The 53,369-nt window shown below is 73.6% G+C and carries 56 protein-coding genes (1 of these 56 running past the window's edge); 34 read left to right on the top strand and 22 right to left on the bottom strand.

All coding sequences use genetic code 11. The features are described 5' to 3' along the window. Both ACGFSH_RS16880 and ACGFSH_RS16875 read right to left on the bottom strand, forming a co-directional pair. Window positions 1–44 carry the beginning of a DUF5999 family protein gene (locus ACGFSH_RS16880; RefSeq protein ID WP_329407725.1) on the bottom strand. It extends 145 nt beyond the left edge of the window, so the window shows 44 of its 189 coding nt (coding positions 1–44); the start codon lies at window positions 42–44; its stop codon lies off the left edge, out of view. Window positions 45–427: 383 nt separating this feature from the next. Next, complete coding sequence (locus ACGFSH_RS16875; protein WP_393349113.1) at window positions 428–1,018, bottom strand: hypothetical protein; 591 nt, start codon at window positions 1,016–1,018, stop codon at window positions 428–430. Between the two features lie 566 nt (window positions 1,019–1,584). Here ACGFSH_RS16875 and ACGFSH_RS16870 point away from each other — a divergent pair. Next, window positions 1,585–3,102 carry a glutamate--cysteine ligase gene (locus ACGFSH_RS16870; RefSeq protein ID WP_393349111.1) on the top strand — a complete coding sequence of 506 codons (1,518 nt, stop codon included), beginning with the start codon at window positions 1,585–1,587 and terminating at the stop codon, window positions 3,100–3,102. 574 nt (window positions 3,103–3,676) lie between these two features. Beyond that, a complete protein-coding gene (locus ACGFSH_RS16865) occupies window positions 3,677–4,462 on the top strand; it encodes a CPBP family intramembrane glutamic endopeptidase (RefSeq protein WP_393349109.1) in 786 nt (261 codons plus the stop codon). A 57-nt stretch (window positions 4,463–4,519) separates the two neighbouring features. On the opposite strand, the gene ACGFSH_RS16860 is transcribed toward ACGFSH_RS16865, so the two are convergent. Continuing rightward, on the bottom strand, window positions 4,520–5,338 hold the full coding sequence (locus ACGFSH_RS16860; RefSeq protein WP_393349107.1) for a PhzF family phenazine biosynthesis protein: 819 nt from the start codon (window positions 5,336–5,338) through the stop codon (window positions 4,520–4,522). Between the two features lie 268 nt (window positions 5,339–5,606). On the opposite strand from ACGFSH_RS16860, the gene ACGFSH_RS16855 reads away from it, so the two are divergent. From ACGFSH_RS16855 to ACGFSH_RS16825, 7 genes are all read left to right on the top strand, one after another. Further along, window positions 5,607–8,354 carry a LuxR C-terminal-related transcriptional regulator gene (locus ACGFSH_RS16855; protein ID WP_393349106.1) on the top strand — a complete coding sequence of 916 codons (2,748 nt, stop codon included), beginning with the start codon at window positions 5,607–5,609 and terminating at the stop codon, window positions 8,352–8,354. Window positions 8,355–8,407: 53 nt separating this feature from the next. After that, the gene (locus tag ACGFSH_RS16850) at window positions 8,408–8,971 is read left to right on the top strand and encodes a hypothetical protein (protein ID WP_393349104.1); all 564 of its coding nucleotides are present in this window, start codon (window positions 8,408–8,410) and stop codon (window positions 8,969–8,971) included. A gap of 111 nt (window positions 8,972–9,082) precedes the next feature. Further along, window positions 9,083–9,280 carry a hypothetical protein gene (locus ACGFSH_RS16845; protein WP_329407713.1) on the top strand — a complete coding sequence of 66 codons (198 nt, stop codon included), beginning with the start codon at window positions 9,083–9,085 and terminating at the stop codon, window positions 9,278–9,280. Between the two features lie 55 nt (window positions 9,281–9,335). After that, window positions 9,336–10,070 (top strand): HdeD family acid-resistance protein, encoded by a 735-nt coding sequence (locus tag ACGFSH_RS16840; protein WP_393349102.1) that lies wholly within the window; start codon window positions 9,336–9,338, stop codon window positions 10,068–10,070. 283 nt (window positions 10,071–10,353) lie between these two features. Next, window positions 10,354–10,785 carry an SHOCT domain-containing protein gene (locus tag ACGFSH_RS16835; protein WP_393349100.1) on the top strand — a complete coding sequence of 144 codons (432 nt, stop codon included), beginning with the start codon at window positions 10,354–10,356 and terminating at the stop codon, window positions 10,783–10,785. Window positions 10,786–11,029: 244 nt separating this feature from the next. Then, window positions 11,030–11,464 carry a hypothetical protein gene (locus ACGFSH_RS16830; RefSeq protein ID WP_393349098.1) on the top strand — a complete coding sequence of 145 codons (435 nt, stop codon included), beginning with the start codon at window positions 11,030–11,032 and terminating at the stop codon, window positions 11,462–11,464. 55 nt (window positions 11,465–11,519) lie between these two features. Beyond that, on the top strand, window positions 11,520–12,359 hold the full coding sequence (locus ACGFSH_RS16825; protein WP_393349096.1) for a class II glutamine amidotransferase: 840 nt from the start codon (window positions 11,520–11,522) through the stop codon (window positions 12,357–12,359). A 30-nt stretch (window positions 12,360–12,389) separates the two neighbouring features. Here ACGFSH_RS16825 and ACGFSH_RS16820 read toward each other — a convergent pair whose 3' ends face one another. Continuing rightward, entirely contained in the window at window positions 12,390–13,211 is an 822-nt protein-coding gene (locus ACGFSH_RS16820; protein WP_393349094.1) for an SDR family NAD(P)-dependent oxidoreductase, read from the bottom strand. Between the two features lie 118 nt (window positions 13,212–13,329). On the opposite strand from ACGFSH_RS16820, the gene ACGFSH_RS16815 reads away from it, so the two are divergent. Further along, on the top strand, window positions 13,330–13,971 hold the full coding sequence (locus ACGFSH_RS16815) for a PadR family transcriptional regulator (protein ID WP_393349092.1): 642 nt from the start codon (window positions 13,330–13,332) through the stop codon (window positions 13,969–13,971). Between the two features lie 124 nt (window positions 13,972–14,095). Here the strand turns inward: ACGFSH_RS16815 and ACGFSH_RS16810 are convergent, their stop codons facing one another. Continuing rightward, window positions 14,096–14,524, bottom strand: coding sequence for an SRPBCC family protein (locus ACGFSH_RS16810; protein WP_393349090.1), 429 nt, complete (start codon window positions 14,522–14,524; stop codon window positions 14,096–14,098). Between the two features lie 331 nt (window positions 14,525–14,855). Here ACGFSH_RS16810 and ACGFSH_RS16805 point away from each other — a divergent pair, with 331 nt between their 5' ends. Further along, window positions 14,856–15,443, top strand: a complete 588-nt coding sequence (locus ACGFSH_RS16805) for a Clp protease N-terminal domain-containing protein (RefSeq protein ID WP_393349088.1) — start codon at window positions 14,856–14,858, stop codon at window positions 15,441–15,443. Window positions 15,444–15,530: 87 nt separating this feature from the next. Next, complete coding sequence (locus tag ACGFSH_RS16800) at window positions 15,531–16,529, top strand: DMT family transporter (RefSeq protein ID WP_393349086.1); 999 nt, start codon at window positions 15,531–15,533, stop codon at window positions 16,527–16,529. A gap of 71 nt (window positions 16,530–16,600) precedes the next feature. Here the strand turns inward: ACGFSH_RS16800 and ACGFSH_RS16795 are convergent, their stop codons facing one another. From ACGFSH_RS16795 to ACGFSH_RS16785, 3 genes are all read right to left on the bottom strand, one after another. Then, window positions 16,601–17,248 (bottom strand): dihydrofolate reductase family protein, encoded by a 648-nt coding sequence (locus ACGFSH_RS16795; RefSeq protein WP_393349185.1) that lies wholly within the window; start codon window positions 17,246–17,248, stop codon window positions 16,601–16,603. A 197-nt stretch (window positions 17,249–17,445) separates the two neighbouring features. Further along, window positions 17,446–18,090, bottom strand: a complete 645-nt coding sequence (locus tag ACGFSH_RS16790) for an FMN-binding negative transcriptional regulator (protein ID WP_393349085.1) — start codon at window positions 18,088–18,090, stop codon at window positions 17,446–17,448. Beyond that, window positions 18,090–18,779, bottom strand: coding sequence for a pyridoxamine 5'-phosphate oxidase family protein (locus ACGFSH_RS16785; RefSeq protein ID WP_393349083.1), 690 nt, complete (start codon window positions 18,777–18,779; stop codon window positions 18,090–18,092). Before ACGFSH_RS16785 ends, ACGFSH_RS16790 begins: the two co-directional genes overlap by 1 nt. A gap of 35 nt (window positions 18,780–18,814) precedes the next feature. On the opposite strand from ACGFSH_RS16785, the gene ACGFSH_RS16780 reads away from it, so the two are divergent. Beyond that, window positions 18,815–20,146 carry an aminotransferase class I/II-fold pyridoxal phosphate-dependent enzyme gene (locus ACGFSH_RS16780; protein ID WP_393349081.1) on the top strand — a complete coding sequence of 444 codons (1,332 nt, stop codon included), beginning with the start codon at window positions 18,815–18,817 and terminating at the stop codon, window positions 20,144–20,146. A gap of 117 nt (window positions 20,147–20,263) precedes the next feature. On the opposite strand, the gene ACGFSH_RS16775 is transcribed toward ACGFSH_RS16780, so the two are convergent. Next, entirely contained in the window at window positions 20,264–21,208 is a 945-nt protein-coding gene (locus ACGFSH_RS16775) for a DMT family transporter (protein WP_393349080.1), read from the bottom strand. A 73-nt stretch (window positions 21,209–21,281) separates the two neighbouring features. On the opposite strand from ACGFSH_RS16775, the gene ACGFSH_RS16770 reads away from it, so the two are divergent. Beyond that, window positions 21,282–22,220, top strand: a complete 939-nt coding sequence (locus ACGFSH_RS16770; RefSeq protein ID WP_393349078.1) for a LysR family transcriptional regulator — start codon at window positions 21,282–21,284, stop codon at window positions 22,218–22,220. A gap of 66 nt (window positions 22,221–22,286) precedes the next feature. On the opposite strand, the gene ACGFSH_RS16765 is transcribed toward ACGFSH_RS16770, so the two are convergent. Beyond that, window positions 22,287–22,754: a pyridoxamine 5'-phosphate oxidase family protein gene (locus ACGFSH_RS16765; protein ID WP_393349077.1), complete on the bottom strand. Its 468-nt coding sequence runs from the start codon at window positions 22,752–22,754 to the stop codon at window positions 22,287–22,289. A gap of 150 nt (window positions 22,755–22,904) precedes the next feature. Between ACGFSH_RS16765 and ACGFSH_RS16760 the strand changes: the two genes are divergently transcribed. Continuing rightward, window positions 22,905–23,561 carry a cysteine hydrolase gene (locus ACGFSH_RS16760; RefSeq protein ID WP_393349075.1) on the top strand — a complete coding sequence of 219 codons (657 nt, stop codon included), beginning with the start codon at window positions 22,905–22,907 and terminating at the stop codon, window positions 23,559–23,561. Here ACGFSH_RS16760 and ACGFSH_RS16755 read toward each other — a convergent pair. After that, window positions 23,548–24,045, bottom strand: a complete 498-nt coding sequence (locus tag ACGFSH_RS16755) for a Rieske (2Fe-2S) protein (protein ID WP_393349073.1) — start codon at window positions 24,043–24,045, stop codon at window positions 23,548–23,550. The genes ACGFSH_RS16760 and ACGFSH_RS16755 overlap by 14 nt on opposite strands. A 213-nt stretch (window positions 24,046–24,258) precedes the next feature. On the opposite strand from ACGFSH_RS16755, the gene ACGFSH_RS16750 reads away from it, so the two are divergent. The 7 genes from ACGFSH_RS16750 (at window position 24,259) to ACGFSH_RS16720 (ending at window position 30,470) form a co-directional block, all read left to right on the top strand. After that, on the top strand, window positions 24,259–25,014 hold the full coding sequence (locus ACGFSH_RS16750; protein WP_393349071.1) for a HipA family kinase: 756 nt from the start codon (window positions 24,259–24,261) through the stop codon (window positions 25,012–25,014). After that, on the top strand, window positions 25,011–25,427 hold the full coding sequence (locus ACGFSH_RS16745) for a DUF3037 domain-containing protein (RefSeq protein ID WP_393349069.1): 417 nt from the start codon (window positions 25,011–25,013) through the stop codon (window positions 25,425–25,427). Before ACGFSH_RS16750 ends, ACGFSH_RS16745 begins: the two co-directional genes overlap by 4 nt. Window positions 25,428–25,609: 182 nt before the next feature. Further along, the gene (gene fabG / locus ACGFSH_RS16740; protein WP_329407680.1) at window positions 25,610–26,371 is read left to right on the top strand and encodes a 3-oxoacyl-ACP reductase FabG; all 762 of its coding nucleotides are present in this window, start codon (window positions 25,610–25,612) and stop codon (window positions 26,369–26,371) included. A 30-nt stretch (window positions 26,372–26,401) separates the two neighbouring features. Further along, on the top strand, window positions 26,402–27,163 hold the full coding sequence (locus tag ACGFSH_RS16735; protein WP_393349067.1) for an SDR family oxidoreductase: 762 nt from the start codon (window positions 26,402–26,404) through the stop codon (window positions 27,161–27,163). 270 nt (window positions 27,164–27,433) lie between these two features. Next, window positions 27,434–28,987, top strand: a complete 1,554-nt coding sequence (locus ACGFSH_RS16730) for an ABC transporter substrate-binding protein (RefSeq protein ID WP_393349065.1) — start codon at window positions 27,434–27,436, stop codon at window positions 28,985–28,987. 134 nt (window positions 28,988–29,121) lie between these two features. Then, window positions 29,122–29,805, top strand: a complete 684-nt coding sequence (ung, locus tag ACGFSH_RS16725; protein ID WP_393349063.1) for a uracil-DNA glycosylase — start codon at window positions 29,122–29,124, stop codon at window positions 29,803–29,805. A gap of 122 nt (window positions 29,806–29,927) precedes the next feature. Next, window positions 29,928–30,470, top strand: coding sequence for a hypothetical protein (locus tag ACGFSH_RS16720; protein WP_393349061.1), 543 nt, complete (start codon window positions 29,928–29,930; stop codon window positions 30,468–30,470). A 46-nt stretch (window positions 30,471–30,516) separates the two neighbouring features. Here the strand turns inward: ACGFSH_RS16720 and ACGFSH_RS16715 are convergent, their stop codons facing one another. Together ACGFSH_RS16715 and ACGFSH_RS16710 are read right to left on the bottom strand one after the other, a co-directional pair. Beyond that, window positions 30,517–30,987, bottom strand: coding sequence for a hypothetical protein (locus tag ACGFSH_RS16715; protein ID WP_393349059.1), 471 nt, complete (start codon window positions 30,985–30,987; stop codon window positions 30,517–30,519). A gap of 124 nt (window positions 30,988–31,111) precedes the next feature. Continuing rightward, entirely contained in the window at window positions 31,112–31,624 is a 513-nt protein-coding gene (locus ACGFSH_RS16710) for a DinB family protein (protein WP_393349057.1), read from the bottom strand. A 127-nt stretch (window positions 31,625–31,751) separates the two neighbouring features. Here ACGFSH_RS16710 and ACGFSH_RS16705 point away from each other — a divergent pair, with 127 nt between their 5' ends. Next, window positions 31,752–32,663: a Gfo/Idh/MocA family protein gene (locus ACGFSH_RS16705; protein WP_393349056.1), complete on the top strand. Its 912-nt coding sequence runs from the start codon at window positions 31,752–31,754 to the stop codon at window positions 32,661–32,663. Here the strand turns inward: ACGFSH_RS16705 and lnt are convergent. The 4 genes from lnt to ACGFSH_RS16685 form a co-directional block, all read right to left on the bottom strand. Beyond that, on the bottom strand, window positions 32,581–34,152 hold the full coding sequence (gene lnt, locus ACGFSH_RS16700) for an apolipoprotein N-acyltransferase (RefSeq protein ID WP_393349054.1): 1,572 nt from the start codon (window positions 34,150–34,152) through the stop codon (window positions 32,581–32,583). The two genes, ACGFSH_RS16705 and lnt, sit on opposite strands and share 83 nt — an antisense overlap. Before the next feature lie 344 nt (window positions 34,153–34,496). Further along, complete coding sequence (locus ACGFSH_RS16695; protein ID WP_393349052.1) at window positions 34,497–34,964, bottom strand: nuclear transport factor 2 family protein; 468 nt, start codon at window positions 34,962–34,964, stop codon at window positions 34,497–34,499. 81 nt (window positions 34,965–35,045) lie between these two features. Next, complete coding sequence (locus tag ACGFSH_RS16690) at window positions 35,046–35,225, bottom strand: hypothetical protein (RefSeq protein WP_329407659.1); 180 nt, start codon at window positions 35,223–35,225, stop codon at window positions 35,046–35,048. 206 nt (window positions 35,226–35,431) lie between these two features. Continuing rightward, on the bottom strand, window positions 35,432–36,307 hold the full coding sequence (locus tag ACGFSH_RS16685; RefSeq protein ID WP_393349050.1) for an undecaprenyl-diphosphate phosphatase: 876 nt from the start codon (window positions 36,305–36,307) through the stop codon (window positions 35,432–35,434). 416 nt (window positions 36,308–36,723) lie between these two features. Here ACGFSH_RS16685 and ACGFSH_RS16680 point away from each other — a divergent pair, with 416 nt between their 5' ends. Genes ACGFSH_RS16680 through ACGFSH_RS16670 form a run of 3 tightly spaced genes read left to right on the top strand, consistent with a single transcriptional unit; the run spans window position 36,724 to window position 39,514 of the window. Continuing rightward, complete coding sequence (locus ACGFSH_RS16680; RefSeq protein WP_393349048.1) at window positions 36,724–37,884, top strand: Gfo/Idh/MocA family protein; 1,161 nt, start codon at window positions 36,724–36,726, stop codon at window positions 37,882–37,884. After that, on the top strand, window positions 37,881–38,810 hold the full coding sequence (locus tag ACGFSH_RS16675; protein WP_393349046.1) for a PmoA family protein: 930 nt from the start codon (window positions 37,881–37,883) through the stop codon (window positions 38,808–38,810). Before ACGFSH_RS16680 ends, ACGFSH_RS16675 begins: the two co-directional genes overlap by 4 nt. Next, window positions 38,804–39,514, top strand: a complete 711-nt coding sequence (locus tag ACGFSH_RS16670; protein WP_393349044.1) for a cupin — start codon at window positions 38,804–38,806, stop codon at window positions 39,512–39,514. The genes ACGFSH_RS16675 and ACGFSH_RS16670 overlap by 7 nt, the downstream gene beginning before the upstream one ends. A 136-nt stretch (window positions 39,515–39,650) precedes the next feature. On the opposite strand, the gene ACGFSH_RS16665 is transcribed toward ACGFSH_RS16670, so the two are convergent. Next, window positions 39,651–40,121 (bottom strand): winged helix-turn-helix transcriptional regulator, encoded by a 471-nt coding sequence (locus ACGFSH_RS16665; RefSeq protein WP_393349042.1) that lies wholly within the window; start codon window positions 40,119–40,121, stop codon window positions 39,651–39,653. Window positions 40,122–40,363: 242 nt separating this feature from the next. On the opposite strand from ACGFSH_RS16665, the gene ACGFSH_RS16660 reads away from it, so the two are divergent. Continuing rightward, window positions 40,364–41,533, top strand: a complete 1,170-nt coding sequence (locus ACGFSH_RS16660) for a thiolase family protein (protein ID WP_393349040.1) — start codon at window positions 40,364–40,366, stop codon at window positions 41,531–41,533. Between the two features lie 66 nt (window positions 41,534–41,599). Here ACGFSH_RS16660 and ACGFSH_RS16655 read toward each other — a convergent pair whose 3' ends face one another. Then, window positions 41,600–42,439 carry a TVP38/TMEM64 family protein gene (locus tag ACGFSH_RS16655; protein WP_393349039.1) on the bottom strand — a complete coding sequence of 280 codons (840 nt, stop codon included), beginning with the start codon at window positions 42,437–42,439 and terminating at the stop codon, window positions 41,600–41,602. 49 nt (window positions 42,440–42,488) lie between these two features. Between ACGFSH_RS16655 and ACGFSH_RS16650 the strand changes: the two genes are divergently transcribed. From ACGFSH_RS16650 to ACGFSH_RS16640, 3 genes are all read left to right on the top strand, one after another. Continuing rightward, window positions 42,489–43,226, top strand: coding sequence for a DNA alkylation repair protein (locus ACGFSH_RS16650; protein ID WP_393349037.1), 738 nt, complete (start codon window positions 42,489–42,491; stop codon window positions 43,224–43,226). A gap of 366 nt (window positions 43,227–43,592) precedes the next feature. Then, a complete protein-coding gene (tuf, locus tag ACGFSH_RS16645; protein WP_393349035.1) occupies window positions 43,593–44,762 on the top strand; it encodes an elongation factor Tu in 1,170 nt (389 codons plus the stop codon). 126 nt (window positions 44,763–44,888) lie between these two features. Beyond that, complete coding sequence (locus ACGFSH_RS16640) at window positions 44,889–45,680, top strand: spermidine synthase (protein ID WP_393349183.1); 792 nt, start codon at window positions 44,889–44,891, stop codon at window positions 45,678–45,680. 32 nt (window positions 45,681–45,712) lie between these two features. On the opposite strand, the gene ACGFSH_RS16635 is transcribed toward ACGFSH_RS16640, so the two are convergent. Then, window positions 45,713–46,714, bottom strand: a complete 1,002-nt coding sequence (locus ACGFSH_RS16635; RefSeq protein WP_393349033.1) for a hypothetical protein — start codon at window positions 46,712–46,714, stop codon at window positions 45,713–45,715. 256 nt (window positions 46,715–46,970) lie between these two features. On the opposite strand from ACGFSH_RS16635, the gene ACGFSH_RS16630 reads away from it, so the two are divergent. After that, a complete protein-coding gene (locus ACGFSH_RS16630) occupies window positions 46,971–47,408 on the top strand; it encodes a DUF4442 domain-containing protein (protein WP_393349181.1) in 438 nt (145 codons plus the stop codon). Window positions 47,409–47,538: 130 nt separating this feature from the next. Here the strand turns inward: ACGFSH_RS16630 and galU are convergent, their stop codons facing one another. Continuing rightward, entirely contained in the window at window positions 47,539–48,471 is a 933-nt protein-coding gene (gene galU / locus ACGFSH_RS16625) for a UTP--glucose-1-phosphate uridylyltransferase GalU (protein ID WP_393349031.1), read from the bottom strand. 477 nt (window positions 48,472–48,948) lie between these two features. Here galU and ACGFSH_RS16620 point away from each other — a divergent pair, with 477 nt between their 5' ends. Together ACGFSH_RS16620 and ACGFSH_RS16615 are read left to right on the top strand one after the other, a co-directional pair. Then, window positions 48,949–50,913, top strand: a complete 1,965-nt coding sequence (locus ACGFSH_RS16620) for an RICIN domain-containing protein (RefSeq protein WP_393349030.1) — start codon at window positions 48,949–48,951, stop codon at window positions 50,911–50,913. A gap of 215 nt (window positions 50,914–51,128) precedes the next feature. Then, complete coding sequence (locus ACGFSH_RS16615) at window positions 51,129–51,788, top strand: DedA family protein (protein WP_393349028.1); 660 nt, start codon at window positions 51,129–51,131, stop codon at window positions 51,786–51,788. Between the two features lie 78 nt (window positions 51,789–51,866). Here ACGFSH_RS16615 and ACGFSH_RS16610 read toward each other — a convergent pair whose 3' ends face one another. Then, window positions 51,867–52,394, bottom strand: coding sequence for a gamma carbonic anhydrase family protein (locus tag ACGFSH_RS16610; protein ID WP_393349026.1), 528 nt, complete (start codon window positions 52,392–52,394; stop codon window positions 51,867–51,869). 193 nt (window positions 52,395–52,587) lie between these two features. Between ACGFSH_RS16610 and ACGFSH_RS16605 the strand changes: the two genes are divergently transcribed. Further along, complete coding sequence (locus ACGFSH_RS16605; RefSeq protein WP_393349024.1) at window positions 52,588–53,352, top strand: acyltransferase; 765 nt, start codon at window positions 52,588–52,590, stop codon at window positions 53,350–53,352. Window positions 53,353–53,369 lie beyond the last annotated feature (17 nt).

Raw genomic sequence — 53,369 nt, 5'->3', positions numbered from 1 at the left:
TCGGCCGAGGTCGCTGACGGGCACGGTGGCTGGTGCTGGCACATGGATGGGAACTTCCGCTCTTGCGTGATGAGTGAGGTGGATGACGTGTCGGTGGTGTCTGTCACGCGGCTTGAAGCGTCGTTCATGGCCGCCCCCCGTTGTGATAAGTCGTCGGAACCCAGTGTTGCCCCACGGAGGTCGTTCCGCAGGGATTTCGCGGCACCGCTTCTCACAGGTTCATGACGCGTCACCCACGCGGGCGGTTCATCCCAACCGCACTGTCCCTTCGGGTGGTTTCCGGTGGCCGGATGGGGCTAGTCCGACCGGCCCGGCCCGCCCGGTCCGCCGCGTCCGGCAGGGCCGTACCCCGTCGCCGGGGCCGCGGCGGCGGGGTACGGGACTCGGGATGTCGGGCGCGAGGCGGGGCGGGCCGGTACGGGACGGGTCAGGCCGGTGAGCCGAGGAGCGGCGGAGGCGCCGGGGCCACGCGGAGCGTGAGCACCGGGAGGAGTTCGGCGACGCGGTGCGGGCGGTGGGCGGCGATGCCGGGGGGCGCCGGGGCGAGCGGGATCAGCAGATCGGTCGGGTCGGGGCGTCCGGTGGTGCCGTCGGAGGCGCAGTCGCCGTGCAGCCAGAGGGTCAGCATGTAGAGCCCGGGCACCGAGAGCAGCCGGGCCTGGTACGGCTGGGCCGCCGACTCGGCCTGACGCAGGGCGCGTTCGGTGGAGGCGATGTAGGGGCCCTCGAAGAAGTGCGAGAACGTCCAGCCGTCCGGGGTGAGCCGGGTCTCGGCCGCGGCCACGGCGCGCTCGTCGCAGCGGATGAGGAAGCGCCAGCCGGCGAGCCGGGTCTCGGCCACGCCCTGCGCGCCGATCGCGTCCAGTACGTGCAGGGGCAGCGGATGGTCCGGGACGGCCTCCTGCCGGGCGGTGCGCAGGGCGGGCGTGCGAACCTCACGGACCGCGGTGGGGGAACCGAGTGCTGTGAGGACGGAGCGCAGGGCGGGCGCGGGAGCCGGGGGGACATGCAAAGGCATGGTGGGTCGCCTCTCATTCGACAGGCACGGTGGCGCGAGGGCGGGGGCGGACGGCGCTGTCAGCTAGCTCTCGGGGGGTCGGAGAGGCGGGGGCCGGGCCTGAGGGCTCGGGTGCGCGAGCGGCCTGCCGTCACTTCGACGACAGGCTCCTTCGACCGTGGGCGCCAACCTTCTCTGCCTTGTCCGCGGAGTTTATACGACATGTGTTCAGGCAGTGTTTCGTCTAGTCGATCCGCGGATATTCGGCAAGGGTTCATCCGGTCGGCGATACGCGGAAATCGTCCCGGTTCAGCGGGGGGTATGCGGTGGTGACCTCGCGTTATGCGCGCGTAGCGGTCGGCCCATTCTCGTCGGCGTTTTTCACGAGACCTCGATGAGTGAAAGGGCCCTCTGCCGCATGCCCCCGGAATGTGCCATGGGAACGCGGCGCACGGATTTCGGTCAGCGTAGCGGGTCCCGGGTGCGGCCGGGGACGTTATCGATGCGCCGGGCTGGGCATCATCCTTCCTGTCAGGGACACCCGGCGGCAGGAGACGGACGGCCGCCGCACGAGGAGGGACGCTTCGATGGGCGAGAAGGTCGTGGCAGGCGCATTCGACCTGTCCGATCGTCAGCACTACCGGGACAAGCTCCGACGGTGTCTGACGGGGCTCGAGCGACTGCTGGCCCAGAAGCGCTTCGACCGCCCCAAGAACCTCATGGGACTTGAGATCGAACTGAATCTCGCGGGCGCGGACGGTCAGCCGAAAATGTTGAACGGCGAGGTACTGGAGAGGATCGCGAGCCGGGATTTCCAAACAGAACTCGCCATGTTCAACCTGGAAGTCAACATAGCCCCACACCGATTGGGCGGCCGGGTATTCGACCGGCTCGCGGAGGAAATCAGCACGTCGCTGGCATATGCCCATCGAAAGGCGGGCGAGGTCGACGCCGGAATCGTGATGATCGGTATTCTGCCGACGCTCGACCGTGACGACCTGGTGTCGACCAACCTTTCCGACGTCGACCGTTACACCCTCCTCAACGACCAGATCGTCGCCGCGCGCGGCGAGGACTTCGCCCTGGAGATCGACGGGGTCGAGCGGCTGTCGTGCACCTCGAAGTCGATCGTGCCCGAGGCGGCCTGCACCTCCGTGCAGCTGCACCTCCAGGTCACGCCCGCCCGCTTCCCCGCGGTGTGGAACGCGGCGCAGGCGGTGACCGCGCCGCAGATCGCCCTCGCCGCCAACTCCCCCTTCCTGTTCGGTCACGAGCTGTGGCGGGAGTCGCGTCCCCCGCTGTTCCAGCAGGCCACCGACACCCGGCCGCCGGAGCTCCAGGCGCAGGGCGTACGGCCGCGGACGTGGTTCGGGGAGCGGTGGATCAGTTCCGCCCACGAGCTGTTCGAGGAGAACCTGCGCTACTTCCCGCCGCTGCTGCCGATCTGCGACGACGAGGACCCGCTGGAGGTCCTGGACGCCGGCGGGGTGCCCTCGCTCGCCGAACTCGTACTGCACAACGGCACGGTGTACCGCTGGAACCGGCCCGTCTACGGCATCGCCGACGGCGTTCCGCACCTGCGGGTCGAGAACCGGGTCCTGCCCGCCGGGCCGACCGTGACGGACGTGATCGCCAACGCGGCCTTCTACTACGGCCTCGTGCGGTCGCTCGCGGAGGAGTCCCGGCCGGTGTGGTCCCGGCTGCCGTTCGAGACGGCCGCCGCCAACTTCGAGGCGGCCTGCCGCGACGGGATCGACGCACGCCTGCAATGGCCCCGGCGGGGCCGGCTCGGCGGCCTGGTCGAGGTGGACGCGGTGAGCCTCGTCCGGGACGAGCTGCTGCCGCTGGCGGAGGCGGGGCTGGACGCGTGGGGCGTGGAGCCCGCCGACCGCGACCTGTACCTGGGCGTCATCGACGAGCGCTGCCGGCGGCGCGTCAACGGCGCGACCTGGCAGGTGGCCACGTTCCACCGGGCGTTGGAGACGGGGCTGTCCCGCGAGGCGGCGCTGGCCGCGACCACCCGGCGGTACGCGGAGCTGATGCACCTCGGCGAGCCCGTCCACACCTGGCCCGTGGGCACGCCGGAACCCGCCGCCCTGGGGTGAGCCGGCGGAGCCTCCGCGCAGCCTCGACGACGTGCCACGTCCAGGGACGGCCGTCGGCAGCCGGGCGCGGCCGACGCTCCCGGCGCCGCGCGACGTCCACGGGCGGCCGCTCGTGCCCGGACCCGGCTGACATCCCCCTGCGTCAACAGGACCCGGCCGCCGTTCACGCCCTGTCGGGCGGAGCGGATCTGGCTGTGCCCTCGCGCAGGGGGTTCGGGCAGCCGGGCCGGGGCGGAGCGGCGGCCGAACGACGGCGGAAGCGCGCCGGAGCTGCGGAACAGAGGAAAGGGCGGGGGGAGGCGGGTGCTCCTTGCCGTCCCGGCTCCCGCGCCCCGTCGAGGGCGACGCGCCCGCCCCCCGCCGGGGGGCCGTCACGGTGGCGGTGCGGTGCGGCGGGTGGGGGAGAGGCGGCGCGAGTGGGTGCGGTGGCGGGGGCGCTGCCGATCGTCCGGGGCTCATCGGGCAAGCTGTGACGTCCCAGGACGGTGCCACCCTCCCTGTAGGCCACCGCGGCGGTTCCCGCCGTACGGCAGGCGCGGGGAGGGGAGGCGAGTGTGCAGGTGGAGGCGTTACGTTGACGGATTCCCTTCCGCGGGACGCGCTCTCGCGACGGACGCTCCGGGACGAGACGCTCCTCGTCCTGGCGCTCTCGCTCGGCGCGAGCGGTGTGTCCGCGCTGATCAGCTTCGTCGGCTCCGTCACCAAGCCGGGGGGCCTGAAGGACCAGGCGGCGACGCTCAACGCCTCCGCCGCGCCGGGCCGGCCCTGGCTGGATCTCGCCTGGCAGCTCTTCGGGATCGCCTCGGCGCTCGTCCCCGTCGCCCTCGTCGCGCACCTCCTGCTGCGCGAGCCCGGCGGGCGCGGGTTGCGCACGCTCGGCTTCGACCGCACCCGGCCCTGGCCGGACCTGGGCCGAGGGGCGGTGATCGCGGCGGTGATCGGCAGCACCGGCATCGCTTTCTACCTGGCCGCGCGCGGCCTCGGCTTCAACCTCACGGTGGTGCCGGAGGCCCTTCCGGACGTCTGGTGGAAGTACCCGGTCCTGATCATGTCCGCGCTGCAGAACGCGATCCTCGAAGAGGTCATCGTGGTCGGGTATCTGCTGCGCCGGCTCGGCCAGCTGGGCTGGACGCCGGGCACCGCGCTCGTGGCCAGCGCGGTGCTGCGCGGCTCGTACCACCTCTACCAGGGCATCGGCGGCTTCATCGGCAACATGGTGATGGGCGTCGTCTTCGTCCTCCTCTACCGGCGGTGGGGACGGGTCGGTCCGCTCGTGGTGGCGCACTCCCTGCTCGACATCGGCGCCTTCGTGGGGTACGCGCTGCTCGCGGGGAAGGTGGGGTGGCTCCCGACGGCGTGAACCGCCTCTCTGTTGCGCTTGCGACCTGCGCGAGCCGCCCCCTGCGCCCGCGCAGCGTCACCAGGCGAGCAGTTCCCCCTCGATGACGGTGACCGCGCGGCCGGTGAGCAGCGTGCGGTCGCCGCGCAGCGCGGTGCGGACGCGGCCGGAGCGGGGCGACGCCTGCAGACCGGTGAGGTCGGTGCTGCCGAGCCGCTCGGACCAGAGGGGGGCGAGCGCGGTGTGGGCGCTGCCCGTCACCGGGTCCTCGTCGATGCCGACGTTGGGGAAGAAGCACCGGGAGACGAAGTCGTATCCGCGGGCCGGGTCCTCGGCGCGGGCGGTGGCGATGACGCCGCGGCTGGAGTAGGCGGCCAGCTCCCGGTGCCGGGGCCGCAGCGCCCGGACGGTCTTCTCGTCGGCGACCTCGATCAGCAGGTCGCCCACCTGCGGGCCGGTGTCGAAGCAGGCGAGCGGTTCGGCGCCGAGGGCCTCGGCCACACCGGCCGGGATCTCCGTCGGCGTCAGCGGGGCGGTGGGGAAGTCCAGGGTGAGCGAGCCGTCCTCGGCGGGCGTGGCGACCAGGACGCCGCTGCGGGTGGCGAAGCGCACCGGTCCCTCGTGCGCGCCGGTCGTGCGCAGGACGTGGGCCGCGGCGAGCGTGGCGTGGCCGCACATGGAGACCTCGGCTACCGGCGTGAACCAGCGCAGGGCCCAGTCGGCCCCGCCGCCCTCGGGGAGCCGGTGGGCGAACGCCGTCTCGGCGTGGTTGACCTCCAGGGCCACGTTCTGCAGCTTGGCGTCGTCCGGGAAGGCGTCCGCGTCCAGGAGCAGGACCCCGGCCGGGTTGCCGGCGAACGGGCGGTCGGTGAAGGCGTCGACGATGTGAATCCGCATGCGGTCGACGCTAGGGGGTCGCCGCGGCCCCGCGCCAAGGCCAATCCACCGATCCTGGCCTTCGTCCACCGGCAGTCCGCCGCGCGTCCGTCCCCGGGTCCCGCCCGCCCCGCGCCACGCTCACCCGCGCCCGGCCCGCGCCGCTGCCGCTCCCCTCGGGCCCCCTCGCACCGCGTCCCGCTCGCAGGGCGGCGCCGGCCGAAGGCTGCGATATTGAGGGAGGAGCGCAGCGCCATCCATCAGCTCAGGACCAGGGGCGGTGAGCGCCATGAGCGAGCCCGAGGAGAGCGACGCCGAACCCTCGGCGCCGGACGCGGACCCCCAGGGGGATCCGTTTCTGCGCACCCGGTTCGCTATGCCGGCCCGGCCGGTGGCGTTCCTTCGTCGCGAGCGGCTGGTCAGCCATCTCGACCAGGCCCTGCGGACACCGCTGACCATGGTCAACGGCCCGGCGGGGGCCGGCAAGACCCTGCTGGCGGCCGACTGGGCCGCCGCGCGCGAGACGCCGGTCGCCTGGCTCACCACCGACGCCGCGGGACAGAAGCCGGGCGTGTTCTGGGCGTACCTGCTCGAGGCCCTGCGCACCTGCGGCATGCCCCTGCCCGCCGGGATCGGCTGCCCGGCCGACGCGGGCCGGGCGCCCCCGACGCTGCTCGCACGGCTGGCCGCCGAGCTGAGCGCCCTGGACCGGCCGGTCGTCGTCGTCCTCGACGAATACGACCGGGTGACGGACCCGGAGATCGCCGAACAACTGGAGTTCGTGCTGCACCACGCCGGCGACGGGCTGCGTCTCGTGCTCGTCACCCGCACCGAGCCGTTGCTGCCGCTGCACCGCTACCGGGCGGCCGGGGCCCTGACGGAGATCCGGGGCGCGGAACTCGCCTTCACCTGCGAGGAGGCCGCGGCACTGCTGGAACTGCACGGACTGCGCCTTCCGGAGCCCGCCACCCGAGGGCTCGTGGAACGCACCCGTGGCTGGGCCGCGGGCCTGCGGCTGTGCGCCCTCGCCGCACGCGAGAGCCCCGACCCGCAGACCTACCTCAAGGAGTTCGAGGCCGACCGCACCTCGGTCGCCGACTTCCTGCTGGCGGAGGTGCTCAGACGGCAGCCCGCTCCGACCCAGGACCTGCTGCTGCGGGTCAGCGTCCTCGACCGGTTCCGCCCGGACCTGGTCAACGCGCTCACGGGCCGGACCGACGCCGAGCCCATCCTGGCCGGTCTGTGCCGCGCGAACGCCTTCGTCGAGCACCTGGAGCAGGACTGGTACCGCCTGCATCCGTTGTTCGGCGAGATCCTCCGGGCGCATCTGCGGGTGCGTGCGCCGGGGCTGGAGACCGAACTCCACCGGCGGGCCGCACGCTGGCTGCGGGACTCCGGCTCGCTCACGGAGACGCTGGGGCACGGCGCCGCCGCGGGCGACTGGCAGTTCACCGCGGACGCGCTGGTCGACGACCTCGCCATCGGCTGGCTCTTCGCCGGCCTGCGCTCGGACGAGCTGGGTGAACTCTTCTCCCGGATGGGGCCGGAGGCCGCGGGCCCCGCCGCCGAACTTGTGCGGGCGGCCCGCGAACTGGCCCGGCACGAGGTCGACCGCGGCCTGGGTCATCTGCGCCGGGCGGAAGAGGGCCTGTCGGCCGTGTTCGACGGGACGGCGACCGCGGCCGCCGCGGCCGCGCGGCGCGGAGAACCGCTCGCGGGCGCGCCGGGCCCGGTCACCGGGTGGGGCCCGCCCGGCGGCGAGCCCGCACAGGCGCAGGCCCGGCTGACCTGGGCGCTGCTGGAGGCGCTGGCGGCCCGGCTGACCGGCGCGCCCGCCCGCGCGGAGCTGGCCGCGACGGCCGCCGAGACGCTGCGCGGCGAAGTTCCGGCCCACCTCCTCGACCGGCACCCCGAACTCCTCGCCCTGCTGCTCGCCCACCTGGGCTCCGCGCGCCTGTGGGCCGGACGGTTCGAGGACGCGCACGCCGCCCTGACGGGAGCGGCGGGGACCGTCCCCGGGGCCTCCACGGCGCTCGCCCGCGAGGACTCGCTCGGCCGGCTGGCGCTGATCGACTACCTGGACGGCAGGCTCGCCGGGGCGGAGCGCACGGCGCGCGCCGCGCTGACCGAGACGGAGCGCTACGGCCTGCCCCAGCCCTCCGGCTCCGGCATGGGACGGCTGGTGCTGGCCGCCGTCGCCGTCGAGCGCGACGACCTGGACCGGGCCCAGGCCCTCCTCGCGGAGGCGGCCCAGCCGCACCCCGCGCTGCTGGACCCCGTCATGGAGGCGGGCCGGGCCATCGCCACCGCCCGGCTCCAGCTGGCCCGCGGGGACATCGGGGCCGCGCTCGCGACCGCCGGGCGCACCGTGCCCGCCGCCGTCGCCTCACCCTGGGCGGAAGGCCAGACGGCGCTCGTCGTCTCCGCCGCGCATCTCGCCGACGGCCGGCCCGAGACGGCCGTCAAGGTGCTGCGGTCGCTGCACACGGCGACCCCCGCGTGCACGGTGGCCGCCGCCCGCGCCGAACTCGCCGCCGGCCGGCCGCCGGCCGCCATCGACCTGCTCGACCGGATGAGCCCCGGCGACCGCGGCGGTCCCGCCGTGACCGTCCGGGCCCTTCTCGTGCGGGCCCAGGCCGCCGACGCGGCGGGCGACCGGGCCGCGGCGAGCCGACTCGTCGCCCTGGCGCTGCGCGAGGCGCGGCACGACGGTCTGCGGCGCCCCTTCACCGAGGCCGGACCGTGGATCCGTCCCTTTCTCGGCACGTCCACCCCACGCGGCGCGGCGGCCGACGCGCACGGGCACGGCGTCAGGCCGTCCGACGGCCCCCCGCCCCCGCTCGTCGAGGAGCTGACCGGGCGGGAGCTCGACGTGCTGCGCAGGCTGGCCCTCACCATGTCGACGCAGGAGATCGCCGCCGACCTGTATCTCTCCGTGAACACCGTCAAGACCCACCTCAAGAGCGCCTACCGCAAGCTCTCGGCGGGCCGCCGCAACGAGGCGGTCCGGCGCGCCCGCGAACAAGGACTGCTGTGAACGGCCGCGAGGGGACCGGCCCGGTCCGCCAGAACCGCAGAGGGAGCACAACCGTGCCAGGAACCGAACCCCGCACGCGAAGCCGGGCACAGGCCGACGAGCGCCGAGCACGGGCCGACCGGCGCCGGGCCCGAGCGGACGAGCGCCGGGCCGCCGCCGACTACACCGGCGGCGTCTACGGGTCCATGCTCGCGGCCTCCGTGGTGGTCGGCGCGGGCGGCCTGGGGTCGCTGCCCCGGCTGGAGCTGGTTCTGCTGCTGTTGCTCACCGGTGTCGTGTTCTGGGTCGGGCATGTCCACGCCCACCTGTTCGGGGCACGGCTGGCGCAGCGGCGGCTGGACCGGCGGACCGTCGTGCAGGTGTGCCGCGAGGAGTGGCCGATCGTCAAGGCCGCGATCCCGCCGGCCGTCGCCGTGGCCGTCAGCCCGCTGCTGGGCCTCGATCTCACCGGCACCCTCTGGTTCGCGCTCGCGGTCGCCGTCGCGGGTCAGGTGGGCTGGTCGACGGCGGCGGCCCGCCGCGCCGGGGCACCCTGGCGGCTTGCGGCGGTCACCGCGTCCGTGAACCTCGTGCTCGGCCTGCTGATCATCGCCTTCAAGCTCGTGGTCACGCACTGACCTGCGCCCACGGCTCTCACCTCCGACGGGTGAGGCCGCGGGCCGGCGGGGGACGGAGGATCGGGGGCAAGGGCGCAGTCCGCCTGTCCCAGGCCGTCCCGGGAGCAGCTCATGCGCTACGAGATCCGCGTCGAAGGACAGCTTTCGGAGGCGCTGACCGAGGCCTTCCCCGAGCTGGACCATGTCGTCATGTCCGGCCAGACCGTGCTGTTCGGGCAGGTCGTCGACGAGGCCCATCTGTACGGACTGCTGGCGCGCTGCCAGTCCCTGGGCCTGCGGGTCATGGAGATGCGCCAGCTGCCGGAGTGAGTTCTCCGCACGCCGCCAGGACGCTTCGCCCGCCGCGAGGACACGAGGAGGAGTCATGAGTGTGTCGCCCGGTTCCGCACCGCCGCCCGCACAGCACCCCGGACCGGACCCCCGGCCGCCGGGCGCCCCGCACCCCCGTCCCGGGACGGCCGGCGGCGATCCGGCCGCCGCCCTGGCCGTGCTCGGGCGCTCCTGGACCTGGATCCTCGGCTCGGCCGTGGTCACGTTCGTGCCGGGCATCCTGATCCTGGTCTGGCCGGACGAGACCCTGCACGTCCTCGCGGTCCTCATCGGCCTGTACCTGCTGGCGACCGGGCTGTTCCGGTTCGTGGCGTCCTTCGCGGGGGAGGACGGCGGCAGCCGGGTGACCGGCCTGCTGCTGTCGGTGCTGTACGTGGTGGCCGGGGTGCTGTGCCTGCGCAACCCGCTCCAGACCATCGCCGCGCTGTCGCTGATCGTCGGCGTCCTGTGGCTGGTCTCCGGCATCGTCACCCTCTTCACGGCGCTGTCCACGAAGGACATGCCCCATCGGGGCGTCGTGATCGGCGCGGCGGCGCTCGCCGTCGTCGCGGGGATCGTGGTGCTCGCCCTGCCCACCGAGTCGGCCCGGGCGCTGACCCGGCTGCTGGGCCTGTGGCTGGTCCTGCTCGCCCTGGTCGAGGCCGCCGTCGCGTTCGCCTGGCGGGCGGCGCTGCGCAGGGCCGGCACGGCCGTACGGGACGGGGAGCGAGACTGGGAGAGGGCTGCGGACGGGGGCCGGGAGGGCGGCGACCGCGAGGGGACCGTCTGATGCGCGCGCCGACGTGCGGGCTGATGTGCACGTCGCCGTCGCCGTTCACCCGCCGCGCGGGGACGGTCGGGGCCGTCACGCCTCGGGCCGGCCGCTCAGGGCCTCGCGCCCTCCCGCGGCACCCCGCCCCGGCTCACCCTTCCCGGGTTCACCTGTCCTCGGCTCACCCGTCCCCGGCTCACCCCTTCCGGGTGAGGCCGGCGGGCCGCGTCCGGCGCAGGCTGGGACCGGCATGCGACGCCATGCCGGGTTGTCGGGCGAGAGCCCGGAACGGAGGAAAGAGATGAGTGGGGACACCTACCTCGCGTACGACTATCCACTGCTGAGCGCCTTCTGGACCATGCTGGTGTTCTTCCTGTGGATCATGTGGTTCGTCCTGCTGTTCCGGGTCGTCGTCGACGTCCTGCGCGACGACCACCTCAGCGGCTGGGCCAAGGCCGGCTGGCTGGCCTTCTGCGTCCTTCTGCCCTTCCTCGGCGTGTTCGTCTACGTGATCGCGCGCGGCAAGGACATGGGGCGCAGGGAGGCCTCGCAGGCGCGTGAGCAGCAGAAGGCCTTCGACAGCTACATCCGTGAGACGGCCAAGGGCTCCGGCGGCTCCTCCAGCAGCGTCGACGAACTCGCCCGGCTCTCCGAGATCCGCGCCCGCGGCGATATCACGGACGAGGAGTTCGCCAAGGCGAAGCAGATGGTCCTGAGCGGTTCCCGCCACTGAACCGGCCACCGGACCGGCCGGCCGCCCACGGCGGGCGGACCGTGCACCACAAGCGGGCGTCCACCGCGAGCGGGCCTCCGAGTGGGCCCGGCCGACGGGCCAGGGGCCGGGGCACGAGGGCGCCGAGCGGTCCGCCCCGCCGCCCGCGACCGGCCCGCAGACCGGCCCGCAGACCGGCCCGCAGACCGGCCGTGACCGGTCTGCGGGCGACCCGCGAACGACCACGACGAATCGAGGCGCCGCCATGACCGAGACGCACAGCAGTCGCCCCCCGGCCGCCGAACGGCATCCGGCCCGGCAGGCCTGGGCCGGGGGACTGATGGCCTTCGCCGCCGTCACCCTCCTGCTCACCGGCGTGCTGGACATCTTCCGGGGCGTCATGGGGATCGCCGAGGACGACATCTTCGTGTCCACCCGGCAGTACGTGTTCCGGTTCGACGTCACCGGCTGGGGCTGGATCCATCTCGCCCTGGGCGCGATCGCCGTGATCGTGGGCATGGGGCTGTTCTCGGGAGCGATGTGGGCGCGGGTGGCGGGAGTGGTCATCGCCGGGTTCATCATCGTCGGCAACTTCCTCTCGCTGCCGTACTACCCGGTGTGGTCCGTGGTGATGATCGCCTTCTCCGCGTTCGTCATCTGGGCCCTGTGCGTGGTGAGGCCGGACCGGTTCGCGGACTGACCCCGCCGGGCCCCCACCCGTCCCGTTCTCCGGCACTGCCAGGAAGGCGGCGAAGATGTGCCGTTGGCTCGCCTACTCGGGCACCCCGATCCTGCTCGAAACGATTCTCTACCGGCCCACCCACTCGCTGATCGACCAGAGCCTGCATTCCAAGATGGGCGTGGAGACGACGAACGGCGACGGCTTCGGCGTCGGCTGGTACGCGGCCGACGGGTCGGCCGGGACCCCGGCGGTCGTCCGGGAGATCGGGCCGGCCTGGAGCAACCGCAATCTGCGGGAGATCGCCGGGCACGTCCGCTCGTCGCTCTTCTTCGCCCACATCCGGGCCTCGACGGGTACGGCGGTGCAGCAGACCAACTCCCATCCGTTCCGGCACGGGCGCTGGATGTGGATGCACAACGGCGCGATCGCCGACTTCCACCGCATCCGCCGGGACCTGGCCCTCGCCGTCGACCCGCTGCTCTTCCCCGACATCGAGGGGTCCACCGACTCCGAGCTGATGTTCTTCCTGGCCCTCACCTTCGGCCTGGAGGAGGATCCGCCGGGCGCGGTCGCCCGGATGGTGGGCCTGGTGGAGCGCGTCGGGCGCGCGCACGGAGTGGAGTTCCCGGTGCAGATGACGGTCGCCGTGACCGAGGGGGTGCGGCTGTGGGCGTTCCGCTACTCCAGCCAGGGCGCCTCGCGCTCGCTCTTCTACAGCACGCGCGTGGACACGCTGCGGGAGCTCCATCCCGACATGGCGTTCCTGCGCGAGGTCTCCGACGAGACCCGGCTGATCGTCTCCGAGCCCCTGGGCGACCTGCCCGGCGCCTGGAACAAGGTGCCGGAGAACACCTACGGCGTCGTCCAGCCGGGCGGTGACGAGATCCTGCAGTTCACCCCGCTGGCCGCGTAGCACTGACCGGGCCGACCGTGGTCGGCCCGGTCAGTGGACGGAGAACCCGCCGTCCACGAAGAGCGCCTGCCCGGTGACGTAGCCGGAGGCCGGGCCGGCCAGGAAGACAGCGGCCCCGGCGAAGTCGTCGGCGAGTCCGTTGCGGCCGATCATCGTGCGGGCGGCCAGCGCCGCCACCTTCTCGGGGTCGGACGACAGCCGCGTGTTGAGCGGAGTCATGACGAAGCCGGGCACCAGGGTGTTGCAGGTGACGCCGTGCGGTGACCAGGCCTCGGCCTGGGAGCGGGCCAGCGACTCCAGCGCGCCCTTGGAGACGCCGTAGGCGCCGCTGCGGACGAACGCCCGGTGCGCCTGCTGCGAGGTGATGTGGATGATCCGCCCGAAACCCCGCTCGGCCATGCCCGGCCCGAAGCGCCGGCCCAGCAGGTAGGGCGCCTCCAGGTTGACGCTCATGGTGGCGTCCCACACCGTCTCGTCCAGCTCGTCCATCGGCGGTCGCAGGTTGATCCCGGCGCAGTTGACCAGGATGTCGGGCTCGCCGTAGACGCCGGCGGCCCGGTCCGCCGCGGCGCGCACCCCGTCGCGGGTGCTCAGGTCGCCGCTCACCCAGGCCGCCCGGCAGCCGTCCGCGGTCAGCTCGTCGACGGTCGCGGCCAGCCCGGCCTCCCCGCGCGCCACGATCACGACGCTCGCTCCCGCCCGGGCGAGCGCACCCGCGATGGCACGGCCGATGCCGGAGCTGCCGCCCGTCACCAGGGCGACCCGTCCGTCCAGCGAGAACAGCTCGGAGAGGTATGCGGCCGAGCGGGCCGGTCCGGGCGCGGGGACGGGCGAGGCGTGCGCAGGTGTCATGTCCGCACCCTAAGCGGAAGCGAGTGCACTCTGTCGCCGGGTCTTGCCGGGCGACGGTAACCGATATATCGTTGACGCATCGCGACAGATCAACGATGGAATGAAGGAGTGGTTTGCGATGCGTACCCACGGATTCGAGCGTGGACATGGACAGGACGGCCCCCGGCGCGGACGGGGCGGCTTCGACGGGCGGCGTGCGGCCTTCGGGCCCTTCGGTCCGGGAGGGCCGGGTGGTCCCGGCGGGCCCGGCTTCGGCTTCGGCGGGCCGGGCTTCGGCCCCGGCGCCTGGGGTGGACGAGGGCGGGGCGGGCCCAGGGGGAGGGCGCGGCGCGGTGACGTACGGGCCTCGATCCTGGCCCTGCTCACGGACCGGCCCATGCACGGTTACGAGATGATCCAGGAGATCGCCGAGCGCAGCGGCGGGGCGTGGAAGCCCAGTCCGGGTTCGGTGTACCCGACCCTCCAGCTGCTGGAGGACGAAGGCCTGATCAGCAGTGCGAGCGACGGCGGCAAGAAGCTGTTCTCGCTCACCGAGGAAGGCCGCGCGGCCGCCGAGGCGGGCCCGGACGCCCCCTGGGAGGAGGCCTCGCGCGGGGTCGACTGGGAGGCCCTCGGCGAGATCCGTCAGGCCGGCTTCGGTCTGATGGAGGCCTTCGGCCAGGTCTGGAAGACCGGCAGCAAGGAGCAGCGGGAAAAGGCCCTCGCGGTCGTCAACGAGGCTCGCAAGAAGCTGTACCTGATCCTCGCCGACGAGGGCTGAGACGGCCCGCAGCGGGCTGAACCGCGAGGAAGGCGCTCCGCGGAACCGTCCGCGGGGCGCCTTCGCGTGTCGGGGAAGGGGCGCGGTGTGCGAACCGGCGTCAGGCCGGGCGGCCGCGCGTCGCTCAGGTCACCAGCGCGCCCAGCTTGCGCAGCGACTCGTTCAGCGCGGCCGTCCCCGAGTCCTTGAGCCTGCCGGCCATCAGGGACACGGCGGCGCCGGTGAACTCGCCGTCGATGCGGACCGTCGTGGCGTCGCCGTCGGGGGTCAGGGTGTAGCGGGTGGCCACGGATACGGCCATCGGCCCCTTGCCGCGGATCGCGAGGACGCGCGCGGGCTCCAGTTCCGCCACCGTCCACTCGACCTCCGCCGGGAAGCCCATCAGCTTCATGTTCTCCAGGAAGGTCGCACCCGGTTCGAGGGTCGCGGGGCCGCCCTTGGGGAAGTTGGTGTGCGTCGCGTTCCACTCCCCGTACGCCGGCCAGTCGGTGAGCTGGGCCCACACCTTCTCGGCCGGCGCCTGGATGCGTGCCTCCGCGCTGACTTCGGCCATGCGACCACCTCTTCGTGTCGGGCAGCTCCGGCTGCGGTGTCGCGGAACGTAACTCCGCATGGCCGAACATTCAATACTGACGAACCGTCAGGAAGTGGCGCCGTACCGTCAGGAGATGCCGCCGAACCGTCAGGAAGCGGCGTCGTCGTCCTGCGGCTGTGTGCGGGGTGCGCGGTGTGTGCGTCAAGGCGGCGCGCGTCCCGCCGGTGAAAGCGGCCTGATCTCATCCGTAAGAAGGAGACTTCGGCGCCACGGCTCCGCTCCGCGTGGGACGTGAAGATGCTCCCTTTCGAGGAAGACCGCGCCCGGCGGGGCTGATGGGATGGGGCACGTGCAACCCCGCATCCCCCGGCAGCCGCCCCGTGACCAGGCGGCGCCCGGCCCGCACGACGTCCCCCGGCTCGGCGCCGAGGCCGCGGCGGCGCTTGCCGCCGCCCGCCGCAGGGCGGCGCGGGACGGGGACCCGCAGGTCGACACCGCCCACCTGCTGCACTCCCTGCTGGAGCACGACCCCCAGGTGCGCGCCGCCTTCGACGACGGCGCCCCCCGGCTCGCCCGGCTGCTCGGCTACCTCGTCCAGCGCAGCATCGGCTACGGACTGCGCTGGCGGAGCGCCGTCGAGGACTGCGGCCCCGCGCTCGCCGTGACGGTCGTGGAGCCGTCCGGGGCGACGGCCGTCGAGGGGCTGTCCCCGCTGGCCGCGGCCGCGGTGGAGCGGGCGTGCGAGGAGTCCGCTCGGCACGCCGGCGCTCCGGCCCGGGGTGTCGGCCTGCTCGCGGCGATGCTCGCGGACCCAGGGGCCCGCGCGGCCGAGGTCCTCGCCCACGCCGGCATCGACGTGGACGCGCTGCGGGCCAGGATCGAGGACGGCCTCCATGGGCGCGAGGAGTGCCTGGAAGGCGGCTCGTCCGCCTGCTGAGCGGCCGGGTTCCGCCGCGCCCGTCCAGCCGATGAGACAGGTGTCAACGGGGATGACGCTCATGTCATCGCCTGTCATCATGGGGCGGTGCGTACCACTGTGAGCAGCCACGTCAACCGTGGGAAGGGCGTCGGCCTGTCCCTCGCGGTCGGGTCGGCCCTCGCCTTCGGCGGGTCCGGGGTCGCGGCGAAGCCGCTGATCGAGGCGGGCCTCGACCCGCTGCACGTGGTGTGGCTGCGGGTGACCGGCGCGGCGCTGGTGATGCTGCCGCTCGCCGTCCGCCACCGCGCCCTGCTGCGCCGCCGGCCCGCCCTGCTCGCGGGCTTCGGCCTGCTCGGCGTGGCCGGGGTGCAGGCCTTCTACTTCGCCGCGATCTCCCGGATCCCCGTCGGCGTGGCGCTGCTCGTGGAGTACCTCGCGCCCGCGCTGGTGCTGGGCTGGGTGCGTTTCGTGCAGCGGCGGCCCGTGACGCGGGCCGCCGCGCTCGGCGTCGTGCTCGCGGTCGGCGGGCTGGCCTGCGTGGTCGAGATCTGGGCGGGCCTCGGCTTCGACGCCCTCGGTCTGCTGCTCGCGCTGGCGGCCGCCTGCTGCCAGGTCGGCTACTTCGTCCTGTCCGACCAGGGCAGCGACGGCGGCGACGACGTCCCCGATCCGCTCGGGGTGATCGCCTACGGCCTCCTCGTGGGCGCCGCCGTGCTGAGCGTCGTCGCGCGGCCCTGGGGGATGGACTGGTCCGTGCTCGCGCACACCGCCGGCATGAACGGCTCCGACGTTCCCGCCTGGCTCCTGCTCGCCTGGATCGTGCTGCTCGCCACGGTCGTCGCGTACGTCACCGGCGTGGTCTCCGTGCGCCGGCTCTCCCCGCAGGTCGCGGGAGTGGTGGCCTGTCTGGAGGCGGTCATCGCGACCGTGCTCGCCTGGGTGCTGCTCGGCGAGCACCTGTCGGCCCCGCAGATCGCGGGCGGGGCCGTGGTGCTTCTCGGTGCGTTCATCGCCCAGTCGTCCGCGCCCGCCAAGGGCTCACCGGACCCTGTCGCGTCCGGCGGCCCCGAGCGAGAGCTGTCGGCCCGCGGCACGGCCGCCTAGAACGGGCCCGTCGCCCGGCCCCCGCCCGCCGGCGACGGCGAGCCCGCCGAGGCCGGCCGGTCAGGCGTTCGTCACTTGCGCCAGAAGAGGTGGTGGGTCACCCCGCTCGGGCTGGGCACGACGTCCATGTGGAAGCGGTCGAGCAGCTCGTCGGGCGAGTCCCACAGACGCAGTCCGTGCCCGAGCTTCACCGGTGAGACCACCACGTGCAGGGTGTCGACGAGGTCGGCGTCGAGGAACTCCCGGACGGTGGTCACCCCGCCGCCGAGCCGGACGTCCTTGCCCTGCGCGGCCTCGCGCGCCCGGGCGAGGACGGCGGCGGGATCGCCGTCCACGAAGTGGAACGTGGTGTCGGAGAGCGTGATCGACGGACGTCCGTGGTGGGTCAGGACGAAGACCGGCGTGTGGAACGGCGGCTCGTCGCCCCACCAGCCCTTCCACTCGTGGTCGGTCCACGGACCGCGCTGGGGGCCGAACTTGTTGCGGCCCATGATCTCGGCGCCGATGTTGTGGCTGAAATCCCGGGTGAAGTAGTCGTCCAGGCCCCGGCTGCCGCCGGGCTCGGTGCGGTTGGGCCAGCTCGCCGTGGCCCCGGCCCAGGAGAACAGCTTGCCCGGGTCGATGTGGTGGCCGAAGGGCCGCTCCAGGGTCTGGTCCTCGCCCGCCGCGACGCCGTCGCTCGAGATGGTGAAGTTCTGCACGCGCAGCAGCTGGTCCACGGATTTCCTCATCGGTCCTGTCGCCTCCTGATGTGTGGCGATGCGTCCTTGCACCAGGATGTCGAACGGGACACGGCCGGATCGACATCGGCGCGTCAGCTGTTTCGAGGAGTGCCCGTACGGCGCGCCGAGCGGGCGAGCGGCCAGTCGCCGGCGGGGGCCCGGTGGGCGGGCCCCCGCCCGGCAAAACCGCCGGATCAGCCCTGTGGTCGCGTCTCGCGCCGGCGCAGCAGGTGCTCGCGGGCCGCCGCGTCGCCCGGTCCGCCGCGGGCCGTCAGGCCCTCGGCGATGCGGTCCTGGGTCTCGGCCGGCCGGTGGGCCGCGTACTTGAACTTGGCCTCCACGGAGGTGACCTCCAGCCGGATCCCCCGGATGCCGGGGAGCAGGCGGCCGTACGGGGCCTCGCCAGGCGCCGGGCGCGCGGAGCCGCCCTCCGGCTGGAAGTGGGCCATCTGCCGGACGAGCAGCTCGGCCTTGGCCGCGGGATCGTCCACGATGTGCGCCGTGCAGCGGAGCTGGACCGCCGTGTAGAAGCTCGTCGGCGTGCCGTGCTCGGCCGGGGCGCCGGGCGGCGCCTGCCAGGGGCCGGGCACGAAGACCCAGTCGCCGACGACGCTCAGCGTCACCGCCGGGTTCGCCTCCAGCGCCGGCCACAGCGGGTTGGGGCGGGCGAGGTGGGTGACGGCCGTGTCGTCGCCGGGGTCGTAGGCGAAGTGCAGGGGCTGGACGGACGGCGGCTCTCCCGGCAGCCCGTTGACGGCCAGCTCGCCGAAGTCGTGCGCGGCCAGCCAGTCCCGCCACTCGGCGTCGTCGTGGGGCGCGTCCCAGGGGTGGACGAGCATCACAGCGCCGCGAGGTAGCCGGGGACCCGGGCGCCGGGCGCGAGGTCCGCCTCCGGGACGGGGGTCTCGTAGCCCTTGCGCAGGGGCACCACGCCGGCCCAGTGGGGGAGGGCGAGGTCCTCGGGCTCGTCGTTCACGCCCCCCGTGCGGGTCTTGGCCGAGACCTCGCCGAGGTCGAGGCGGATCACCGCGGTGGCCGCCAGCTCCTTGCGGTTGGCGGGGCGCGAGTCGGCGGACCGGCCCGGGACGACGTGGTCGACGAGGGCGTCGAGGGCGTCGCGCTTCTCCTGCGGGTCCGTCACGTCGTACGCGGTGCCGTGCACCACCACCGAGCGGTAGTTGATCGAGTGGTGGAAGGCGGAGCGGGCCAGCACCAGGCCGTCGACGTGCGTCACCGTCAGGCAGACCGGCAGCCCCGGATCCGCCTGTCCCGTCATCCGCAGCGGGCGCGAGCCCGTCGAGCCGTGCACGTAGAGCGTCTCGCCGACCCGGGCGTAGAGCGTCGGCAGCACGACCGGCGCGCCGTCGCGGACGAAGCCGAGATGGCACACGTAGCCCTCGTCGAGTATCGCGTGCACCAGGTCCCTGTCGTACGAGGCCTTCTGGGCCGCGCGGGTGGGGACCGTGCGATCGGTCGGGGTGTAGGCGGCGGGCGGCGGTGGCGTCGTCGGCTGCTGGGTCCCCTGCATGGCGTTCTCCATTGTACTAGTGCATAATTGCTTTTGTGCTAGGAGACTATCGGATCCAGGGCCGTGGAGCAGCGGAGATTTCCGCGAGCGTCGAGGCGGCGGTCGGCCGCGGTGAGCTGCGGCCGGGCCAACTGCTGCCGCCCATGCGGGAGTTGGCGTCCACGCTCGGGGTGAACCCGAATACCGTCGCGGCCGCCTACCGCACTCTGCGCGAGCGGGGGGTGATCGAGACGGACGGCCGCCGGGGCAGCCGGGTGCGCGCGAAGCCCGCCACGACCGGGCGAGAGTTCATCCGGGTGGACGTCCCGCCGGGCGTCCGGGACGCCTCCACCGGCAACCCGGACACGGCGCTGCTGCCGCCCCTGGCCCCGGCGTTCGCGTGGGCGGCCGACCAGGGCGACCGGGAGCCGGTGCTGTACGGCCACGCGCCGGTGGAGCCCGGCCTGGCCGCCGTGGCCCGGGCGGATCTGGACGCGGACGGCGTGCCCGCCGGACCGGTGGCCGTCGCCTCCGGCTCGCTGGACGCGATCGAACGCGTCCTCGCAGCCCATCTGCGGCCGGGTGACGTCGTGGCCGTGGAGGATCCGGGCTGGGGCTCCCTGCTCGACCTGGTGCCGGCCCTCGGGCTGCGCATCGTGCCGGTCGGTCTCGACGACGAGGGCCCACTGCCCCAGGACGTGCGCCGCGCCCTGGAGGCCGGGGCGGGCGCCCTGATCGTCACCGACCGGGCGCAGAACCCGACCGGCGCGGCGGTGAGCGCCTCACGCGCGCGTGCCCTGCGCGCCGTGCTGGCGGAGCATCCGCACACCCTGTTCGTGGAGGACGACCACGGCCATGGCATCGTCGACCTCCCCCTGCACCCCCTCGCGGGCGTCACCCGGCACTGGGCCTTCGTGCGGTCGGTCGCCAAGGCCTACGGTCCGGACCTGCGGTTCGCCGTCCTCACCGGGGACGACATCACCCTCGACCGGATGAGCGGACGCCAGCGCCTCGGCCCCGGCTGGGTCAGCAGGACGACCCAGCGGGCGGTGCTGCGGCTGTGGACCGACGGCGCGGTGGACACACGGGCGGTGGCCCGGGCGTACGGCGGCCGGCGGGACGCGCTGATCGCCGCCCTGGCCGCCCGCGGGGTCCCGGCCCGCGGCCGCAGCGGAATGAACGTGTGGGTGCCGGTCCCGGACGAGACGGGGGCCGTGACCCGGCTGCTCCAGTCGGGCTGGGCGGTCGCCCCCGGCGCGCGGTTCCGCGTCGAGTCCCCGCCCGGCGTCCGGATCACCGTGTCCGCGCTGACGCCGGACGACATCGACGGGCTCGCGGACGCCGTCGCCGCCGCAGTACGCGTGAGCGGCGTACGCGGATACGTCTGACGCCCCCATGACGGGCGGCCGCCCCCTTGAGGGGAGCGGCCGTGAAGGGAGCGGTTGTGAGGAGAGCCGTCGCGCACCCGCCCAGGGTCCGCCGGCCCGCCTTCGGCCCCGCGCGGGTCAGGACCGGCGCCGCACCTGGGTCAGCGCCGCGCCGGCCAGGACGATCGCGGCGCCCACCGGCGTCGACCAGCTCAGCGGCTCGTCGAGCAGGGCGACGCCCGCCGCCGTGGCGATGACCGGGATGAAGTACGTGACCATCTGGGCCGTCGTCGGGCCGACCTCCGTTACCAGGCCGTACTGGATCAGCAGCGCCAGGCCCGTGCCCAGTGCTCCCAGAGCGGCCGTCGCGAGCAGCGGCAGCAGCGGGAAACGGGTCGGGAGCGTGGTGAACAGCGGTGTGACCACGGCGAGTTGCAGGGTCGCCAGGAACAGCTGCGCGCCCGTCATCGACAGAGCGGAGGAGCCGGTGCCCGCGAGCGTGCGGCGGAGGTAGATCCAGCCCACCGGGTAGCTGAGCGAGGCCAGCAGCGCCAGCGACGTGCCCCGCGCGTCCAGGCCGTGGAAGCCCTGCCAGGCGCCGAGCACGGTCAGCACGCCCAGGAACCCGAGGCCGAGCCCCGCGACCCGCAGCCGCGTAGGCCGGTCCTCCGAGAACGCGACGAGGGACAGGGCCATGCCCCACAGCGGCGAGGTCGCGTTGCAGATGCCGGCCAGCGTGGACGGGATCGTCAGCTCCGCATAGGCGAAGAGGGAGAACGGCACGGCGTTCAGCAGGAACGCCGACACGGTCAGATGCGCCCAGGTGCGCGCCCCGCGCGGGAGCCGCTCCCGCTTGACCGCCATCGCGACCGCCAGCACGGCCGTCCCGAACGCCAGCCGGCCGAAGGTGACCTGGAAGGGCGCGTAGCCGCCGGTGCCCACCTTGATGAGCAGGAAGCTGAAACCCCAGATCAGCGACAGCGCGCCGAAGCGCAGCCGCCAGTCGAGGGCGTGGCGCCGGTGGGCGGCGGGGGAAGGGGAGGTGACGGTGGGAGAGGGGGTGGATGCGGTCGCCGTGGTCATGACTCAACGATGCGGGAGACATCTTCGTAGCACAATCGAGAATTTTCGAGCAATACCTCGTAGCATCGCTTATATGTTGAACCTGGAGCGCCTGCGCACCCTCGACGCCCTCGCCCGGCACGGATCGGTCAGCGGCGCGGCCCTGGGCCTGCACATCACCACGTCGGCCGTCTCGCAGCAGATGGCGAAACTGGAGCGGGAGGTGGGCCAGCGGCTCCTCGCCAAGCACGGACGGGGAGTGCGGCTGACGGACGCGGGCCGGCTCCTCGCCGAGCACGCGTCCCGGATCCTGTCCCAGGTCGAGCTTGCCCAGGCCGATCTGGAGGCCCAGCGCGGCCAGGTGGCGGGCGAACTGCGGCTGTCGGCGTTCCCGACCGCCGCGCGCGGGCTGTTCCCCGGCGTGCTCGCCGAACTGCGCAAGGCGCACCCGGGGCTGAGGCTGCGCTCCTGCGAACTGGAGCCGGAGCGCGGCATCGCCGGCGTCGTGCGCGGCGACCTCGACCTCGCCGTCGTCCTGGACTGGTACAACAAGCCGATGCCGGTGCCGGACGGCCTGGTCAAGGCGCCGATCCTCGACGATCCCGCCGACGTCGCGATGCCGGCCGGACACCCCCTCGCCCACCGGGACGAGGTGGACCTCGCGGAGTTCGCCGAGGACGAGTGGATCACCTGGGGCGAGGGCGAGTTCTGCCACGAGTGGCTCATGTTCACGCTGCGCTCGCGCGGCGTGGAGCCGATCGTCGGCCACCGGGCGGCCGAGACGCACACCCAGCTCGGCCTGGTCGCGGCCGGTCTCGGCGTCTGCATCGCCCCGCTGCTCGGACGGCACCCGGTGCCCGAAGGAGTCGTCACGGTGCCGCTGCGGCAGCGGGTGCGCCGTCATGTGTACGCGGTGTGGCGGGCGGACGCCGACCGCCGGCCCTCCATCCGCGCCGCCGTGGAGGCGCTCAAGACGGCGGGCGGCTCGCTGGGCCGCCCGGCGGACGGCCCGGCGGGGGAGCGGGCCGGCTGAGACGGGCCGCCGGGCGACCGGCGGCCAGGCGGCCGGCGCAACCGCGGGCCGGGGCGGGCCGCCGGGTCACACCCCGCCGAGCTTGCGGAAGTCCCAGGACACGACCTTCTCCGGCTTCAACCGCACCCAGGCGTGCCGCCCGTCGTGCGGCATCGCGTCGAGGCCGAAGTTCTTGCGGGCGAACAGGGTCTCCACCGCGTCGAGTTCGGCGCACAGCTCGCCGGTGCGCGGGCTCTCGCCGACGAACTCCACGGCGCCGGACAGCTCGACGCCGCGCAGGGAGTCGTACTCCTCGCCCGTGTCGATCACGATCGCGACCCGGGGATCACGGCGCAGATCGGCCCAGCGCTTGCTGCGCACGACCGAGTACAGCCAGATCGCGTTCCCGTCCCAGAGGAACCACAGGGCGCTGACGTGCGGGGCGCCGTCGGTGGAGACGGTCGCGACCCGGCAGGTGCGCTGGACGGTGAGGAACGCGTCCAGCTCGCCCGAGGTCATCATGATCTTCCGGCCCCGACGCTGAGTGGCGGTCATCCGGCCCCCTCGTTCTTCTCTTGTGTCGTCCTGTGCTGATGGTCCGGGACGCCGATTCCTGAGACTCCGTCAGAAAATGATGGGTCTTCTTCCTTCTCCGCGCAATGGCGGTTAGTGTCGCCCGCCCCACACCGACGTCAGGGGGACCCCATGCCGTCGCACGAACAGCTCGGCGCACTGCTCGACCCCGCCGGCACCGTCCTGATCACGGTGGAGTGCCAGCAGGGCGTCGTCGGCCCGGCCGCCGCCCTGCCGGAACTCGCCCGCGAGGCGAGGGAGTCCGGAGCCCTCGCCAACATCGCCCGGCTGGTGACGGCCGCCCGCGCGCGGGGCGTCCAGATCGTGCACGCCGTGGCGGAGCGCCGGCCCGACGGGCGGGGCGCCAACCGCAACGCCCGGTTGTTCCGCGCGGCCGAACGCCTTCCCGTCCAGCAGCTCGCCGGAACCGACGCGACCCGCGTCGCACCCCCGATCGAGGTCGCCGGACAGGATCTCGTCGTCCGGCGGCTGCACGGGCTGTCACCCGTCCAGGGCACCGACGTCGACGCCCTGCTGCGCAACCTCGGCTGCCGCACCCTGATCGTGACCGGGGTCTCCGCCAACATCGCGATCCCCAACACCGTCTTCGACGCCGTCAACCGGGGATACACGGTCGTCGTGCCCTCGGACGCCGTCGCCGGGGTGCCCGCCGAGTACACCGCCGCGATGATCCGCCACACCCTCGCGCTGGTCGCCACGGTCGCGACCACCGACGAGGTGCTGGACGGGCTCGGGACGGGCGCCCCGGCGGGGGTCAGGCGAGAGTGATCGAGTCCCCGCTGACCTTGATCGGAACCTCGGGCAGCGGCTTGCGCGCGGGACCGCTCTTCACACTGCCGTCCGTGATCGAGAAGTTGCTGTTGTGACAAGGGCAGTTGATCACGCCGTCGCTGATGGACTTCACCGCGCAGCCCGCGTGCGTGCACACGGCGGAGAACGCCTTGTACGTGCCCGCCGTCGGCTGGGTGACGACCACCTTCTCGGAGTCGAACACCTTGCCGCCGCCCTCGGGGATGTCGGCCGTCTTCGACAACGCCGCGCCCGCCGCCGCGTCGTCCCCGCCACCGCCGCCCGTGCTCGCGGCCGCCGTGCCGCCGGCGGCACCCGCGGCGCCGGACGGCGAGGAGCCCGACGAGTCGTCGTCGGACCCTCCGCACGCGGTCAGCGCCACGGAGAGCCCCGCGGCTCCGGCGGCCGCCACGACGGTACGGCGGGCGGGCCCCGACGCGGACTTGAACGATGCGCTGGTCATGCTGGGGGGTTCCCTTCCAGGGGGGAGTGTGGATCTGCCGTCAGGTACGGGCCGGGGGCACGCCGTGTTCAGCGCCTCCGCCGAGTTCGGGCAGTGTCGCGATGGTGACGGCTTCGACATGAGCACGGCGTAAGCCGCAGCTGTCGCCGAGCTGTCGGCCGCGCATCGCCCCAGGCCCGGCCACCTGCGGCGACGCTCAAGTAGCCTGGGGCGATGCTCAAGGAAGTCACCGCGACCCGGTACGTCACGCCCCTGCGCGAGGGCGGATCCCTGCCGGGGCTCGTCGAGGCGGACGACCTCAACCTGTACGTCCTGAAGTTCACCGGCGCCGGGCAGGGCCGCAAGACGCTCGTCGCGGAGGTGGTCTGCGGCGAGCTGGCCCGCCGGCTCGGTCTGCGGATGCCCCGGCTGGCCGCCGTGGAACTCGACGTCCTGCTGGGCCTCGGCGAACCCGAGAGCCAGGTGCAGGAGTTGCTCAAGGCGAGCGGCGGGACCAACCTCGGCATGGAGTTCCTCTCCGGCGCCCTCGGCTACGACCCGCTGGCCTTCCCGGTGAGCCCCGAGGAGGCCGGCCGGATCGTCTGGTTCGACGCGCTGGTCAACAACGTCGACCGCTCCTGGCGCAACCCCAACCTCCTGGTGCACCGGGGCGACCTGTGGCTCGTCGACCACGGCGCCACCATGACCTGGCAGCACAACTGGCCCACCGCCGAAGCCTCCGCGGCCCGCCCCTACGACGCCTCCGACCACGTCCTCGCCCCCTTCGGGCCGGACGTCGCGGCCGCGGCGGAGCGGCTGGCCCCGCTGGTCACCGCGGACCTGCTCGCCGAGGTCACCGCCGAGATCCCCGACGTCTGGCTGACGGACGAACCCGGCTTCGACACCCCGGACAGCCTCCGGCACGCCTACGCGGCGCCGCTCCTGGCACGCGCCGCCGTCATCCACGACCGCATCAAGGGGACCGAGTGAACGACCGCCACATCATCAGGCCGGGCCAGGGCGGCGACCGGGACGTCTTCGAGTACGCGCTGCTGCGCGTCGTCCCGCGCGTGGAGCGCGGCGAGTGCATCAACGCGGGCGTGCTGGTCTACTGCCGCGGCCGGGACTACGTCGGCGCCCGCACCCACCTGGACGAGGCGAGGCTGCTGGCACTGGACCCGCGCGCGGACGTGGCGGGGGTGCGGGCCGCCCTGCGGGCCGTCGAGGGCGTCTGCGCGGGCGGCGCCCTGGCCGGCCAGGCGGCGCACGACGACGCCGGACGGCGCTTCCGGTGGCTGATCGCGCCCCGCTCGACGATCGTCCAGCCGGGCCCCGTGCACACCGGACTCACCGCCGATCCGGCGGCCGAGACGGACCGGCTCCTCCAGTTGCTGGTGAGGTAATGGATCACACCGGCGCCGTGTGGCGTTGACACCGGGTGCCAGGGCTTCTAGCGTCACGTCTGCCGAAGGTACTAAGCGGTCGCTCACCAGTCGGGCGCACCGGCGCCGGCCGGGCGCACCGCCCGGGGCGGAACAGCGCCTGCGGGCGCATCAGGCTTTCTCAAGGGCGAGGAGAACCAGCAATGTCCACCACTGAGCAGCGGGTCGCCGTAGTCACGGGCGCGGCACGGGGCATCGGAGCGGCCACCGCCGTACGGCTGGCGGCCGAGGGCCGCGCCGTCGCGGTCGTCGACCTCGACGAGGCCGCCTGCAAGGACACCGTCGAGAAGATCACCGCGGCCGGCGGCAGGGCCGTCGCCATCGGCGCCGACGTCTCCGACGAGGCCCAGGTCGAGGCCGCGATCGCGCGGATCGTCGAGGAGCTCGGCGCGCCGACCATCCTCGTGAACAACGCCGGCGTGCTCCGCGACAACCTGCTGTTCAAGATGAGCGCCGCCGACTGGGACACCGTCCTGAACGTGCACCTGCGCGGCTCGTTCCTCATGACCAAGGCCGTCCAGAAGCACATGGTCGACGCCGGCTTCGGCCGCGTCGTCAACCTGTCCTCGTCCTCGGCGCTCGGCAACCGCGGCCAGGCCAACTACTCCGCCGCCAAGGCCGGTCTTCAGGGCTTCACCAAGACCCTGGCCATCGAGCTGGGCAAGTTCGGCATCACCGCCAACGCCGTGGCCCCCGGCTTCATCGCCACCGACATGACGGCCGCCACCGCCGCCCGCGTCGGCATGGGCTTCGAGGAGTTCAAGGCCGCTGCGGCCACCCAGATCCCGGTCGCGCGCGTCGGCGAGCCCGGCGACGTCGCCAACGCGATCGCCTTCTTCACGAACGAGGCCGCCGGCTTCGTCTCCGGCCAGGTGCTGTACGTCGCCGGCGGACCGCTCGACTAACCGCTGCCAAGGACCCTGGGGATCACGAACATGACTGAACTGCCCGCACTCTCCGGCAAGGTCGCCCTCGTCACCGGAGCCAGCCGGGGCATCGGCTACGGCGTCGCCGAGGCGCTCGTCGCCCGCGGCGACCGGGTCTGCATCACCGGCCGGGGCGAGGACGCCCTGAAGGAGGCCGTCGAGCGGCTCGGCGCCGACCGGGTGATCGCCGTCGCCGGCAAGGCGCACGACGAGGAGCACCAGGCCGCCGCCGTGGCCCGCACGATGGAGGCCTTCGGCCGCGTCGACTTCCTGGTCAACAACGCCGGCACGAACCCGGTGTTCGGCCCGATCGCCGACCTGGACCTCGACGTGGCCCGCAAGGTCTTCGAGACCAACGTGGTCTCCGCGCTCGGCTTCGCGCAGCGCACCTGGCACGCCTGGCAGAAGGAGAACGGCGGCGCGATCGTCAACATCGCCTCCGTCGCGGGGATTTCGGCCTCCCCCTTCATCGGCGCCTACGGCATCAGCAAGGCCGCGATGATCAACCTGACCGTGCAGCTGGCGCATGAGTACGCGCCGCGCGTGCGGGTCAACTCGATCGCCCCCGCCGTGGTGAAGACCAAGTTCGCCCAGGCCCTGTACGAGGGCCGCGAGGAGGAGGCGGCCGCGGCCTACCCGCTGGCCCGGCTGGGCGTGCCCTCCGACATCGGCGGCACGGCCGCGTTCCTCACCTCGGAACAGTCGGACTGGATCACCGGCCAGAACATCGTCGTCGACGGCGGAATCTTCCTCAACGCCGGCGTGGGCTGAGAACGCCCCGGACCGCACGCCGGTCCGGGAACCCCACGACGACCGCGTCCACGGGCGCCGTTTCCCCGACGGAAACGGTGCCCGTGTCGTCCTATAGCGGACATCTTCACCCCGAACACGGTGATGACAACGTCGTCATACCGAGAGTGATCAAGAACGCCGTACAGGCGCGGGTTCAGGCCGCCTGGCGCTGCGGTATGGTCTGCCAACCCTTGGCATGGCAGATCGAGGAGCGTGCGCGTGTTCAACCGGAACCGATCCTTGCAGCGAATGGCGGCGATCGTGTCCATATCCCTGGTGGCCGGGTGCAGCCTCCTGGGGGAGGAGAGCTCCGACGACGCCGGGCCGATCGTGGTGGGCACCACCAGTGCGCCCAGCACCTTGGATCCCGCGGCCGCCTGGGACGGCTCCTGGGAGCTGTTCCGCAACATCTACCAGACCCTGCTGAGCTACCCGTACGGCACGACGGCCCCGCAGCCGGACGCCGCCAAGTCCTGCGGGTTCACGGACGGCACCAGCCGCGTCTACCGGTGCGAACTGCGCGACGGGCTCAAGTTCTCCAACGGCGACGCGCTGGACGCCAAGGCCGTGAAGTACTCCATCGACCGGATCCGGACGATCAACGCCCCCACCGGCCCCAACGGCCTGCTCGGCAGCCTGGACAGCGTCGAGGCGAAGGGCGACCGCGAGGTGCTCTTCCGCCTGAACAAGGCCGACGCCACCTTCCCGTTCGTGCTCGCCACCCCCGGCATGTCGATCGTCGACCCCGACGACTACCCCGCGAGGTCCCTGCGCAAGGACGACGGGATCGTCGGCTCCGGGCCCTACCGGCTCCAGTCCTACGAGCAGGGCAAGCAGTCCGTCCTCGTGCGCAACGACACCTACAAGGGTCTCGCCGAGCGCCGGAACGACGCGGTGAACATCCGCTACTTCCAGGACTCGGGCGCCATGGTCAAGGCCCTGCGCGCCAAGGACATCGACATCACCTACCAGGGGCTCGCCGCCGACGACATCGTCGACCTGGAGAACAAGAACGCCGAGAACGAGGGCCTGCAACTCGTCGAGGGCGCGGCCACCAACATCAACTACCTGGTCTTCAACCCCAAGGACACCTGGTCGGACAAGCTGGCCGTGCGCCGGGCCGTCGCCCAGGTCATCGACCGGGCCGCCATCGCCCACAAGGTGTACAAGGACACCGTCGACCCCCTGTACTCCATGGTCCCGACCGGCCTGACCGGCCACACCACCGGCTTCTTCGACTCCTTCGGCGACCCCGACACCGCCAAGGCCCGCAAGATCCTCGCCGAGGGCGGCATCACGCAGACCGTGCCGCTCACCCTCTGGTACACCACCGACCGCTACGGCTCCGACACCGCGCTGGAGTTCAAGGAGATCAAGCGCCAGCTGGACGCGTCCGGCCTGTTCAAGGTCACCCTGAAGAGCCGCCCCTGGAACACCTACGTGGTCGGCTACCAGAACGGCGAGTACCCGGTGTTCGGGCGTGGCTGGGCCCCCGACTTCCCGGATCCCGACAACTTCATCGCCCCCTTCGTCGGCGAACAGAACGCGCTCGGCACGCCCTACCCGGAGAAGAAGATCACGCAGGTGCTGCTGCCCCACTCCCGCCGGGAGAGCGACCGCGCCGAGGTGTCGAAGGACTTCGAGGAGGCCCAGGAGATCCTCGTCCGCGACGCCCGGCTGCTGCCGCTGTGGCAGGGCAAGCAGTACATCGCCTCGTCCGAGGAGGTCTCGGGCGGAGAGCGGGCCCTCGACCCGTCGACGATCATGATGGTGTGGGAGCTCTCGCGGAAGACCAGCTGGTAGCGGCGGGCCGGTGCCCGGTGACGAGCCGGACACCGGGCCGGGCGGCGGGCGGCCGGACCGGCCGCGGGCCCGGTTGTCAGTGGCCGCCTGTAGGTTCTGTGGTCTGAAGCGACCGCACACCGAAGGACGTTGACGTGACCGACATCGCCATGCTGCCCGAGTCCTGGCGCGGGGTTCTGGGCGACGAACTGCAGCAGCCCTACTTCAAGGAGCTGACGGAGTTCGTCGAGGAGGAGCGGGCGAAAGGCCCCGTCTACCCTCCGCGCGAGGAGGTGTTCGCCGCGCTCGAGGCGACACCGTACGAGCGGGTGAAGGTCCTCGTCCTCGGACAGGACCCCTACCACGGCGAGGGCCAGGGACACGGTCTGTGCTTCTCGGTGCGGCCCGGCGTGAAGATCCCGCCGTCGCTGCGCAACATCTACAAGGAGCTGCACGCGGAGCTGGGCACGCCCGTCCCGGACAACGGCTACCTGATGCCGTGGGCGCAGCAGGGCGTCCTGCTGCTCAACGCGGTGCTCACGGTCCGCGCCGGGGAGGCCAACTCGCACAAGGGCAAGGGCTGGGAGAAGTTCACCGACGCGGTGATCCGCGCGGTGGCCGACCGGCCCGACCCGGCGGTCTTCGTGCTGTGGGGCAACTACGCGCAGAAGAAGCTGCCCCTCATCGACGAGACGCGGCACATCGTGGTCAAGGGCGCGCACCCCTCCCCGCTGTCGGCGAAGAAGTTCTTCGGCTCCCGCCCGTTCACCCAGATCGACGCGGCGGTGGCCCAGCAGGGCCACGAGCCCATCGACTGGACCATCCCGAACCTGGCCTGACACGGCCCGACGGGGGCCGCCCGCCGCCGGGCCGGTTCCCGTCCGGCCCGGCCCGGCGGCGCCTGACGGTGATCGTCCGCGCGGGCGGCTAGCGTCGTCGCAACGACGCAAGGAGGCCGAGGGTGGCGGAGCGACAGGGGCGCACGACGGCGGACACCCTGCCCACGCGGATCGGGCAGGTCGTGATGCTGCACCACGGGGGAGACCGCGAGGAGGCCCGCCGCCGCCTCCTCGGCCTGTGGACGGAGATCGGCGAGGAGGGCGACGCCCTGCACCGCTGCACCCTCGCCCACTACCTCGCCGACACCCACGACGACCCCTGCGACGAACTGGCCTGGGACCTGCGGGCGCTGACGGCGGCGCAGGAGCACGACGGCTCGGCGGACGGCCCGGCGGAGGGGCGCGGCCGGCCGGGGGAGGAGCCGGAGGGCGGGGCCCGCGGTCAGGGCTCCCCCGAGGCGAGGGCGCTCTTCCCCTCCCTCCACCTCAACCTGGCCGCCGACTACGTGAAGCTCGGCCGCCCCGACGCCGCCCGTTCCCATGTGCGCCGAGCCCGCCGGGCGGCCGCCGCTCTGGGCGACGACAGCTACGGGGACGGGGTGCGGGCCGCGATCAGCAGGATGGAGCTGCGTCTGGGGGAGGGGGAGTGGCGGGGGGAGAGATGAGAGCGGACGGCGCCGGTCCGCTCACCCCGGGCCGCCCGGACCGCGCTCACCGCCCGTAGGCCCGGCGGCAGAGCACCGCCTCCGGGCTGTCGCCCTGCCACCCGCCGTACTTCCTGCCGAGGGCGCACACGTCGGCCTTCCCGCGCACCGCGTCCTCCACGTCCTGGAGGTCCACGCGCGGCCGTGCGTGCGGTCGCGGCTGCTCGTGGGGCGGCCGGGCGGGCGGACGAGGACCGGACGACGGAGGCGGCCCGGCCGGCGGCTCCTCGGCGGGCCCCCGCCGCCGCTCCGTCCGCCGCCCTTCCGGTTCGCGGGACGGCTGCGCCATCTCCAGCGCCTCCCGGACCGGCGCCTGCACGATCTGCGTCCCGGCCCGCCCGTCCGGCCGCGGCACGGACGGCTCGGAGGGCGCCGCGGCGGGACCGGGCGCGGGCGGACGCTGGACGGTCACGCAGCCCGACAGGGCCGAGAGGGCCACGGTGACCAGGAGCGTCGCGGTAGTCGTCGTTCGATGCACCCGCGCCACTCTGGCGGGTCCGGCCGCCCGAGGGGCAGCACACGAGCGGAGGTTGCCCCGCACGGGTGATCCCGTACCCCGTACGAAGGGCGCGACGCCGCCCTCGCTGACGCCGCCACGGGCGTCAGCCCCCGGTGGCGCCGTCGATCCGCTCGCGGATCAGGTCGGCGTGGCCGTTGTGGCGGGCGTACTCCTCGATCATGTGCGTGTAGATCCAGCGCAGGCTGAACGGCTCGTCGGTGAACCTGCTCGGGCCGCGCGAGAAGTCGTCCAGGGCGAACCCGGCCGCGTACCGCCGGGCGGTCTCGATCTCGGCCTGCCACGTGGCGTGCGTCTCCGCCCAGGTGTCCGCGTCGGTGAGGTGGAACGCACCGTCCGGGTCCGCGTCGCCGTAGTGGATCGGCCCGGCCCCGTCGCCCGCGAGCACCCTGCGGAACCAGCTGCGTTCCACGTCCGCCATGTGCCGCACCAGCCCCATCAGGGACAGTTCGGACGGAGGTACCGAGGCGGTGCGCAACTGGGCGTCGGTGAGCCCCTCGCACTTGAGCGCCAGGGTCTGCCGGTGGTAGTCCAGCCAGCCTTCCAGCATCGTGCGTTCGTCGGCGTTCAGGGCCGGTACGGTGCGCGGTGTCGTCATCCCCGCATGGTGTCCCCCGGCCCGCTGCGCCCACCACGGGTTTTCCGCCGGCCACCGGCCGCCCCTCGCCCCGCCGGGGCGGGGCCGTATGCTGCCGGGCAGGCAGGCAAGCACTGAAGGAGCGCCCGTGAAGGTCGGCTGCGTCGGACTCGGCGACATCGCACAGAAGGCGTACCTGCCCGTGCTGGGCGCGCTGCCCGGGATCGAGCTGCACCTTCAGACCCGTACCCCCGCCACCCTCGACCGGGTCGCCGACGGCCTGCGGGTGCCCCGCGAGCAGCGCCACCGCGACCTCGACGCACTGCTCGCCGCCGGGATGGACGCCGTCTTCGTGCACGCCCCCACCGCCGTCCACCCCGAGATCGTCGGCCGGCTGCTGGAGGCGGGCGTACCGACGTACGTGGACAAGCCCCTGGCCTACGAACTCGCCGACTCCGAGCGGCTGGTGGCGCTCGCCGAGGCCCGCGACACGACGCTGGCCGTGGGCTTCAACCGGCGGCTCGCGCCCGGCTACGCGCAGTGCGCCGACCATCCCCGCGAACTGATCCTCCTCCAGAAGAACCGGGTCGGCCTGCCCGAGGAACCGCGCGCGATGATCCTCGACGACTTCATCCACGTCGTCGACACCCTGCGCTTCCTGGCGCCCGGTCCGGTCGACGACGTGACCGTCCGCGCCCGCGTGGTGGAGGGTCTGCTGCATCACGTCGTCCTCCAGCTCTCCGGCGACGGCTTCACCGCCCTCGGCGTGATGAACCGGCTCAGCGGTTCCAACGAGGAGATCCTGGAGGTGTCCGGGCAGGACACCAAGCGCCAGGTGATCAACCTGTCCGACGTCGTCGACCACAAGGGGCAGCCGACGGTGCGGCGGCGCGGCGACTGGGTGCCCGTGGCCCGCCAGCGCGGCATCGAGCAGGCGGTCGTCGGCTTCCTCGACGCGGTGCGCGCGGGAAAGGTGCTCAGCGCCCGGGACGCGCTGGCCACTCACGAACTGTGCGAGCGGGTGGTCCGAGCGGTGCTGGAACGGTCCGCCGCAGCCTGACCGCCCGCACGCCCTCGGTGAGGCCCAGGGCCACGAGCACCAGCAGCGCCCCGTGGACGGCCCAGTCGCCGTAGCGGACGTACAGGGTGACGCCGTCGGCGAGCGGCACGTCGTACACCGCGGCCGTGCTCGCGTCCGGACCCAGCCACGGGCCGAGCCGCCGGCCGCTCGCGTCGTACACGGCCGAGTCGCCGGTCAGCGTGGCGTGGACGAAGGGCCGGCCGGTCTCCGCGGCGCGCAGGGCGCCCAGCGAGGCGTGCTGCGCGGGCGCCCAGCTCCGCTGGAACGACGACGTCGACGACTGACCGACCAGCAGGTCCGCGCCGTCCTCGGCGAGATGCCGGCTCATGTCCGGGAACGCCGTCTCGAAGCACACCGCCGGCCCGACGCGCACACCGTGACCGGCGTCCATCAGGACCTGTCCGGCGCCGCGCCGCCGGTCCTCACCGGCCGCCCTGCCGACCGAGGTGGCCCAGCCCAGCAGCGAACGGGCCGGTATGTACTCGCCGAACGGCACCAGCCGCATCTTGTCGTACCGGTCGCCGGTCGGGCCGTCCGCGCCGACGAGGATCGAGCTCTTGTAGATGCCCGACCGGTCGGAGCGGCGGGCGTCGACGTTGACGAGGACGTCGGCGCCGGTGGCCCGCGCCAGCGCGGCGACCCGCCGGGCCAGGTCGGGGCGCTCGGCGAGGTCGTAGCCGACGCTGCTCTCGCCCCAGACGATCAGATCGACGTCCTGCCCGGCCAGACGGCGCGTCAACTCCTCCTCGCGGTCGAAGCGCAGGTCGGGCCCGTCGATGACGCCCGGCTGGACGACGGCGACCCGGGTGTCCCCGTCGGCGTCGGGACGCGGCGCCCACGCCCACGCGGCGGAGGCCGTGGCGGCGGTGACGACCAGCCCGGCGACGGCCGGCGTCCGGGAGGCGGGGAGCGCCACGAGGACGGCGGCCGCCACGTTGACCGCGACCACCAGGAAGCTCAGCAGCCACACCCCGCCGACGGAGGCGAGCCGCAGAGCGGGCTCCACCTGCCACTGGCTCGCCCCCAGCACGCCCCACGGCCCGCCCAGCCCCTGCCATGACCGGACCAGCTCGACGGCCAGCCAGGCCGAGGGAAGCACCGGCAGCGCGGCGAGCACCCGCCCGCGCGTGGGGGCCTCGGCCTCGGCGAGGAACCGGCGCACCAGCCACGCCCACGGCGCCCACAGCCCGCCGAGCAGCGCGGCCAGAACGACGGTGAACACGTGCAGGTCCGGCAGCAGCCAGTGGTGCATCGCCAGCATGAAGCCGAACCCGCCGCCCCAGCCGTCGTACGCCGCCCGCCGCCCCGTGGGCGCGGAGCGTGCCAGCAGGATCCACGGCACGAGCGCCCCGTAGGCCCACCACCACAGGGCGGGCTCCGGGAAGGCGAGCACCGGCAGGGCGCCCGCGAGGGCGGCGACGGCCGTACGTCGCCAGGGGGAGGTGAGCCAGCGGCCGCATCTGTTCATACGACACCTCCCTACCCGGGTTGGGTCGCTTCAGTGTGCGCCTCGGGGACGATCTCCGACAGGGCGTGCGCGCAGCCCCCTCCCGAGCGGCGCACCATCGGTCCGCAAGCCGCGCCTGGTCGGTACTCGGCCACTGAACACCGCCGCCCGCGCGCGGTGAGCCGCGGTGTGCGGCGCGCCGGGACCCGCCGTGCGTCCGGGTCCCGCCGTGCGTCCGGGTCCCGCCGTGCGTCGGGCCCCGCCCTGCGTTCGGTGCCGTCGTTCACCTGCGTGCGCCGGCGGGCGGGGGCCTGGCCGCCGTCAACGGGCTTCGGTCGCGGGCACTTGTGGTCGGCTCGGCGGTGTCATCCGGGGAGCCGCCGCCACTTCTCCTGTACGACCACCTCGCGCACCCGCCAGCCCTCGGGCGTGCGCAGCAGCGCGAAGACGTACCGGCCGCCGCAGACGAAGTCGGGCGCCTCGGCCGGCGCTCCCGCGCGCCCGTCGGCGAGGCGCATGGGATTGACGTAGTCGGCCTGCACCTGTGCCGTGTCGCCGGTGTCCTGGTCCAGGACGCCGAACCGCACCCGGCGGTTGACGATGAGGTGCTGCCGCATCGCGAACGCCTTCATCGTGTCGGCGAGCCAGGACGCGACGTTCCCCGCCTCGCCCTCGATGCCCCCGGCCGACCGGTAGTCCGCGCGTCCGTCGGCCGTGAACAGTTGCCGGTACGCCGTCCAGTCGCCGTCGTCCACCGCCACGGCGTAGTCGGTGATCAGTCCGTCGACGGCCAGCCGGTCCATCACGGCGGCGAGCTCCACACGCTGCGTCATGGCCCGAGTGTTGGGCATGGCGGGTGCACAGCCAAGGTCCGTGCCGCGATCGGCGTACGGGACGGCGCGATCGGCGCGGCTTCAGGCCGCCGCGACCACCTCGCCGCGGATCGCCGCGGCCCACTCCACGACCAGCAGTTCGTACTCGGCCCGCTCCTGGGCCGACAGCGACCCGCCCGCGCGCGCCCAGAGGGCGCGGATCCGCTCGTTCAACTCGGCGGCGGACCGCACGGAACCAGAGGCGACAGAGTGGGGGGACATGCGACAAGCGTAGGCGCATCCACTGACACTGCGCTACCGGACGGCTACGCGCCAGGATATGGGCTTGGTCACGGCCGATCGATCAGCCGGACGGCCGGACGATCAACTGTGCTTCCCCGGCGGAGGGTTGGGCCGGCCGGTGGGGCGCGGCGCGCGGGCGTTGCGGAGCACGGGCCGGCGGACCGCGGGGCCGGGGAGCGGCGGGGTCAGCCCGCGGACTCCGCCGCGTGCGGGCTCAGTGCGCCGGTCGTGACGAGGACGATGATCACGATGCCGAGGACGACGCGGTAGTAGACGAAGGGCATGAAGGACTTGGTGCTGATGAACTTCATGAACCAGGCGATGACCGCGTAGCCCGACGCGAAGGCGATCGCCGTGGCGAACAGCGTCGGCCCCCAGGCCACATGGCCGCCCTCCAGCGCGTCCTTCGTCTCGAAGACCCCGGAGGCCAGCACCGCCGGGATGGCGAGCAGGAACGAGTAACGGGCCGCGGCCTCGCGCTTGTAGCCCATGAACAGGCCGCCGCTGATGGTCGCGCCGGAGCGCGAGACGCCGGGGACGAGGGCACAGGCCTGGCACAGACCGAAGATGAGGCCGTCCTTGACGCCCAGGTTCTCCAGGGTCTTGCGCTGCTTGGGCGCGCGGTGCTTGCCGCCCGTCTCGTCGCGGGCCGCGAGCCGGTCGGCGATGCCGATCACGACGCCGACCACGACGAGCATCGTGGCCGTGATGCGCAGGTCGCGGAAGGGGCCCTCGATCTGGTCCTTGAGCGTGACGCCCAGCACGCCGATGGGGATCGAGCCGACGATCACCAGCCAGCCCATCTGGGCGTCGTGGTCCCCGCGCATCGTCTTGTCGAACAGCGACCGGCTCCACGCGGCGATGATCCGCCCGATGTCCTTGCGGAAGTAGATCAGTACGGCCGCCTCCGTGCCGATCTGGGTGATCGCCGTGAAGGCGGCGCCGGGGTCCTCCCAGCCGGAGAACGCGGCGGTCAGCCGCAGGTGCGCGCTGGAGGAGACGGGGAGGAACTCGGTCAGCCCCTGGACGAGTCCGAGGATGAGGGATTCAAACCAAGACATGAGGTTACGGAGTCCAAGTGCCGATCGGAGAGGGGCGGCGGCGACGGCAGACGGCCGCGCCCGAAGATCAAGGGTGTGCAAAGGAAGGGTAGCGGTCCCGTAAGGCGGGTACCGCACAGGGGTTTGAGGAGCGGTGCCCGGCCGCGCTCGCGCAAGGGGCACCGGCAAGCGTGCGCGAGGCTGACCGGCGGTGTTGCCGGGCCGGCCGGGCCGCAGGTCCCGGCGCACGGACGGTTGACCGGCCGCCCGGCCGCCGCATACGTTGCTGCCGACGGGAAAGCGCTTGCTGCGCACAGACGCCGCCGGTGCACGCGTACCGCCGCCGCACGGCTGCCGCCGGTGCCCGGGCGCCTCCCGCGCGCTTGCCGGACCCGCCAGGTCCACGGCCGTACGTCGGAGGAGTGCTGATCACGCCCATGTCCCCCACCACTCCGCCGCCCGGTCCGCTGGACGGCCGGCGCATCCGGGCCGCCGTCGTCGGCGCCGGCGCGATCGCCCGCGACTCGCATCTGCCCGCCTTCCAGCAGCTCGCCGCGGAAGGCGAGACCGAGGTCGTGGCAGCCGTTGACATCGATGCCAACGCCGTGCGGGCGTTCTGCGCGGAGGGCGGCGTGCCGCACGCCTACACCGACCTGGACCGGATGCTGGCCGAGCAGCGGCCCGATCTGGTGACCATCTGCACCCCGCCCACCCTGCACCGCGAGCAGAGCGTGGCCGCGCTGCGGGCCGGCGCCTGGGTGTGGTGCGAGAAGCCGCCCGTGCCGACCCTGGCCGACTACGACGCGGTGGCGGCCGAGGAGGGGGATCCGGGAGGCCCGTACGCCTCGATCGTCTTCCAGCACCGCTTCGGGTCGGGAGCCCGGCACGTGCGCCGGCTGCTCGGCGACGGAGCCCTCGGCCGGCCGCTCGTCGCCCACTGCCAGACCACCTGGTACCGCGACACCGCCTACTACGCCGTGCCCTGGCGCGGTCGCTGGCGCACCGAGGGCGGCGGCCCGGCGATGGGCCACGGCATCCACCAGATGGACCTGCTGCTCGACCTCCTCGGTCCGTGGAACGAGGTGCGGGCGATGGCCGGGCGGCTCGTGCACGAGGTGGAGACGGAGGACGTGTCCACCGCCCTGCTCCGCTTCGAGAGCGGCGCCCTGGCCACCGTCGTCAACAGCGTCCTGAGCCCCGACGAGGTCAGCCGCATCCGGATCGACTGCGAACGCGCCACCGTCGAGCTCACCCACCTGTACGGCCACTCCAACGCGGACTGGCGCCTCACCCCGGCCCCGGGCGTCCCGGCCGACGAGGCGGCGGGCTGGCGCGACTTCGGCGCGGACGTCCCGAGTTCGCACCTGGCCCAGCTGCGCGAGCTGGTCGCCTCCATGCGCGCCGGCAGGCGCCCGCGCAGCAGCGGCGCCGACGGCCGGACCAGTCTGGAGCTGGTCACCGCGCTGTACCGGTCGGCGTTCACGGACACGACCGTGCGGCGGGGCGAGATCGGTCCCGGCGACCCCTATTACACGGCGCTGCACGGCGGCGCCCCGGGATGGGCGCCGGCGGCGGCGCCCGCGGAGGTGCCCGCATGACCGCGGAGCTGCGGCTCGTGCACGTCCACGGCGACCGCGTCACGGTGACCGACCCCGGCACCGGCGTCGAACTGCTCTCCTACGTCTACCGGCCCGAGGCGGCCTGGGAAGCGCCCAAGCCGTACATCCACCCGCTGCGGACCCTCGCCGGGGACGTCGTCACCGACTACCGGCCCCACGACCACCGCTGGCACAAGGGGCTGTCCCTGACCGCCTCGCACCTGTCGGGCGCCAACCTGTGGGGCGGCAACTCCTACGTCCACGGCGAGGGTTACCTGGAACTGCCCGAGCGGGTCGGGTCGATGGCGCACGTCGGCTTCGACGAGGTCGCCGCGGGCGCGGGGCGGGCCGTCATCGCCGAACGGCTGACCTGGCATCCCGCCGGCGGCGAACTGTGGGCGGAGGAGGCGCGCCGCGTCGAGGTGCACGACGTGGAGCACGACTCCGGCTCCTGGGCGCTGACCTGGACCAGCGCCGTCACCAACCGCCGCGCCGAGCCGCTGCGTTTCGGGAGTCCGACCACCGCCGGGCGTGAGATGGCCGGTTACACGGGCCTGTTCTGGCGCGGCCCGCGCGCCTTCCGGGACGGCCGCATCATCGGACCCGAGGGCGAGGGGCCCGGCCTGATGGCCTCGCAGAGCCCGTGGCTCGCCCTCAGCGGGGAGCACGACGGCGCCGACGGCCACGCCACCGTCGTCTTCGAGCACGCCCCCGGGAACGACCACACCGGCGCGGGCGGGAGCCACCCCGCCCACTGGTTCGTGCGCAACGAGCCCTTCGCGGGCATCGCCCCGTCCTGGGCCTTCTTCGACGAGCTGGAGCTGGCGCCGGGTGCCACGCTCACCCGCGCCTACCGGGTGGTGGTGGCCGACGGCGCGTGGGAGCGCGAGGAGATCGCCAAGTACCTGCGCACGCACCCGTGGTGAGCACGTACGGGGGACTCCCCGGCGGGATCGCCGTCTCGCGCCTGCGCGTCTACGACTGGCCCGCCGCGGACGGTCTGCGCGGCGGAACACCCCATGTGCACCTGGTCTGTTCGGAGGGGTACGTCGTCACGGGTGGACGCGGGGCGGTGCACACCCTCACCCTCTCCGGCCACCGGGTGACGCCGCTGGCGCCCGGCGCCGTCGCCTGGTTCACCCCGGGCACGGTCCACCGCCTGGTCGACGAGGACGAGCTGCGCATCACCGTCCTCATGCAGAACGGCGGGCTGCCCGAGGCGGGGGACGCGGTGCTCACCCTGCCGCCGGAGCACCTCGCCTGCCCGGAGGCGTACGCCGCCGTGACCGCGATCCCCGCAGGCGCGCCGCCCGAGGAGCAGGCCCGGGCCGCCCGCGCGCGGCGCGACCTCGCGCTGGAGGGCTACCGGATGCTGCGCGAGGCGCCGGACCCCCGGGAGGCCCTGACCGCCTTCCACCGGGCCGCGGCGGCGCTCGTCCGGCCCCGGCTGGCCGAGTGGCGCGAACGCTGGGCGCACGGTGCGCGCGCGGCCGCCGAGGCCACGGGGGAACAGCTCGACCGGCTGGCCGAGGGGGACGTCTCCCATCTCGCCGCGGCCGCGGTGCGGGCCGAGGAGCCGTCCGCGCAGGGGAGATTCGGCATGTGCGGACGGCTGGACGTGTACGCCTGACGCCCGGGCGCAGGTAAGGCCGGGCCCGGGTCGTGCCCGCCGACGCAGCGGTCGCCGTCGTGCGCGCGGAATCGCGGCGGGCCGCTCCGTCGTCGCCTTCGCGCCGGGTGGGGCGGTGCGCGGGTGGCGGCCGAGGTCAGGCTGCGGCAGGGCCCGCCACCGTCCAGCCCGGCGTCTGCGGGTGGGCGCTCACGTCGTCGTGGCGCACCGCGTCGCCGCAGGACGAGCAGGTGACCACCGGCACCAGTTCGTTGCCGCAGACGTGCTCCAGCACCATCGGACGGTCGTCGCCCGGACGCAGGTGGCGGTCGCCCCACGCCATGAGCGTCATGAGGACCGGCTCCAGTTCCAGCCCGGCCCGCGTGGGCCGGTACTCGAAGCGCTGCGGCCGCTCGCTGTAGGCGGTCCTGGTCAGGATGCCCGCGTCGACCAGGCGGCGCAGCCGGGTGGCCAGCACGTCGCGCGGGGCGCCGGTGTTGCGCACCAGCTGGTCGAAGCGGCCGTTGCCCAGACACACCTCCCTCAGGACGAGCAGCGAGTACTTCTCGCCGACGAGGGCGAGGGCGTCCGCGATCGAGCAGGGGCGCGGGTTCTTGGGGGCGGCCATGAGTGCAAGTCTAGGGGAGGGTTGGAAAAACGAACCAAGTCAGTTGGATTTCCGAACTCGCGGGGTTATCGTGAGTCCGGATTTCCTACTCACTGGTAGCCGACCCGTCCGGACCGGCCGCACCGCCCGAACCTCCCGCACGTCCGGCCCGGCTGGACCGGCCGGGACCGGTGGGGGTCCGGCCCGCCCGTCGCACCGGACGGCCCCGTTCGTCTCCCGTCGCTCGTCATGGAGGCCCGCACATGCGTGACGCAGTCATCGTCGAAGCCGTACGCACTCCGCTCGGCAGGGGAAAGCCCAACGGCTCCCTCGCCCACGTCCACCCGGTCGAGCTCCTCGCCCACACCCTGCGCGCCCTCGTCGAGCGGTCCGGCGTCGACCCCGCGCTCATCGACGACGTGATCGGCGGCACGGTCGACCAGGTCGGCGAACAGGCCATGAACACCACCCGCTACGCGCTGCTCTCCGCCGGCTTCCCGGAGACGGTCCCTGCGACCACCGTCGACCGGCAGTGCGGTTCCTCCCAGCAGGCGGTGCACTTCGCCGCCCAAGGGGTGATGTCGGGCGCGTACGACCTCGTGGTGGCCTGCGGCGTCGAGTCGATGAGCCGGGTGCCGATGTGGTCCAACGTGCCGCCCGGCGCGGACCCCTTCGGGCCGGGCGTCGCCGAGCGCTACCCCGAGGGCCTCGTCCCGCAGGGCATCAGTTCCGAACTCATCGCCGCCAAGTGGTCGATCGCACGGGAGGAGATGGACGCCTTCGCGGTCTCCTCGCACCGCAAGGCCGCCGCCGCGTGGGAACAGGGGCTCTTCGACGCCGAGGTCGCCCCGCTGGACGGAGTCTCGCGCGACGAGTGCGTACGGCCCGGCAGCACCCCCGAGATCCTCGCCGGTCTCCGGCCCGCCTACTACGACCCGGCCTTCGCCGAGCGGTTCCCGCAGATCGAGTGGAACGTCACGGCCGGCAACGCCAGCCCCGTCAACGACGGCGCGTCCGCCGTGCTGATCACCTCGTCCGAGACCGCGGCCCGCCTCGGACTGCGCCCGCTCGCCCGCCTGCACAGCTTCGCCGTCACCGGCTCGGACCCGCTGCTCATGCTGACCGGCGTCATCCCGGCGACGGAGAAGGTGCTGCGCAGGGCCGGTCTGCGGCTCGACGACATCGACCTCTTCGAGGTCAACGAGGCCTTCTCCAGCGTCGTCCTGGCCTGGCGGCAGGAGACCGGGGCGGACCTCGCCAAGGTCAACGTGCACGGCGGCGCGATCGCGCTCGGGCACCCCCTCGGCGCGAGCGGCGCCCGCCTGACGACGACGCTGGTCCACGCGATGCGTGCCCGCGGCGCGCGGTACGCCGTGCAGACCATGTGCGAGGCGGGCGGGCTCGCCAACGCGATGGTCCTGGAGTCCGTGTAGCCGACGGGTGGCCGACTGCCGGAGCTTCCACGGCCTCCCCGCCGCCAGGGGGAGAGCCCTCGACGGCTACGGCCGGCGCAGGTGGTGGCGTTTGCGCCAGGCCACCGCCGCTCCGGCCAGCGCCGGAAGGGCGATGCAGAACATCGCGATCAGGAAGGCGGGCGAGGTCGGGGAGGAGGCACGGGCCCCGGCGACGACATAGGCGGCGGTGTTGGGGATCGAGCCCAGCGCCGTCGCCAGCAGGAAGGACGGCCAGGTCATGCGGGAGACCGCGGCGCAGTAGTTCGCGGCCCAGAACGGCACCCCCGGGAACAGCCGGGCCGCCAGCATGGAGCGCAGACCGTGCCGGCTGAGCTGGCCGTCCGCCGCCTTCAGGAGGCGGCCGCGCAGCAGGGGCCGCAGCGCCTCCTGACCCAGCACGCGCCCCAGTCCGAAGGAGATCCCCGCCCCCAGCACCGTGCCGGCCAGTGCCGCACCGACGCCCCACTGCGAGCCGAACAGCGCGCCGGCCGCGAGGTTCAGCAGCGGTCTCGGCACGAACGCCACCGTGCACAGCCCGTAGGCCACCGCGAAGAGCGCGGCCGCCGACGCGCCGCCCAACTGGGACGGCCAGCCGTCCGCGAGGAGCTTCTGCGGCTCGAAGAGCAGCACGCTCGCCGCAGCCGTGGCCAGCAGCACGACCAGCAGCGCCAGCCGTGCCCAGGGCGACAGCAGCACTCTGCCGCAGCGCGCGGCGAGGCCGCCGGGAACGGCGGCCGGGGCCGGTACGCCCGCGATGACGGAGGCGGCGACGGGCGTGATCACGGGCAGGGGGGCGGGCGCGAGCAGCGGAACGGCGAAGTCCGTGCCGGCGGCCCGGGGAGAGGCCGTGGCGGTGCCCCCAGAGCGGGTGGTGGCATCGAGCATCCCGCGACACTAACGGACGAACATGTGTGATCGCCGTATGGTTCGTCTCATGACCGTCACAGGCGAGGGCCCGGCCGGCGCGCCGCACAGCGCTCTCGCCGACACCGTGATGGAGCGGCTGACGGCCGCGTACGGCGGCGCGGCCGACCCCGTCCGGGCAGCCGCCATGCGCGCCTACATGAAGGACGTGGCCCCGTTCCTGGGCCTGCCCACCCCCGACCGCCGCGCCCTGTCCCGCACCGTCCTCGCCGGCACGCCCCGCCCCGCCGAGGCCGACTGCACGGCGATCGCGCTGCGCTGCTGGGCCCTGCCGCACCGCGAGTACCACTACTTCGCCGTGGACTACCTGCGCCGTCACGCGGGGAGCCTGTCGTCGGCGTTCCTGCCCGTGACCCGACGGCTCGTCACCACCGCCTCCTGGTGGGACACGGTCGACCTGCTCGCCGCGCACGTCGTCGGAGCCCTGGTCGCCGCCGATCCCCGCCTCACCGCCGACATGGACGAGTGGATCGCCGACGCGGACCTGTGGGTGGCCCGCACGGCCCTGCTGCACCAACTGCGCTACCGGGAACGCACCGACACGGAGCGGCTCTTCGCGTACTGCCTGCGCCAGTCCGGGCACCCGGACTTCTTCGTCCGCAAGGCCATCGGCTGGTGTCTGCGCGAGTACGCCAAGACCGACCCCGACGCCGTCCGCGCCTTCCTCGTGCGCGAACGCGGCCGGTTCGCGCCCCTGACGGTCCGTGAGGCCCTGAAGAACATCGGCGCCGCCCCCGAGCCGCTCTGACGGAGCGGGCGGGACGCGGGCCGGACGGGTGAGGCCGGACACCGGGCGCGAACCCGTCCGATCCGGCGAAAATCATTCGACACCTGACGAACCGTCGACGAGGATCGGCCTCATGTTCCGGCAGCCCCTCCCTCTCGCAGCGTCCGCGGTCGCGGACGCGCCGAAGGCTGCCGTCCCGTTCCTCGCGGCCACCGCCGGCGGCGCCCGAAGCTGACCCTCCCCGGACTGCCCGGCGGACCCCCCAGGGGGAGGGTCGGCCCGTTCCTCGGGGTCCCCCCTCTCCACGGCATCCCTCCACGGATCTGCCCACGGTTCTCTCCCGGGCCTCTCCATGGATCTCCCACGGACACGCTTCGAGGTACAGCCATGCCCAAGACCGCTTACGTGCGGACCAAGCCGCATCTCAACATCGGCACCATGGGTCACGTCGACCACGGCAAGACCACCCTGACCGCCGCCATCACCAAGGTCCTCGCCGACCGCGGAATGGGCGCCTTCGTGCCCTTCGACCACATCGACCGCGCCCCTGAGGAGATCGCGCGCGGGATCACCGTCGACATCGCCCACGTCGAGTACGAGACCGACACCCGGCACTACGCGCACGTCGACATGCCGGGCCACGCCGACTATGTCAAGAACATGGTCAGGGGCGCCGCGCAGCTCGACGGGGCGATCCTCGTCGTCTCCGCGCTCGACGGGATCATGCCGCAGACCGCCGAACACGTCCTGCTGGCCCGGCAGGTGGGGGTGGACCACATCGTGGTCGCGCTCAACAAGGCCGACGCGGGCGACGAGGAACTCGTCGACCTCGTCGAGCTGGAGGTCCGCGACCTGCTCACCGAGCACGGCTACGGCGGCGACACCGCGCCCGTGGTGCGGGTGTCGGGGCTGAGGGCCCTGCAGGGCGACCCCCGCTGGGCCCGCGCCGTCGAGGCCCTGCTCGACGCCGTGGACACCTACGTGCCCGTGCCCGAGCGCTACCTGGACGCCCCGTTCCTGCTTCCCGTGGAGAACGTGCTCACCATCACCGGCCGGGGGACCGTGGTCACCGGCGCCGTGGAGCGGGGCACCGTACGCGTGGGCGACCGGGTCGACGTGCTCGGCCCGGGCCTGGAGAGCGTCGTCACGGGCCTGGAGACCTTCGGCAGGCCCATGACGGAGGCCCAGGCCGGTGACAACGTGGCCCTGCTGCTGCGCGGCGTGCCGCGTGACGCCGTCCGCCGGGGGCACGTCGTGGCGGCACCCGGAAGCGTGACGCCGCGGCGGCGGTTCGAGGCGCGGGTGTACGTGCTGTCGACGCGGGAGGGCGGGCGTACGACGCCGGTCTCCACCGGATACCGGCCGCAGTTCCACATCCGCACCGCCGACGTCGCCGGGGACGTGGACCTGGGGGAGATCCCGCTCGCGCGGCCCGGGGACACCGTCGCGGTGACCGTCGAACTCGGCCGCGGCGTCGCGCTGGAACCGGGCCTCGGCTTCGCCGTCCGCGAGGGCGGGCGGACCGTCGCCGCGGGCACCGTGACGGCCGTCCTGTAGATCCGCGCCGACACGTGGGGGGGCGGGGCCGCGGCCCGGCGGACGGGCCGCGCCCGGCACAATGAGCAGGTGAACGACGAGCCCGTACCCGTCACCCGAGCCGTCGACCACGGCACCGCCAAGCTGATGCCCGACGTCGACCGGGACCGGGCGTGGCTGCTGACGGTCGACGGGGCGCCGCAGTCGTACGTCGACCTCGACGACCCCACGCACCTGGAGTTCGAGTACGCGCGCCGCCTCGGCCACGTCCTGGACGTCGTCGCCGAGCCGGGCCGGCCCCTGGACGTGCTGCACCTCGGCGGCGGCGCGCTCACCCTGCCCCGGTACGTGGCCGCGACCCGGCCGGGTTCCCGGCAGGACGTCGTCGAGTTCGACCGGGCCCTGCTGGACCTGGTCGTCGAGCACCTGCCCCTGCCGTCGCGGGCCGGCGTCGCACTGCACGCGGCCGACGCGCGGGCCTGGCTGGAGGCGGCCCCCGACGACTGCGCCGACGTCCTCGTCGCCGACGTCTTCGGCGGCTCCCGGGTCCCCGCCCCGCTGACCTCCCTCGCCTACGCGCGCGAGGCGGCCCGCGTCCTGCGCGGCGACGGGGTCTACCTGGCGAACCTCGCCGACGCGGCGCCGTTCGCCTTCCTCAGGTCCCAGCTCGCCAATCTGGCCGAGGTGTTCGGGGAACTGGTGCTGATCGCGGAGCCGGCGGTGCTGCGCGGGCGGCGCTTCGGCAACGCGGTGCTGGCCGCCGCGCACCGCCCGCTCGACCTGCCGGCCCTCGCCCGTCGCACGGCCTCGGACGCGTTCCCGGCCCGGGTGGAGCACGGGCCGGGCCTGCGCCGCCTCATCGGCGACGCGCGCCCGGTACGGGACGAGGAGGCCGTGCCGTCGCCCGAACCGCCCGAGGGCGCGTTCGGCATCGGCTGAACGGCCGACGAGCGGCCGGCCGCGGCTCGGCCCTAGTTGTGGGTGGGCGTGCCGTGCAGTCGGACGGTGCTGAGGATCTGCATGATCGTGGCCTTCGGCAGCTCGTCCTTCACGCCCTTGGCCCCGTACAGGTTCCAGGACACGTAGTCGCTGTTGCCGTTCTTGAAGCCGAAGGTGATCGCCTTGCCGTCGCTGTCGCACTTGCCCTTCTGGGGCGTGTTCGTCGACTGCGCCCAGGCGTAACTGCCCTTGATGCCGGAGGCCGTCGTGAAGGGCGTGGCCTTCTTGTCGAAGGTGAGGCTCTTCTTGTCGGGCTCGGTGTAGCCGCCGAACACCCACCACGCGGGCGTGTTGATCGCGATCTCGTCGGTGCTCTTGGCGCCCTCCGCGCCCTTGCTGCCGACCGTGGCCAGGGCGGTGTCCTCGACCTTGCCGTCCTTGTCGGAGTCCACCGAGCACCACTTCGACTTGTACTCGGCCGTGCCTCCCTGGAGGATCCGGTCGTAGCCGTCGGACTTCTTCTTGTCCTCCCACTCGAACCCCTGGCTGAGCCCCGGTGACTGCACCTCCCAGTCGCCCGGCACGTCGAAGGCGATGCCCCACTTGGGGTTCACGACGACCTTCCAGCCGGCGACGGTCGGCTTCTCCGTCTCGCCGCTGCGCGGGTTGTCGTCCGTCCCGGCCGAGGCGGACGCCGGCGCGGAGCCGGAGACCGAGGGGCTGGAACTGCCCTTGCTCACCGGGGCCGGATCGTCGTCGTCTCCGCCCAGCACCAGGAATCCGGTGACTCCGGCGGCCACGACGACGGCCGAGGCCGCGATGATCGCGACCAGCTTGGTCCGGTTGCCTCCGCCCCCGCCGCCGGGCGGCGGTGTGGGCGCGCCCCACATCGGCTGCGTCGCATACGGGTTGGGCTGCTGCTGGTAGCCGGGTTGCTGATACGGATTCGGCTGCTGGTATCCCGGCTGCTGGTACGGATTGTTCTGCGCCTGCGGGTTCTGCTCTCCCCCGGGCGGCTGCTGTCCTGGCCACATGGCCAGAAACCCTAGTGCCGTCCCGGACACGGTTCGGTCACCGCCCCTGGACAGGCATGTACCGAATCGGGACCGGGCGGCGGCGATCCGCGCACAGTGCCCCGGTACTTCCGGAATGCGGGCGTCCGGCGCCGGGTCGCCGCCCGCGTCGCCGGACGGGGCCGTGGGGGAGGGCGGGCGGCCGTGCGGCGAGTGTCACATCGGCTGGTCAGTTGAAGCTACTCACAGGTAACCTCACGGCATGAGCGCAGACCAGATGTCCATCGGCGAGATGCTCGCCGCCACGGTGCCCATGGCCAGGACCCTGAACCTCGAGTTCATCGAGGCCGGCCCGGAACGGGCCGTGGTCGCGCTGCCGGACCAGGGCGACTTCCACAACCACGTCGGCGGCCCGCACGCCGGGGCGATGTTCACGCTGGGCGAGTCCGCCAGCGGCGCGATCGTCCTCGCGGCCTTCGGCGACCAGCTCTCGCGGGCCGTCCCGCTGGCCGTCGGCGCGGAGATCGCCTACCGGAAGCTGGCGATGGGCGTCGTCACCGCCACCGCGACCCTGGGGCGACCGGCCGCAGAAGTCGTCGCCGAGCTCGACGCGGGGGAGCGCCCCGAGTTCCCGGTCGCCATCGAGATCCGCCGCGCCGACGGGGCCGTCACCGGCGAGATGACCGTGACGTGGACCCTGCGCCCCAACGGCTGACCGCGCGTCCCGTCCGCCCCGCCCACGCCTGACCCGGCCACGCGCCCCCGGCGGGCGCCTTCGGACGGCCGATGTCCCGGCGTGCCGGGGGGGAGAGTCGGCCGTCGTCCGGGTCGTCCGGGTCGTCCCGTCAGGCGGCCGGCCGCCTGTGCCGCTCCGCGCCGCCGCCCTCCAGGCCCGCCACGAAGTCCTTGAGCCAGGCGGTGAACTCCGGTCCCAGGTCGGGCCGGTCGCAGGCCAGGCGTACGACCGTGCGCAGGTAGTCGGCCTTGTCGCCGGTGTCGTACCGGCGACCCGAGAAGACCACCCCGCGCACTTCGCCCCGCGCCGCCAGAACCTGGAGCGCGTCGGTGAGCTGGATCTCGCCGCCGCGTCCCGGCCCGGTGCGCTCCAGGACGTCGAACACGTCCGGGTCGAGGACGTAACGGCCGATGACGGCGTACCGGCTCGGCGCGTCCTCGCGCGCGGGCTTCTCCACGAGCCCGGTGACCCGCACGACACCGTCCTCGCCGGACGGTTCCACGGCCGCGCAGCCGTAGAGGTGGACCTGCTCGGGCGCCACCTCCATCAGGGCGACCACGCTGCCGGCGTACCGGTCGCGGACGTCCAGCATCCGGCTCAGCAGTGTCTCGCGCGGGTCGATGAGATCGTCCCCGAGGAGGACGGCGAACGGCTGGTCGCCCACGTGGTTGCGGGCGCACAGCACCGCGTGCCCGAGGCCGAGCGGGTCGCCCTGCCGGATGTGGTGGATGTCGGCGAGCCGGGCGGGGTCGCGCACCGCGTCCAGCCGCACGGTGTCCCCCTTCGCGGCCAGCGCCTGCTCCAGCTCGAAGGCGTGGTCGAAGTGGTCCTCGATGGCCCGCTTGTGCCGGCCGGTCACCATCAGCACGTCGTCCAGACCGGCGGCGGCCGCCTCCTCGACGACGTACTGGATGGCCGGCTTGTCGACGACCGGCAGCATCTCCTTCGGGGTCGCCTTGGTGGCGGGCAGGAAACGGGTGCCGAGACCGGCGGCCGGAACGACCGCTTTGCGGACGCGGGATGCGGAGTGGAGGGCGCTCATGCGGACGATGCTGGCCCGCGCGGATGGGAGTACGCCGGGAGCCGCCTCGGAGCTTCCTGTGCGCCGCCGGACCGCCCGCGGTGGCCAATGGGCCGGCGCGTCGGGGGTGGGCCTCGCCGGTGCGGTGCGGGGCGGGCTGATTCCGGTCGGAGCGGGCGTCGCGGCAGGGGCCGAACTCGGAGATTCCGTGCGTCATCCGGCTTTCCGTATGGGTGAGTTGAGCGTGCCGGTCCGGGGCATTTTCGAATACGGGTGCGGCTACCGCCGGTAACTTATCTGAAATTCCCTCGCTTTGAACTTGGGTCACTCGAACTCCTTGTTTCCTGTCAGGAGCGTGTGCGAAGGTGAGCCTCCCCTTACGGATGGGTCCGATCGGGGCAACGTTCCTGGTCAGACCAAAGGTACGCACCAATCCGGCACCTGCTTTCCGACGACGTGTTTTCCGTGCCGTTCGTCGGCTTGGAAGGAAATGGTTCCGTGCAATCCCCCAACCCCCCACGCCCGCCCCACCCGCCCCGCCCCGGCTGGACTCCCGGGGATTCCGACCCCGAACTCGTCGCACGGCTCGCCGACCCCGACGGCCGCGCCGCTGCGATAGCGCTGCTCTTCGCCCGTCACTGGCGACCGGCCCACGACTACGCCACCGTCTGCCTGGCGGGCACCGAGGACACGGCGCGCCTCGTGGCCGCCGCCGCCTTCCACGACGTGCTCGGCCGGCTGGCCGACGGACGCACCGGCGGGGCCCTGCGTCCCCAACTCCTCGTCGCCGTACGGGAGACGGTGCGGGAATGGGCCGGCGAGGACAAGGTCGCGGACGTTCTGCCGGAACTGCGGAAAACCGTCGGCGGCCGCGGACTGCGCGCCGCGCGCCCGGTGACCGCCGAAAGGCGGCAACTGGCGGAAAGGTCTTTCCAGTTGCTGCCGTCCGCCTCGCAATGCCTTCTGTGGCACACCGAGGTGGAGGCGGAACCCATATCCGTACCGGCCGGTCTGTCGGGGGTGGACGGCATCGCCGCACCCGCCGCTCTGGAGCAGGCGAGGGAACAATTGAGGGCGGGTTGTGTACGCGCCCACCGGGAACTCGCGCCGACGAGCGAATGCCGCTTCTACAACCGTCTCCTCGACGTTCCCCTGCGGCGCGGGGGAACGCTGCTGCCCGACGTCCGCCGTCATCTCGCGCACTGCCGCTTCTGCCGCCACGCCGCCGAACAGCTCAGCCACTTCGACGGCGGACTGGACGTGCTGCTCGCCGAGACCGTGCTCGGCTGGGGCGCGCGCCGCTATCTCGACTCCCGGCCCGCGCGCACGTCCGCGGACCCCTCCGACGCACCGGTGCGTCCGGCCGGGGCGCTCCGGCCCGCCGGCGGCGGCCGGCACCGCACCACCTCCGCGGGTCTGCTCGACCTGCCGGGCAGGCGTCCCCGGGCCGTGCTCGTCGGCGTGGGGCTGACCTCCCTGGCGCTGCTCGCGACCGTCTTCGCGGCCAAGGGCTGGTCGGACGACGGCGCACCCGCTCCCGGCGCGACCTGGGGCGCGCCCGTCGGCCGGACCAGCACCCCGGCCGACGGCGGGCAGCGGTTCCCCGGCGGCTCCCGCGACGCCCCGCCCTCCGGCTCCCCGTCGGCGGCCTCCGCCTCCCGCAACGTCGAGATCGCGCTCGGCGGTCTGAGGGGCCCGGACTCGACGCTCTGCCTCGACGCCTCGGGCGGCCGGGCCGAGGCCGGCGTGGGGCTCGTCCTGGCGGACTGCTCGGCGGCCGCCACCCAGCAGTGGACGTTCCAGCACGACGGGCTGCTGCGCAGCGCCGCCGATCCCACCCTCTGTCTGGCCGCCGACCCGGGCCGGCGCACGACCGCCCTGGCCCCGTGCCTGGTGCACGCGGGCGAGACGTTCTTCGATCTGACCGTCCGGGGCGAGCTGTTGCTGCGCCGCGACGACGAACTCACCGTCGCACGGGACGCCGAAGGGGCCGGGGCGTCGGTCGTCGTCGCCGGACGGGACGGCTCGGCCGGACAGCGGTGGGTCTTCGACACCGCCCGGACGGCGCCCGGCGCCCCCGGCCCGCAGGTGCGCAGGCCGGCGGACCCGCCGGCCGTGGACGCCCCGGACTCCTCCCGGTCCCCGGCCCGTCCGGCCGCCCCCGCGAGGCCCGGCGGCGGCCCGACCGCGGCGCCCGACGGCGTTCCCGCGCCCGGCGGGTCGGCTCCGTCCGGTCCGGGACTGCGGGCCGGGATCGCCCAGGTCGGCTGCTGCGACTCCCCGGCCGGCCCGGGTTCCCCGGCAGTGCCGGCCGAGCCCGCCGGGCCGGCCGCCGCCACCCTGGTGAACGCCCTGCCCGCGCCGGCCGCCGAAGCCGCCGAGGCCGTCACGACCGAGGTGTCCCGCGTGCTCGGCGGGATCGGCGGGGACGTGCGGACGGCGGGCGCTTCCCAGGGGCGTTGAACCGGCGACCGCCGTCAAGCCGAAGGAGGGGCCGCACGAGGGGATGGCCCCTCCTTCTTCCTTCACCCCAACCGTGGGTGGACGTCCGCCCTCCCGGCGCCGGTGGCCGTCCGTGCCCCGGTCGCCGGCACCGGAGGGCGGACCGGCTCGAGGCGACCCGGTAGGCTTCCCGGGAAGGGCGACAGGGCCGGGACGTCAAACGGGAGGAACCCGCGGTGCACGTGCAGGAATGGCTCGACACGGTGCCCGCTGCGGCCGTCTACGCCGTGGTCGCCCTGGTCATCGGCCTGGAGAGCCTCGGCATTCCGCTGCCCGGCGAGATCGTCCTCGTCTCGGCCGCGCTGCTGTCCTCCCAGAGCGGTGAGGTGAACCCGGTCGTGCTGGGCGCGTGCGCCACCGCCGGCGCCGTGATCGGCGACTCCATCGGATACGCCATCGGCCGCAAGGGCGGACGACCGCTGCTGGCCTGGCTGGGGGCGAAGTTCCCCCGCCACTTCAGCGAGGGCCACATCGCCACCGCCGAGCGCTCCTTCGAGAAGTGGGGCATGTGGGCCGTCTTCTTCGGCCGCTTCGTCGCCCTGCTGCGCATCTTCGCCGGACCGCTCGCGGGCGTCCTGCACATGCCGTACTGGAAGTTCCTCACGGCCAACCTGCTCGGCGGCATCGCCTGGGCGGGCGGCACGACGGCCGTCATCTACTACGTCGGCGTCGTGGCGGAGTCCTGGCTGAAGCGGTTCTCTTGGCTGGGCCTGGTGCTGGCGGTGCTCATCGGCCTCACGTCGATGCTCGTCATCAAGCGCAAGGCCAAGCGCGCCACGCAGGAGACCGCCGAAGCGGAGGCCGGGGCCGAGCCCGCGGTCGCCGCCGAGCAGTAGGCCGGGCGCCGCTCAGCGGGCGAGCGGCAACGGGCGCGGCGCCCCCGGACGGCGCCCGCGCCCCGGCGACGCCGGCCCCTACTCGTGGATCTCCCCGTGGGCCTTGGCCAGGTCCGCGTAGAGCGTGCCGTTCAACGTCACGCCCTGCCGCTCCTCCTCGCTCAGCTCCCGCTTCACCTTGGCCGGCACCCCGGCCACCAGTGATCCCGGCGGGACCCGCATCCCCTGCGGCACGAGCGCCTGTGCGGCGACGAGCGAACCGGCCCCGATGACGGCCCCGTTGAGCACCGTCGCCCCCATGCCGACGAGGCAGTCGTCGCCCACGGTCGCGCCGTGCACCACGGCGTTGTGACCGACCGAGACCCGCTCGCCGATCGTCACCGGGAACCCGGGGTCGGCATGCAGCGTCACGTTGTCCTGGATGTTGGCGTCCGCGCGGACGGTGATCCGTTCCACGTCCCCGCGCACGACCGCCCCGTACCAGACACTGGCCCCCGCCTCCAGGGTGACGTCCCCGATCACCGAGGCGGTCGGCGCCACGAACGCCTCCTCGTGGACCTGGGGTTCCCTGCCGCCGATGCCCACGATCAGCGCCCTGTGCGTCATCACCGTCTCCTCGCGCCCGACCCGCCACGAACTTCCACGACCCGACCCGCCCGCGCGCGGGTCCGTCGATGTCCGGCCGGTTCCGTCGGTTCCGTCGGTTCCGTCGTTTCCCCGCACCGTACGCCACCGGGTGGGGCGAAGATCACAGGCCCTTCGGCCGTCGGCCGCAGTGCGCGCTGAGTACGGTGAGCGGGTGCCGAAGCGCAAGAACACGTTCTCATCATGGCGGCGCCGACAGGTGCAGCGCGCCGTCCACGCGGGCTGGTCCTGGGTGCAGCGCACGGCCTCCGTCACCGCCGAGCGGCCGGGGCGCCTGCGCTTCGGCTCGATCGGCGTCGGTACCCGGCTCGCCTTCCCCCTCGGCACGGTCTTCGGGGAGCCCTGGATCCACCTCGGCGCGCACTGCATCGTCGGCGAGCAGGTGACGCTGACCGCGGGTCTGATGCCCGACCTCGACCTCGGCCCGGACCCGATCCTGCGCCTCGGCGACGGCGTGGTCCTCGGCCGCGGCAGCCATGTCATCGCCGACACGACCGTCACCATCGGCAGCGACTGCTACTTCGGCCCGTACGTGTACGTCACCTCCACCAACCACTCCTACGACGATCCGCACGAGCCGATCGGCAAGCAGTGGCCCCGCATGGAGCCCGTGGAGATCGGTCCGGGGTGCTGGATCGGCACGGGCGCTGTGATCCTGCCGGGAGCGCGCATCGGGCGGAACGTCGTCGTCGCGGCCGGCGCGGTCGTGCGCGGGACCGTGCCCGACCACGCCGTCGTCGCGGGGGCCCCCGCCAGGGTCGTCCGGCGCTGGACGCCCGCCGACGGCTGGCAGCCGCCGCTGCGCAGCCCCGCCCCGGTGCCGATACCGGACGACGTGACGCCCGGCCAGCTGGTCGCGCTCTCGGAGCTGGACGAGGAGACCGTGGCGAAGCTGGCCCGGCTGGAGCCCGGCAGCTGATCCGGGGGCCGGAGCGC

It is taken from the genome of Streptomyces sp. NPDC048481, from assembly GCF_043200075.1.
Taxonomy (GTDB): Bacteria; Actinomycetota; Actinomycetes; order Streptomycetales; family Streptomycetaceae; genus Streptomyces.
Note: the sequence above shows the minus strand (reverse complement) of the source record. Positions and strands in the feature narration are given on the sequence as shown.

What these genes read in the sequence shown, in the direction of transcription:
- ACGFSH_RS16685 (WP_393349050.1), bottom strand. Translation starts at nt 36,307, where the DNA reads ATGTCTTGGTTTGAATCCCTCATCCTCGGACTCGTCCAGGGGCTGACC.
- ACGFSH_RS16875 (WP_393349113.1), bottom strand. Translation starts at nt 1,018, where the DNA reads ATGCCTTTGCATGTCCCCCCGGCTCCCGCGCCCGCCCTGCGCTCCGTC.
- ACGFSH_RS16610 (WP_393349026.1), bottom strand. Translation starts at nt 52,394, where the DNA reads ATGACGCACAGGGCGCTGATCGTGGGCATCGGCGGCAGGGAACCCCAG.
- ACGFSH_RS16665 (WP_393349042.1), bottom strand. Translation starts at nt 40,121, where the DNA reads ATGGCCGCCCCCAAGAACCCGCGCCCCTGCTCGATCGCGGACGCCCTC.
- ACGFSH_RS16860 (WP_393349107.1), bottom strand. Translation starts at nt 5,338, where the DNA reads ATGCGGATTCACATCGTCGACGCCTTCACCGACCGCCCGTTCGCCGGC.
- ACGFSH_RS16785 (WP_393349083.1), bottom strand. Translation starts at nt 18,779, where the DNA reads ATGCAGGGGACCCAGCAGCCGACGACGCCACCGCCGCCCGCCGCCTAC.
- ACGFSH_RS16830 (WP_393349098.1), top strand. Translation starts at nt 11,030, where the DNA reads ATGACCGAGACGCACAGCAGTCGCCCCCCGGCCGCCGAACGGCATCCG.
- ACGFSH_RS16835 (WP_393349100.1), top strand. Translation starts at nt 10,354, where the DNA reads ATGAGTGGGGACACCTACCTCGCGTACGACTATCCACTGCTGAGCGCC.
- ACGFSH_RS16840 (WP_393349102.1), top strand. Translation starts at nt 9,336, where the DNA reads ATGAGTGTGTCGCCCGGTTCCGCACCGCCGCCCGCACAGCACCCCGGA.
- ACGFSH_RS16845 (WP_329407713.1), top strand. Translation starts at nt 9,083, where the DNA reads ATGCGCTACGAGATCCGCGTCGAAGGACAGCTTTCGGAGGCGCTGACC.
- ACGFSH_RS16770 (WP_393349078.1), top strand. Translation starts at nt 21,282, where the DNA reads ATGTTGAACCTGGAGCGCCTGCGCACCCTCGACGCCCTCGCCCGGCAC.
- ACGFSH_RS16710 (WP_393349057.1), bottom strand. Translation starts at nt 31,624, where the DNA reads ATGACGACACCGCGCACCGTACCGGCCCTGAACGCCGACGAACGCACG.
- ACGFSH_RS16730 (WP_393349065.1), top strand. Translation starts at nt 27,434, where the DNA reads ATGGCGGCGATCGTGTCCATATCCCTGGTGGCCGGGTGCAGCCTCCTG.
- ACGFSH_RS16825 (WP_393349096.1), top strand. Translation starts at nt 11,520, where the DNA reads ATGTGCCGTTGGCTCGCCTACTCGGGCACCCCGATCCTGCTCGAAACG.
- ACGFSH_RS16810 (WP_393349090.1), bottom strand. Translation starts at nt 14,524, where the DNA reads ATGGCCGAAGTCAGCGCGGAGGCACGCATCCAGGCGCCGGCCGAGAAG.
- ACGFSH_RS16815 (WP_393349092.1), top strand. Translation starts at nt 13,330, where the DNA reads ATGCGTACCCACGGATTCGAGCGTGGACATGGACAGGACGGCCCCCGG.
- ACGFSH_RS16765 (WP_393349077.1), bottom strand. Translation starts at nt 22,754, where the DNA reads ATGACCGCCACTCAGCGTCGGGGCCGGAAGATCATGATGACCTCGGGC.
- ACGFSH_RS16760 (WP_393349075.1), top strand. Translation starts at nt 22,905, where the DNA reads ATGCCGTCGCACGAACAGCTCGGCGCACTGCTCGACCCCGCCGGCACC.
- ACGFSH_RS16775 (WP_393349080.1), bottom strand. Translation starts at nt 21,208, where the DNA reads ATGACCACGGCGACCGCATCCACCCCCTCTCCCACCGTCACCTCCCCT.
- ACGFSH_RS16655 (WP_393349039.1), bottom strand. Translation starts at nt 42,439, where the DNA reads ATGCTCGATGCCACCACCCGCTCTGGGGGCACCGCCACGGCCTCTCCC.
- ACGFSH_RS16735 (WP_393349067.1), top strand. Translation starts at nt 26,402, where the DNA reads ATGACTGAACTGCCCGCACTCTCCGGCAAGGTCGCCCTCGTCACCGGA.
- ACGFSH_RS16870 (WP_393349111.1), top strand. Translation starts at nt 1,585, where the DNA reads ATGGGCGAGAAGGTCGTGGCAGGCGCATTCGACCTGTCCGATCGTCAG.
- ACGFSH_RS16855 (WP_393349106.1), top strand. Translation starts at nt 5,607, where the DNA reads ATGAGCGAGCCCGAGGAGAGCGACGCCGAACCCTCGGCGCCGGACGCG.
- ACGFSH_RS16650 (WP_393349037.1), top strand. Translation starts at nt 42,489, where the DNA reads ATGACCGTCACAGGCGAGGGCCCGGCCGGCGCGCCGCACAGCGCTCTC.
- ACGFSH_RS16630 (WP_393349181.1), top strand. Translation starts at nt 46,971, where the DNA reads ATGTCCATCGGCGAGATGCTCGCCGCCACGGTGCCCATGGCCAGGACC.
- ACGFSH_RS16755 (WP_393349073.1), bottom strand. Translation starts at nt 24,045, where the DNA reads ATGACCAGCGCATCGTTCAAGTCCGCGTCGGGGCCCGCCCGCCGTACC.
- ACGFSH_RS16750 (WP_393349071.1), top strand. Translation starts at nt 24,259, where the DNA reads ATGCTCAAGGAAGTCACCGCGACCCGGTACGTCACGCCCCTGCGCGAG.
- ACGFSH_RS16690 (WP_329407659.1), bottom strand. Translation starts at nt 35,225, where the DNA reads ATGTCCCCCCACTCTGTCGCCTCTGGTTCCGTGCGGTCCGCCGCCGAG.
- ACGFSH_RS16680 (WP_393349048.1), top strand. Translation starts at nt 36,724, where the DNA reads ATGTCCCCCACCACTCCGCCGCCCGGTCCGCTGGACGGCCGGCGCATC.
- ACGFSH_RS16820 (WP_393349094.1), bottom strand. Translation starts at nt 13,211, where the DNA reads ATGACACCTGCGCACGCCTCGCCCGTCCCCGCGCCCGGACCGGCCCGC.
- lnt (WP_393349054.1), bottom strand. Translation starts at nt 34,152, where the DNA reads ATGAACAGATGCGGCCGCTGGCTCACCTCCCCCTGGCGACGTACGGCC.
- ACGFSH_RS16675 (WP_393349046.1), top strand. Translation starts at nt 37,881, where the DNA reads ATGACCGCGGAGCTGCGGCTCGTGCACGTCCACGGCGACCGCGTCACG.
- galU (WP_393349031.1), bottom strand. Translation starts at nt 48,471, where the DNA reads ATGAGCGCCCTCCACTCCGCATCCCGCGTCCGCAAAGCGGTCGTTCCG.
- ACGFSH_RS16790 (WP_393349085.1), bottom strand. Translation starts at nt 18,090, where the DNA reads ATGCTCGTCCACCCCTGGGACGCGCCCCACGACGACGCCGAGTGGCGG.
- ACGFSH_RS16695 (WP_393349052.1), bottom strand. Translation starts at nt 34,964, where the DNA reads ATGACGCAGCGTGTGGAGCTCGCCGCCGTGATGGACCGGCTGGCCGTC.
- tuf (WP_393349035.1), top strand. Translation starts at nt 43,593, where the DNA reads ATGCCCAAGACCGCTTACGTGCGGACCAAGCCGCATCTCAACATCGGC.
- ACGFSH_RS16660 (WP_393349040.1), top strand. Translation starts at nt 40,364, where the DNA reads ATGCGTGACGCAGTCATCGTCGAAGCCGTACGCACTCCGCTCGGCAGG.
- ACGFSH_RS16640 (WP_393349183.1), top strand. Translation starts at nt 44,889, where the DNA reads ATGCCCGACGTCGACCGGGACCGGGCGTGGCTGCTGACGGTCGACGGG.
- fabG (WP_329407680.1), top strand. Translation starts at nt 25,610, where the DNA reads ATGTCCACCACTGAGCAGCGGGTCGCCGTAGTCACGGGCGCGGCACGG.
- ACGFSH_RS16635 (WP_393349033.1), bottom strand. Translation starts at nt 46,714, where the DNA reads ATGTGGCCAGGACAGCAGCCGCCCGGGGGAGAGCAGAACCCGCAGGCG.